The following is a 57,237-nucleotide window of genomic DNA, read 5'->3' as shown; positions in this document are numbered from 1 at the left end:
GCCGCGTGACGAGCAGATGATCGCTTTTGCCCGCGAAACCGGTGTCGATTTCATCGGGCTGAGTTTTGTCGAGTCGCCGGGTCATGTCGAAGCTTTTCGTAAGCTGATCGGCGGGTCGACACCACGCATCATCGCCAAGGTGGAGAACCAGGGCGGTATGAACAATGTCGATAGTATATCTGCTGTTGCCGATGGAATCATGATCGATCGGGGTGATTTGTCGGTCGAGACCAGCCTCCACGATGTGGCGATCCGCCAGAAAAGAGTAATTTCTGCCGCACGGCAGTATGGCAAACCGGTCATCGTGGCGACAGAAATGCTGCACACGATGATTGAGAATCCGTTTCCCACCAAGGCCGAAGTCAGTGACATCACCAATGCCGTCCTTGACGGATGCGCGGCGACCATGCTGTCGGGCGAAACGGCTGTCGGAGCGTTTCCGATCGAGACCGTAGCGCTGATGCGGCAGGTGACCGATGCGGCTGAGGACTTCGCTCAGGAGCAGATTGGAAAAGCCATTCTGCCGTTTAGCGAGACCGTTCCGCAGGCCATCGCTCAGGTTATCCCTGCGCTCAGTCGTTGCCTGCCAATCACTAAGATTGTTGCCATCACACGTTCGGGATTTGCTGCCCGCATGATCGCTGCCCAGCGACCGCAGCAGCCAATCTTGGCGGTCAGCGACGACGCCGCCGCTGCCCGTAGCTTCAACCTTATCCCCGGGACCACCGGTGTGTTCAGTGCCTCGCCATTTCCGAAAACCAGTATGGATCATATCGGCCAGGTTCTGCATATGCTGTGGCAGCGACAGTTTCTGGTGGGCGAGGATATGGTGATCGTCACCGGTGTGACCTATCCGCATACAGCCAGTCGTATGAATACGGTCCAGATTCACCGTGTTGCAGAATTACAGGCCCTGCTGGGTTGGCATCGGGAAAGCTGATTGGTCTCTATCGCTGGTTCTGCCATCGGGCAGATGCGCTAAAGCGGTATCCGAGACGCAACCATGCGGGTTTCGAACACCGCAACGGAACACCGCCCGACGAGGTTGGTGATTTTTCCCGTTATGTTCAATTGCCCGTAAGGCGGGCGGACATGCGGTCAGGCCGGCCTCAGCAGTAGCGCCTCATCGGCCGGGCGCTGCGATGCCACCGCCCATAAATCGCCAATAACGGTGCTTTGCGGGAATGCCGACCTGAACATCTCTTGCAGATCGCGCATCGCAATCGGTTTGCTTTGACCGCCGGCATTGACCTTGTGTCCTCCGGTCCGGCTGTGTAGTTGAACACCGCTTTTGGTCAGACGCATGATGTCGCGGGCATAGTTCTGGCAGGTCGCTTCTTCCATTTCCTGGAAAGAGAAGGCGTTGAAGGCATAGTCGATGCTGCCCTGTATCTTTGGCAGCGTCCACGCCGGAAGCGACCACAGCGTGGGTTTGTCGCCCAACGGTTCAATGACAATGGCCTCGCTGGTTCTGACGGCCGCATAATTGATCACGCGCAGGGATTGGCTGCTTTCCAGGAAGCGGCTGCTGACATAGGCCACCGGCACAATGTCGATATTTACGATGGCGCGCAGATGCGGATTCAGGGCGATATGGGCCAGGCTGGAAAGGCCAAGCCCGGGGCCGATTTCCAGTATTGACGTCACGCCCTCCGGTTTGACCTGGCTGTAAAAGTCGGCGGCTCTGGTCAGGTACATCACCCAATGGGCGGTTACCGTGCTGCCGTTCCAGTCGAAGGCGTCGTCGGCGTCACCGTTGGCAATCCCATCAGGAATGCGCATCGCGGGAAAACGCGCGGCAACGGCAGCCAGATGCTGGCGCGCCAATGCAATTTCGGCCTGACGCAACTGGGCCGCTGTCGCCCGCAGAAGTCTTTTGTATTCGGCGAGGATTGTTCTTACACCCGGCAGGCTTTCCAGACCGAGCCAGATCGCACGTTTCCAAGCGGCACGCGGTAAAGTAGGCCGTGGAACGCCGCCAACTCCAAAGCCCTTCAGGATTGTCTGGTTGCGTCGGAAACGGTCAAGACCGTTGCGCTGTAACTCAGTAGTGATACGTGCGGCATAAGGCTGCCAATAGGCCGTCGGCCGATACATCGGGGATGCCAGCGCTTCATCCTGTAGAAGCTGCGAGAGCAATGCGGGGTCGTCAGCGACTTGCATGAGAGTATTGCCTTTGTCTGCCGTATTGTGTCGTAGCATGCATCGGAGCGGTTATCTCGGAGATGGGAATCACAGCAGCGCCATGCCCGTTACTGTGCCCGACCATCATATCGGCGATGGTGGCGGGCAAGATAGTCCCTGCCACGGAAGGACAGCGCATGACGGAAGCCGTGGCGGTCGAGCAGCACATCCGCGTAGGGTACGGTTGCATAAGTGGCGAGGACGTCGATCCAGTAATAGAAGATTCGGCGATCAAGCTGCTGCCAGGCCGCTCGTCCAAAAGGCAGGCTTGCAAGCTTTAGGGCGTTGCGTAGCAGATTTGCCCAGACAGGCAGGTGCCAGCGCTGTGGCGGGTTCAGCGGAATGCTCGACCAGATCCCACCCCAGTTGTCTGCAAGTAATGTGCGGCGATACAGCACTTGGGCGCGTTTTTGATCTGGAGGCACCCTTTGCCAGAACGCCACGTAGTCTTTGTCCCATAAAGGCAAACGCCAGTTATGACCGAAGAATTCATATACTCGCTGCCCGTTAATCACAAAATTACTTTGACGGGCGTTATATTCGAGCGCTTCCCAGGCGGCATACATCAGTTCGGCTGGTAAATCTCGCGGTACGTGACGTGTCAGCCAGTCCGACAGAAGCTGTTTGATGGGCGCCTGTTTGTTTGACGTACGCAAATCCTGCCAGAGGCTGAAGTGCTTAATGATGAACTGTGCCGTTAAGTTGTCCCAGCGTTCATCAAGACTCTGTCCATTCATGTGATCATGGATAGATAGGGGCACATGGTTGCCGGAGACGAAGTCGCCCGTGTTGCCGTTGATGAAAATGGCATCATTCGGAACTAAACCTTGCTGTTTAAGGCTGTGGATTGCGGCAAAGTCTTGAAAAAATGGAATAGCTGCGCCGGTATCGGCACCGTCCATATATGCTTGGAAATCCGAGCTGCGCAGAGCCGCCTGGGTTGTGTTGTGGCCATAGGAAACATAGTGCCATGGATAGCCGAGTTTCTCGGCAACAGCGCATGCGGCGGTTGCTTCGGCGTTGCTGGGCCGGCCATATGAATAACAAATGACATTGCGATAGCCGGCATGATGCAAGCCGCTGGCCACGAGGCGGGAGTCGAATCCGCCGGATAATGGCAGCATCACCGGCCTCTGATCCAGCGACCGCACCAGCTTGGCGAACAGGGCCTCGTGGGCGGCCGTCAGGCGCTCGGGCCATTCATCCGGCCGGATATTCGCCTCGACTCGCCAGGGTTGGTATGCGTACCACAGGCTCCGTTGCGCTGACGCATCAGGCCGTGAAACCAAGGATTCGCCTGCGTTGAGGGCCCGTATATCCTGGTAAAGCGTGCGACCATCCAGCGTATAGCCGCTCATTGCCAGGGCGAGGCTGGCATCCGCGTCGGGTTTGTCCCCGGGGCGCAGCAGTGCAGTGATGTTGTCCGAGAGCTGCAGCAGTCGGTTGTCCGAATCGATACGAGCGATGATCGGTATGCTGCGGACCCGATCAACCACCGCCAGGGTGCCGGTTGCGGCAGTTACCACAAAAGCGAAATGTCCGTCGAGACTCAGCAGCAGTTTGTCGCGGCTGGCCCCGTTGTGCAGAAGCGGCGGCAGCAGGGCGCCAATGTGGTTTGCTGCGGCAATGCCCTCCAGTAATTCACCGTTCAGGAAGGCATGGCCGTTCCACCACACCGTGACGTCGCCGGAAGACCAGCATCGCCAGCCCCGCGTCTCGGTAAAACAAAGCTCAGCTGCGGGGGCGCCGGTCATCGACATAATGTGCAAACTGCCCAAGGGTACGCAGATGATCAGAGCTCAGCTCTTCATCTGGAATTTTAACGCCGGTCCGTTCTTCCAGCGCGAAAAGGAACCCGATGAGATCGACAGAATCGATGCCAATATCGGCGATTGCCGTGTCTGGTGTCAGATCGGCAGCAATACCATAATCGTCGCGTAGGATGGCGTAGATGACGCCGAGAGCATCCTGCATTATCTGTCCTCTTTTCGATCAGCCATACAGCACGGTGGTGGCCCATGATAGGCCGACGCCGAATCCGCAGGCTACGGATCGTTTGCCACGTAACGCAGACACGCCCCCCATGGACTCGATTAACAAGGGGATGGTGCTGGAAACCGTGTTCGCCGTTTCTGCCATCTTGATGGGGACTTTGTCGAGCGGTTGGCGCAGGCTGCGGGCCAGGCCCTGAAGCATGAACCTGTTGGCCTGATGCAGCAGAAAGTAATCGATATCATCCATCGTCAGGTCGTTTTTGGCCAGGCAGGCGGCAATATCGATAGGCACGCGCTTGAGGGCGAAATTATATACGGCACGCCCGTTCATATAGAGAGCATCCGTCCCGGTGCAGGCCGCTGCGGGATGGCGGCTGCCGCCGGCCCTTACGATCAGGTCGTCTTTGCCCGAGCCGTCGGAGCCGAAGGTGAAGGCGCCCATTTTGATTCCTTCGCCGCGCTGCAGCAGCGTGGCGGTAGCGCCGTCGCCAAACAGCGGCGCCGTGTCGCGATCGGCAGGATTCATGACCTTAGAATAGGCTTCGCTGGTGATGACCAGGGCGCTGTTCATACGGTGCATGGCCATCATCGCCTTGGCGATGCTGAGGGCGTATATATAGCCGGAGCAGCCCTGATTGATGTCAAAGGCTGCGGTGCTGACCGGAAGACCGAGGCGATCCTGCACGATATTGGCCGTCGTCGGCAGCTTGTAATCGGGATTCTGGGTGCACAGGACCAGAAGTTCGATGCCGGCGCGCTCAAACCCGGTCTGTGAGAACAGGCGTTCGGCCGCCTGGACCGCCATGTCGGATACAGCCTCATCGGCTGCGGCGCGGTGACGGCCAATGATTCCCACCTTGTCGCGCAGGAAGGCTTCGTCGAAGTCGTAATCCTGGACCAACCTGGCATTGTCGATGACAGCGCCAGGCAGATAGCCGGCGACAGCGGAAATGCCGATATCATGCAGTGCAGATGGGTTATCCGGAATCGACATGAATGGGCCTGTCAGAAAAGGTAGCAGAGTTTTATGGAGCCCGAGTAAGCCGGAGATGTCAGGGTGGACAGCGTGTAGCGCTTGTCATCAACGCTGCGTTCGCCCTGGCTGCGGATTGTCAGGTCGAGAGATGGCGTGTCGCCGGCGAGGCGGACGGGCAGGTCCTGGACGTAAACAAGCCGGATGCCGGCGGGGTCAATCGCGCGCTTTTGCAGGGTCTCGACATGCAGCCGCTTATTCGTCTCGATTATCCCATTCAGCAGGTCGGTAAAGCTTGATGGCCGTTTCAGCCTCGCCTCGCCGGAGAAGTTGTCGGTCAGCCGGCAGTCTTGCAGCAGCGATGGGATATCTGGTTCACGCCGGGTAATGACGGTCTCACCCTCGACGAAAGAAGCATGCCCGAACGAGCCGTCGGCGCGCAGGAAGTCAAGTTTTGCGATGGCATCGACCTGCCGATTCAGGCTCCACATTCCGTCGCAACGCACCTCGCGGGTGATGCGGAACTGTTTTATGCTGGCAATATCGAAGGCGGTTTCGGGGGTGGCCTTGCGCAGCCGCTCGAACCAGAACAGGAGATCGGCGCCCCGGATATAGGGGCGTGATCCGACATAAGACAGTTGTGTTTCGCCAAGCCGGCGCATGGGTTCTACTGGTCTTTACGGGGATGATACGGATTGAGCGGAAGCGAGTTTGATCTGCGGGAGACTGAACCCGGCGACGTTGCCGGGCTCAACGATCTTTACCATCGCATCGCTGGCATTCGGCGCAGTGAGGCGCAATGGCAGTGGGAATGGCGTGATGGTCCCTGGGGTGCCGCACCGAGCTGGGTCGTGGTTGAAACTGCGACGAACCGTGTGGTCGGCCATCATGGTGTCGTTCCGCAGCGGTTGCTGCTGCCTGATGGCCGTGTTGTCACAGCCTGCCGGACCGAGAACACCATGGTCGATCCGGATTTCCGCAAGCGCTTTCTGTATGTTGCCTACGAAGCCCGCCTGCTGCAAACCATCCTGCAGCGCTTCGATCTGGTGATGACGACGGCCGGGAAGGGCGCGCAGGCGGCATTGCGCAAACGGCTTGGCTATCGCGCTGTCGGCCGCTGGCGAACCGTGCCGCTGTACGGCCATCCGCTTTATCGCCTCGCCTCGCGTCTGCCGGGCGCAATCCTGGAGTGGCTGCCCGGGCAGGCTGGAGTTTCTGGCTGGGATATTGAAGGGTCCGGAGATCTTACGCGCATAGCGGCGCTGTGCGCGCGTGCTCCTGTGCAGGCCGTAACGGTAGAGCGCAGTGCAGCTTTTCTGCGCTGGCGCTTCGTGGATCACCCCTATCACCGTTATCAGCTGGCGATCCTCCGGGAGGAAGGCCGGGATGTCGGCTATATCGCCTGGAAGCGGCAGCGACGCGGTGCTGCTGCCGATCTTGTCATCGATGACATGGTGCTGCTGTCGGGTGAAGCAGATCACTATCGGCAGGCCCTCCGCACCTTCGTGGCGGCACAACGCGGTGCTGTGCGTCTGGTGCTGCGAAGCCTGGATACCGGTGGCCCGCTTAGCCAGGTGATGGCCCAGGCCGTTCCTGCGGTTTTCGCCGCTCCGGATGCTACCGAACTGCTGGTCCGCTGGCGCGACGATAGGCCGGCTATGGCATGGGATGTCACGCCGGCTGTTTCCCAAGGTATCTGAGCGCACCGGCATCGCGGTCAGGCAGCCTGCGTCAGCAGGGCTTCGTAGAAGTGGCGGACTGGCCCATCAGCCTGTCCGGTGTGATACAGAAGCACCAGCGTGCCTCCGTGACGCCGGCAGGTGTCGATGCTCGGCTGGCAGGCTGCGACAGCGGCTTCGGGGGACAGGTTGCGGTATTTGCCGCCCATCAGGCCGAATTCCATGATGGCTGTGCTGGCCTGACGAAGCTGCAACGTTTTCCGCTGCGACAGCGAATAGCTTGGGACCTCGCGACAGGTGCCATTCCTGAAACCTTCAGCCTCGGGATAGGCCAGCGTGTAGTCCCGGGCCATGCCTGCAGCATCCCAGATATCCGGGGTGGTTTCGGCTGCATAGCACAGCATGTGCTGCCGCCCTTCCGTCAGCGGCTGCCCCAGCACGTCTTCCAGTCCGGCGCGCTGGCGCTGCCAGAGTGCGGTATCGGTGGCAGTGCCATGTCCGGGATGAAACCCCAGGCGATGGCCACGGCTGGCGATTTCGCGGCCAATCCTGCGGAGCAGGGGGGGCATGGTGATCACATAGGGACTGTCAAAGGAATTCCGGCTGGGGCCCATGAAGTAGAAATGCGAGGTCGCACCGTGCCGCTCCGACAGTGTCAGAAGATCCTGCACCGAGCGCCACGGTTCGGCACTGCCGTAGGCAGCCAGGCGACGCCACGCCGCCATTGGCGCGCGGCGTTTCAGCAGATCGCCGGCCGCGTAACGCAGGGGTTCGAGCAGGTAGTGATAACTGCGCAGCCGGTCGACGTCGTGGGTGATCTTGACATTGTAGCGGGTAAGGCTGGCTGGTGCTGTCCGGCCGGTTACCAGCCGGGCGATCGCCGCGAGGGCCTCGTCCACCACGGCACGACCGTAGACGCCGTTGCGATAGCAGAAATCAGCCTCGATCGGAAAACGGCCGTAACGATCCTTACCGGTATGGTCGCGCTCCTCCAGGCGGCTGACCACCAGGAAGGCGAGACCGATCGCGTCGAACTGCCGGGCATCCCAGTCCTGTGCCGGTGCGGTCGGCAGAAGCTGGCGCGTCTGTTGCTCGAGCAGGGCATGGTTCAGATGCAAACCGTCCGATGCTGCGGTGGCCACTGTTCCGAACAGGCCGCCGGGTATCGTCAGGGCGCCCTCGGGCGCATTGGGACCATAATGCAGGCAGGTGGTCGCATCCGCGGCTTCCACGATGCCATGGGCTTCCGCCAGCAGGCCGCAGACATGCCTGATCTCTGGCAGGTAGGCCTCTAATTCAGAAGCGACCGACAGACGATAGGCCGCGATCGGGTGGATCGGGTTGCGGCCAGAGGCTGCCTGAGGCGGCGTATATCGGGTGGGCGTGCCGATGTTCATTGTGTGAACATAGCAGTGGTTTTTACGCCTGGGAAGTGGGGCGTCCGTCGCCCGGCAGGTCTGAAATCGGCGGCGCAGCAGTATAAAGCATTGTATTTACTACTTCTTCCACAGCCGCGGATCGGCAATGCCGGGGGGTAACTGGCGGGCTGCCTGCACAGCCCGCGCGATGATCGCCTCGGGTGGCAGACCGGTCTGGAAAATCCGCATGGCCTCCGTCACCTGGGCAGGCGTATCGCAGCCGATAATGAGGCCGTCGAGTTCGGGGATGCTGGCCGCAGTGCCGAGAGCCAGCGCCGCGAGACTGTAACCGCTTTCGGCAGAAATCCGGCGCAGGTCGCGCAGCACTGGTGCGGCGGCTGCTAGATGCGGCGGGAGCATTGCAGGATCGAGAAAAAGCAGACCCTGTGTGTATAGGCTGCGCGCATAGATACGAACGCCTTTGCGGTGGGCCCGGCGCAGAACGCCGCTCTCCGGAAAGCGTGTATCAAGAAGCCCGAAGGGGACCTGCAGCAGGCCAAGTCCGTCAACGGCAAGCAGGGCATCGGCATCGGCCGGATCGTAGACCGATCCTCCAAAGGCAAGAATCCATCCTTCGCTGACAAGGTTGCGAAGCGCCTCAGCGATTGCCGGGCGCAGGATATCCCGGCCGTTGTGAGCCAGCAGGCCGTCAATGCACGTCTTGTTCAGAAGTTGGCGGGATTCGGTGCAAGACGAGCGAATGGTGGCAACCGCAGCGGAATCGTCCATATCCGCCAGCTTCGGGAATTTAGAGACGACTTCGTAGTCGTCAGCGCGGCGCTTGCGCAGCCAGGCGCCCAGTCGCGTTTCGGCCAGACCGTAGGCTCGCGCCGTATCGAAACTTCGAATGCCGACGCTGGCGGCTGCATCGAAGAGAGCCGCCACCGCTGTCTCGTCAGGCAGGCCAGCGCCGGCAAGCCCGTAAGCCATGCCGGTCTGTACCGTGCCGAGGCAGAGAAAGGGGCGTTGCGGGGGGCGTGTCATTGCGGCGATGCCTGACACTATGTGGCGTATTCGGCGCTCTTGCGGACCTTGTTTGCCGAGAGTCTGGCACGCCAGTACGCGATGGTGCTGCTCAGGCCCTGTTCGAAGGATGTCGCCGGCGTCCAGCCCGTCAGGCGATGTAGTTTGCCGAAATCAGCCAGCAAAAGATGCACTTCGGATTTCTCCGGGCGTTTGCGCAGCGACTCTTGCTCGACTGGTTTTTTCGTTCCGGCAATACGCTGGATCAGGTCGATGGTATCGCCGATCGTATGGGTCTCGCCCGAACCGCAATTATAGGGGCTGCCGAATTCGATGTCGCTGGCCGCACCAACATGCAGGAAGGCGCTAACCGTATTATCGACAAAATTAAAGTCCCGTTTCGGCGTGATATCGCCGATCCGCACAGTCGTGCAGGCGGGGTCGAGGACCTGGCGGATCACAGTGGGAATAACCGCACGCTCGCTCTGCCTCGGCCCGAACGTATTGAACGGACGCAGTGTGGCAATCGGCAGGTCGAAGGACCGCGCAAACGCTTCTGCCATCATATCGGCTGCGATCTTGGATGCGGAATAAGGCGACTGACCCTGAAGCGGATGGCTTTCTGTCATTGGCGTCGTCAGCGCCGTGCCATAGGTTTCGCTGGTCGAGGTGTGGATAATACGGATCGGTTTGGTGACGCGCCCTGCTTCAAAGATGTTAACCGAGCCGGTGATGTTGGTGTCGATATAGGATTGCGGCGACTGATACGAGAATGGGATCGCGATCAACGCCGCAAGATGGAACACGTATTCCTGCCCGGCCATCAGGCGTTGCACGAAGCCGGGATCGCGGATGTCGCCACGGACAATTTGGACCTTGCCCTTCAATTCATCGGGCAGATCGTCGAGCCAGCCGCAACTGTCAAACGAGTTGTACTGGGCCAGGGCTGTGACCCGGGCGCCAAGGCGGGCCAGGGCCTCGGTCAGGTGCGATCCGATGAAGCCATCTCCGCCAGTCACGAGGACGGTTTTGCCAGCGTAGAACTGCTTGATTTCCATGTCTTCGGGCTCGGTTATTGCGGCGGGTGGAACTTGACAGGGCGTCATATTACTCAATATTGTTCACGACGTGAACGATCACTGTGAGGCGGTTTTTGCACCAGCCTTGCGGTAGCCGTGGCGGAACCGCCCAACCTTCACTCAACCGAAATAACCTTATGATATCGTTAAGTTCTCCAGCTCTCACGGCCCTGGAAGCGGATTCCCTGGTCCGCTGTGTCACCGATAACTGGATATCTTCCAGCGGTCCGCAGGTGACGGAGCTCGAAGCGCGCTTCGCCCGTCTGACCGGGCGCGCTGCTGCTGTTGCAGTCAGCAGCGGCACCACGGCCCTGCAGCTGGCTCTTCTTGCCCTCGGGGTGAAGCCCGGGGATACGGTCATTCTGCCGGATTTCACATTTGCAGCGACGGCAAACGCGACAATTCACACCGGCGCAGTGCCCTATTTTATCGATATCGACCCCACAAATCTTGCCATCGATCCCGAACGTTTGGACGCTGTGCTGACCCAGCAGGCCGGTCGGCGCAGGATTGCCGCAGTGATCGCCGTCGACGTACTGGGTGAAATTGCCGACTTGCCGAAACTGGAAGAAATTTGCCGGCGCCATGGCGTGAAACTGCTATCGGATGCGGCGGGTTCGATCGGTTCGACGCTGGCCGGCCGGCCGGCCGGCAGCTTCGGCGATGCCGCCACCTTCAGTCTGAACGGAAACAAGGTAATCACCGGCGGCGGCGGCGGTGTCGTGGTGATGGATGATCCGGCCGTTGCTGCGAGAATCCGGCAGTTGTCGACCCAGGCGCGCAGCGGGCGACGCTACCGTTACGAGGATGTCGGGTTCAATTACCGCCTCACCAATCTGAATGCGGCCGTAGCTGTGGCGCAGTTGCAGCGCCTGGATGAAATTCTTGCAGCGCGACGTGCCATCGCGGCTCGCTACGACGCGGCCCTGGCCCTGCGCGGTGACGATACGCTGCGTGCAACGCCGCGCCAGCAGGCCAACAGCAGCAATCACTGGCTGTACTCGGTTATCTGCAGGGATGCTGCGGCTGCAGACTCCCTGGTCGAGCATCTGCAGGCGAATGGCGCAGAGGCCCGTCATTTCTGGGAACAGCTGTCGCCCCAGCAGCCCTATGCCGGCTTTCCGGCTGAGCAGAATCCGGTTTCGGCTTCGTATTCGGGACGCATCGTATCGCTGCCGTCCAGCAGCAATCTCAGTGCCGCCGACCAGGATGTCGTTATCGCAGCGCTGTCGCGCTGGCACGGATAATCGCCGGTATGTCGGGTATTGTCCTTGTCGGAGCCGGCGGCCACGCAAAGGTCGTGCGTGACAGCATCCTGGCCCTCGATATGACAATTCTCGCTTATGTTGATGCCCGTGCGGCCGCGTGGTTGACGGCAGATCGCTTCGAGACCGAAGCGGCCTTGCATGACGCCATGCCGGGCTGCAGCGTGACGGTTGGTTTTGCCGGTATGGAGCCGGCGGCGCTCCGGCGGCGTCTGGATACACTCGATGGCTTGGTCCAAATGGGGCATGGCTCGCCTGCGCTGTGTCATCCGTCGGCCCAGATCAGCCCTGATGCAAGGATCGATGCAGGCGTTCAGGTCATGCCCGGCGCTGTGATCAATGCTTTTGCCACGCTTGGGCGTGGCGCCATTATCAACACCCGGGCGGTCGTAGAACATGATGCGGTCATCGGGTGCGGTGTCCATATCGCCCCTGGCGCCATTGTCCTCGGAGGCGCAAAAGTCGGCGACTGCAGCATGGTGGGTGCTGGCGCCGTCGTGCTGCCGGGTGTCGAGATTCCGGCGGGGACCATGGTTCCGTCAATGACTCGTGCAAAGTAGGGCAAGGGTATGACGGTCAGCGTCATTGCGGAGATTGGCGTCAATCACAATGGTGATCTTGCGTTGGCGCGGACCATGGTCCGGGCGGCAGCGGATTGTGGCGCCGATATTGTGAAATTTCAGGCCTTCACGGCCAGCAGTATTGCTTCTGCAGGCGCCGGTGCGGCGGCGTACCAGAAGCGCAATGCAAATACGGATACGCAGTTTGACCTGCTGCGCGGGCTTGAGCTGAGCCACGGGGATTTCGCTGAACTGGCAAAGGAATGCGCTTCATGCGGCGTGGAATTCCTTGCCACGCCGTTTGAAACGTCGTTGTTGCCGGGACTGATTGGGCTTGGCATGAAGCGCATCAAGGTGGCTTCGGGCGAGTTGACCAACGTCCCTGCTCTACGTGAATTTGCGGCCACCGGTTTGCCGATCATTCTTTCAACCGGAATGGCCACCCTGGATGAGGTTGGTGAGGCGGTCGCCGTGCTCCGGTCGGGTGGCGTCTCTGATCTGACCATACTGCACTGCACTTCGCAGTATCCTGCGCCGCCGGAGGCGATCAACCTCGCAGCCATGAATACCATGCGGACGAGGTTTGGCTGCCCGGTGGGCTATTCGGATCACAGTCTGGACGATCATATTTCGATCGCCGCAGTGGCCTTGGGCGCCACGGTGATTGAAAAACACTTCACGCTGGACCGGAACTTGCCCGGTCCCGATCACAAGGCCTCGCTCGAGCCGGCGGCATTCAAGGCCATGACCGCACGGATCAGGGAAACGGCCATCGCCATCGGCGATGGTGTGAAGCGGCCCCATGACAGCGAACTGGACACCAGACAATTGGTCCGGCGGAGCTGGCATGCCGCGCGTCCCATGCCGGCCGGCACGGTGCTGCAGTTGTCCGACATTGCGTTGAAGCGGCCGCTGGGCGGATTGTCGCCAAAGGCTGATCTTGTCGGGCGTCGGCTTGTGCGCGACATCGACGGCGACGTGCCGATTGTCGAGGCAGACCTGGCGTGACCCGGATTTTGAGCATCACGTCGGGGCGCGCCGATGTCGCCATACTGACCCCGGTTTGGCAGGCCCTGGCTGAGCGGCCCGGGATTGACCTTCACATCCTGGCGACGGGCATGCACATGATGCCGGGTGCGGAAGCGCCACCGATTCCGGCCGGCGCGGTGTTGCATCGGGCGGGTGCCGATCTGGGCGGCGGCGATGGCCTGATGGCTGCTGCGGGCATGGCCCGTTGCACCGAAGCCGCCGCAGCGGTTATTGCCGAGAATGCCATAGAGTGCCTGTTTCTGATCGGAGACAGGCTGGATATGCTGCCGGCAGCCTGCGCGTCGCTGTCGTTCAATCTGCCGGTGGCCCATCTGCATGGCGGCGAGCTTTCCTATGGTGCCGTCGATGACCGTGTTCGACATGCCATCAGCAAACTGGCGCATATCCATTTTACCAGTTCCGCCGATGCCGCAAGCCGGCTTGCGAACCTCGGAGAAGAGCCGTGGCGCATTCATGTCACGGGCGGCCCGGGCATCGATACCTTGCGCATGGCGCCTGCAGTCAGTCGTGTGGAATTTGCAAAAGCTTTGGATCTTCCTTTTTCCGGTGATTTTATTCTTGTGACGGTGCACCCGGAAACGAATAGCACCGATATGTCGGCCCCTATGCGAGCCGCGCTGGCGGCACTGGACAAGGCCGGTCGTCCGGCGCTTATCACCGCTCCGAATTCCGATCCACAAGGCCGGCATCTGCAGAAGATGATTGATGATTTTGTCCGTGATCGTCCCTGGGCTATCGCCAGATCGTCGCTTGGCGCACGTTATTACCCAAACGCTCTGCGGCATGCGGCCGCGATGCTTGGGAATTCCTCGTCGGGGCTGATTGAAGCCGGCTACTTCGGCCTGCCGGTCGTGAATGTCGGTTCGCGGCAGCAGGGCCGTCCTGCCGGAAAGAATGTGATATCGGTATCCAATGACCAGAATGACGTCTCTGCCGCCCTCGACAAAGCTTTGAGCATGCCGCGCATGGACGGCAGCAGCCTTTACGGCGACGGATATGCCGCGCCACGGATTGCCGAGATCCTTGCTGATCTGCCGGGCCCGGAGAAGCTTCTCGGTAAGCAGTTCTTCCATGGGGTTTCGCACTTTGTCGCGCCCTGGAAAAACTGATCGAATCAGCATGACGGACAACAGAATACCTGTCGCCATTGTCGGATTGGGGCGTGTTGCGTCACGGTTCGACGAAGAGCCGGGCCGGACAACGATCTGGACTCATGCTGGCGCCTATCTTGCGCGCCCCGACCAGTTCAAGATCGTCGGCGCCTGCGAACCGTTGGCAGAAAACGTCGCGGCGTTTCAGCAACGCTGCCCCGATGTGCCGGTCGCGGGCGACATTGATGCACTGTTTGATCTTTGCAAGCCGGCGCTGGTCAGCGTCTGTACACCCACGGATGGGCATTCTGCCGCGATACATCGTTCACTCGCCGAGCCATCCGTGCGGTTTATATGGTGTGAAAAGCCTCTGGCGGGGAATCTTGCCGAGGCGGAAGAAACGGTACAGCGCGCGGCGGAATGCAATGTCCGCATTCTGGTGTCGCATGCGCGGCGCTGGACCCCTTTGTGGAAAGCCGCGCGAGACCATATCCAGCAGGGAGATCTGGGCCAGATTCGGTGCATTCGCGTTGCGATGCCCAATCGCCTGCTCAGTATCGGTTCCCATGCAGTGGACCTTGCCATTATGCTTGGTGGCGACGTTTTGAGCGTCCACTCCATGGATATCCCGGGTCTTCACGAAGATGGCGAGCCGGCGGTGGCCGTCATGCTCGGATATCAGTCGGGCGCTTACGGCATAATCCAGGTGACTGGCCTGCGCGATGTCCTGATTGTCGAAGCCGAAGTTATCGGCGATAAGGCGCGGATGACGGTCCGTGAGGATCGCGGCGAGATCATTATTGAAAAGCTCACTCTGGATGAGCGTTATGCCGGCTATCGTCGCCTCGGAGGCGGGGAAGTCGAGCGGCACTCGACGCTGGGTGACATGTCGCCCTTCGTGGCAATTGCTGACGAGATTGCAGCTTTGTTTCCTGATGCGGTATTGCGGCCGACCTGCGATGCGGCAGCGGCGCTCGAAGTGCAGAAAGTGCTGCAGTCTATGGTGGCCAAAAGGATGATTGGCGATGGAAAATAGTGGGATTGATGAACTGGCCCTGTTCGGCGGCGAGCCGGTCCGCAAGGCAGCCTGGCTGGTCGAGCCAATGGTCGACCAGGATGAGGAAGATCTGGTCCTGGCCGCCGTTCGTGAAAAGAATTTCTCACGCTATATCGGCAGCACGGCGCCCGATATTGAAACGACCCTTCGGATGTCCAGCCGCCAGGCTGCGCAGGTTTCCGATTACTGGCATTTTCTCGGCGGCACAAATGTTCGCGCGTTTTCCGCGGAGTTCGCCGAGATGTTCGGGGTTGAATACGCCATCCCGGTGAATTCCGCCACGACGGGCATCAGTGTTGCTCTGGCTGCTGCGGGTGTTGGCCCCGGTGACGAAGTCATCGTCCCGGGCATGTCCTATACTGCAACGGCAAGCGCCGTTCTGCTATTCAACTCGATTCCGGTTTTTGTCGACGTCGATCCAATGACCTTCTGTATCGACCCGCAAGCCATCGAACGCGCCATCACGCCACGGACTCGGGCGATCCTGCCTGTGCATCTGACCGGCAATGTGGCCGATATGGGCGCCATTCTGGATATTGCCCGTCGTCACGGCCTCAAGGTGATCGAAGACGCCGCGCAGGCGATTGGTGCGACCTGGAACGGGCAGAAAGTCGGCGCGATTGGCGATGCCGGGATTTTCAGCTTCCAGCAGTCCAAGAATATCATGACCGGCGAAGGCGGCATGATCATCACTTCTGATCCTGAGATTGCGCGTCGCTGCCGCCTGATCATCAATCATGGCGAGGTGATTTTCGATGAGCGCCACACGGCCGAAGACGTCGCCAACATCATTGGCTGCAATTTCCGCATGCCGGAATTGTGTGCCGCTGTCGGCCGCGCCCAGCTGCGCAAGCTGGATCGCGTGAACGAGTGGCGCACCAGGAATGCCGATGTTCTATATTCTGAGCTGAAGGACCTGCCGGGCATCAAGGTTCCGTTGCCGCAGCGCTACGGCAACGGGCCGGCGCGCGATATTCCGCATCTTTTTGTCGCATTGTTCGATGCCGAGGAAATGGGGCTTTCGCGCGCGCAGTTCGTTGCGGCGCTGCGGGCGGAGGGTGTACCGGTGGGCACGGGCTATACCCGGCCGATGTACGCCAACCCGACCTTCCTGCTGAAGACCGCCTACGGCAATAACGGCTATCCTTGGACCGACTCAAGTGTCGAATACAGGATGGGTATGTGCCCGGTGGCCGAACGGCTGATGGATGAGCAGTTCCTGTGGTTCTATCACATCGCCCATGCCTCAACGGCGAGCGACATGCGGGATATCGGCGATGCCGTGCGCAAGATTATCCGGCATCGGGATCGTCTGGCTGAGACGGATCAGGCCCGTCTTGGTGAACTGGGGGCACGCGGACAGGGGCGTATCGGCACCGGGCCGGCGGTCCAGGCAAAGGCTGCGCGTTGATGAGATCGCTCGGCGTCATCTGTGCGCGTGGCTCTTCCAAACGGCTGCCGCGCAAGCATCTGCGTCCGCTGCTGGGGTTGCCGCTTGTCGCATGGATGTGCCGTGCGGCAGGGGCCAGCAGCCTGACCCGCGTGGTGATGACGACCGAGGATGCCGAAATCGCCGAGGTCGCCCGGACAAACGGCATTGACGTACCGTTCATTCGTGAAGCACATCTGGCGGAAGATTATGCCGCCGATTACGATATTCTCGTCGACGCACTGGATCGCTGCGAACGCGGGGGCGATCAGCCCTATGATGCTGTGGTCATGCTGCAACCGACCACACCGTTCACACTGCCGTCTGATATCGACGAATGCCTCTCCCGGCTGGTAGAGGATCCTGCCGTCGCTTGCTGTTTCTCCGCACGGCCGGTGACAGAACCGCCGGCCTGGATGTTCCGTCTGCGCGAAGACAACAGGGCTGTACGGTTTCTCGACGACACCCTCCCGGAATCTCACAAGCAGCTTCTGCCGAAGCTCTGGTTCCCCAGCGGTGCGGTTTATGCCGTGCGGGTCAGCGAATTCCGGCGTCAGCGTCAGGTTTACGCCGAGCCTCTGGCATTCAGCCCGATGGACAGCAGACGGGCGCTGGATATTGACGAAGAAACTGACCTGGTGGCCGCCGAGGCGATGGGGCGGCTGCAGAACTATTCTCCTGTTCCGATGAAGGAAGCCAGATGATGCATCATCAGCAGAACCAGCGCGGCGGCGCGCCGTTTCCGCATCTGCGATACTGCACGCGCTGCTGCATGCCGGAAACGAATGAAGGCATGGCCTTCGATGAGATGGGGATTTGCAAGGCCTGTCGGTCTTCGGAACAGAAGATGCGCATTGACTGGCATGCCCGCCAGGAGATGCTGCGCGGCATTCTGGACGAAGCCAAGAGCAAGGCGGGGGACAATTACGATTGCGTGGTGCCGATCTCGGGCGGCAAGGACTCGGCATTTCAGCTCTACCTGCTGGTGAAGGTCTTCGGGATGACGCCGCTGGCTGTGACCTTCAGCCACAACTGGTTCACGGAAACCGGCAAGCAGAACCTGGCAAATATCCTGGAGAAGCTGCAGGTCGATCACATGATGTATACGCCCAATCGCGGCTTGATTAACAAGCTGGCGCGGCGTTCGCTGCCTATGATCGGCGACTCATGCTGGCATTGCCATGCCGGCGTCTGGTCCTACCCGTTCCATGTGGCGACGAAATTCAAGATTCCGCTGATTATCTATGGAGAGTCGCCAGCAGAATTTTCCGGGCGCACCACGTATTGGGAGCAGGAAATCAAGGCCGACAAGGATTTCGTAAAGGTCGGCATGGCCAACTCGATCAAGGTGCCCGCCGACAAGATGGTGGGAGATGGAATCAGTCGCAAGGAGTTGAACCTGTTCTTCCCGCCGACTCCTGAGGAACTCGAGGCAGCCGGCATCTACGGTGTCTTCCTCGGTGATTTCGTTTTTTGGGACCATGAGCGCCAGACCGAATTTCTGGTCAAGGAATACGGCTGGAAAGAGGACAAGGTCGAAGGCTCGTACAAATGGTACAAGTCGGTCGAATGCAAGATGGCCGGCGTTCACGACTACTCCAAATACGTCAAGCGCGGCTTCGGGCGTGCCACCGACTTCGCCAGCCAGGATGTGCGTGCCGGGTTGCTGACCCGGGAAGAAGCCTTTGATATCGCCGCCGACGTGGATGCCAAGCGGCCGGAGACCCTCGATTATTACCTGAAGATCACCGGCTACAGCGAAGAAGAGTTCTACGAGATTCTAAAGTCGAAGCGTGAGGGTAAGGCGAAGTTTCTGCCATGAACAAGATAGAGCCCTCAGCCAATGTCGCGACTGTGTCGCCCATCCGCGCCAACAGTATTGCAGAACTGACGGCCAGTGAATTCCTGGCGGAACTGCGGAAAGGCAAGATTGCGGTTCAGGACTATGTCCAAGCCTGTCTTGACCGCATTGAGCAGCTTGAGCCGCAACTGAAAGCTTGGCATGTCTATGACCGTGCTGCCGCGTTAACGCGTGCGCGCCGGCTTGACGATAGCTTGCGTGGTAATCGCGAGATCGGCCGGATGACAGGTGTGCCACTGGCAGTGAAGGATATCTTTAATACCTATGATTTTCCAACTGGCATGGGTAGTGCGATCATCGATGGTTATACGCCGGGAAACGATGCGCGCGTAGTTAGCAACCTGCGCTTGGATGGGGGCATTGTTCTGGGCAAGACCGTTACCGCAGAGTTCGCGGTTCATGCTCCGGGTCCGACCCGCAATCCCTATGATCGGACCAGGACGCCCGGCACGTCTTCCAGTGGTTCCGCTGTCGCGGTAGCGACGCGCATGTGTCCTGCGGCGCTCGGCAGCCAGACTGCCGGTTCGATTATACGCCCGGCCAGTTACTGTGGCGTGATTGGCTACAAGCCTTCTTTCGGACTGATCCCGCGTACGGGCTCGTTGAAGACAACCGACACTCTAGACACTGTGGGATATCTGACCCGCTCTGTCGATGATGCCGAGTTGATGTTTGAATCGACCCGGATTAGTGGCCATAACTACCCCGTCACCGAAACCTCACTGCAGGCGCAACGGCGTGAGCCCCGGAATGGTCGCTGGCGTGTTGGTGTGGTTCGTGGCCCCAAGAGTCACTTTGAGGTACCGGCAGTACGACAAGCGATGCGTCAAGCGGCTGATCGCCTGGCCGCGGCCGGCTGCGATGTCTTCGATTTTGCCCTTCCGCCCGCCTTCGATGTGGTTCACGAACTGCATGAGACCATTTACCGACGTGCTCTTGCTTATTATTTCAAGAGCGAATGGCGGTCGCACGCTGATCTTTTCAGCCCTAGCATGAGGGAGATGATTGAGGGAGGACTCAGGCTGACACCGGAAGATTATCAAACCGCCATTGAGGAGCAGTCGGCCTTGCGCCAAGAGTTCGAGCATCAGCCAGATGACTTCGATGTGTTGATCCTGCCATCCACGGCGGATCAAGCGCCTCTCGGCCTTGAGGTGCCGGATCTGCCGGATCATTGCCTGATCTGGACATTCTTGGGCATGCCCGCATTGTCGCTGCCGGTGCTCAGCGGTTCCGACAATCTGCCGGTCGGCCTGCAGGTCGTGAGCCGCCGGTTTGCCGATTACAGACTGCTGGAATTTGCCCGCTTCGCCGAGCGTGTTCTTCCGGGCTTCCCCGCGTGAGCAAACATCCCGTCCTGATTGGGGCGCGCCTGCGCCTGGTCCGTTTCGGCGCCGGCGAAGTCTCGCCGCGATATCTCTCATGGCTGTCGGATCCGGTGGTCAATGAATGGTCGCGCCGTCGCGATATGCCGGCAGCCACGGCCGAAGAAGCGAAAGCCTATCTGTCTGGCTTGAAGGATGGAGAAGTGGTCCTGGGGCTGCATCATGCGGCCCATGGTCATATCGGCAATATCAAGTATGGGCCGGTGGATCAGGCAAACAGCCGCGCTGATATTTCGATCGTGATCGGCGAGCGCGCTGCCTGGAACCAAGGATTCGGCGGCGAGGCGATTTACCTGGTGTCGCGGTATCTGTTCGAGGAACTGGGGCTGAACCGTGTCGATGCCGGCAGTGCCAACCCCGCCTTCCTGCAGACCGTTGCCCGGTTGGGCTGGCTGGTGGAAGGCGCACAGAAGCAGCGGCTCAAGCTGGCTGGTCAATTTCACGACCTGACTCTGGTTGCGCAGTTGCGGACGGCATTTGTCCGTCGGCCGCAACTTGAAGCCGCGGATAGTGCCGGGTGGCTGGAATGATTTGCGTTTTCCTGAATAACAAGTTGATCAGTTGTGACAGCATTCTGCCTGTGGTGATGGAAGCCCATCGTCGCAGCGGGCAGTCGGCGCTATTCATCACTTTTGATTCATCCACCTATGCTGCGATCCGCCGGAATGTCGTGCTGTGGGATGCCATCCACAGCGTGGGGAGGTTGGTATTTTTGGGAGGCGGCAAGGGGGCGACGGTAAGGCGCCTATTCAACCGCCTGCGCGCGGTTTCGATGCTGGCCTGGATCGCCATGCTGGCACTCGTAGGACGGGCGCATTTCCTGCATTTCCGTGCCCTGAATGTGCCGCCGTTGTCTTGGCTGAGCCGGATCAACCCGAAGCGGACGTATTTCTGCGAAGGTGATTCTTATGGCGAAAATGAACTAATGCGCCGCATCATCGAGGTCGCCCATAAGCGGGGACGCAATCGGCAGCCGCCGCTGGCCGGGTCCTTGTTGGCATTCCAGGGTGAGTGGCCGTGGCTGCATCATCCGGAAGCGCTCGGGCTTCCGCGTTTCATTTTCGGCCCAACCCGGACCCGCAAGAGCTGGGTATCATATGTGCGCGGTGTAGCGCCGCGGTATCATGCCGAACTCTTCCGGGGATCGGATGTCGGCGAAGACGAAGGCACCATCGTCTTCATGCTGGGGTCGCTCGGTGCATTGGACTATATGCAAACCCCCGATGCCACGCGTCGGTTGTTCGTCGCCACACTGGCTGCGCTGGTGGATATCGCCGGCAACCGGCCAATCATTCTCAAGCCGCATGTCATCACCGACATGTCGATTGTCGAGGCTGAAGTCGCAAAAGGGCGTCAGCGCGGCGCACGGTTGTTCATCACGCATCTGCATCCGTCTGTTCTGGCGGTGCGGGCGCGGCTTTTCCTCGCGAACTACTACAGCACCACGCTCGCGGATGCATTCCATCTAAATGTGCCCACAGTAGAGTTCACTGCCTATTCCGAAAAGGCGCTGGAAGTCACCTCGGGAGGATCGATGCGTCCCGACTATGTGACGCATTTTATCAATGACGATGAGGCCGAATTCCGCCGGACAATAACCGCCCTGCTGGAACGGCCGAAGCAGCCGTTGCCCGACGGGATGGATGGCGATGCCAGCGGTATTCTGCAACGGCTGAGTGGTGTCGCGTTGCAGGAAGATTCGGCAGCGGAAGCGCGGCGACAGCATGCGGCCTCCAGTGCCACGGGGGCACGGCCGTGAGAGTTCTTGATCTGGATGGTGCAACCTGCGCCTCAACAGCCACGCTGCGCGAGGCCGTTGCTCGCATCAACACCTGCCCGCATCTGTTTCAGATTGTTGTTGATGAGGCTGGACACGTCTGCGGCGTGCTGACAGATGGCGATGTGCGCCGGGCACTGCTGCGCGATATCAGCCTGGACGCGCCGGTGACAGCCGCCATGAATGCGACGCCGAGGCTCGGCCGGTATGCCGATACCGAGGAAAACCTGCGCCAGATCGCTCGGCTGGAAGAGCGCACAGGATTCCTCCCTGTGGTCGACGATGCTGGCGTGCTGCGTCAGATTCTGCTGGCGGCACCTGGTGAGGCACAGATTACGACGGCACTGGTAATGGCGGGTGGCCGCGGCAGCCGTCTGGGTGAGCGGACGCGCGACACACCGAAGCCGCTACTGCCGATTGGTCAACGGCCGATCCTCGATCGCATCATGGAATCTCTGGAGAATGCCGGCATCAGTCGCATCCTCATATCGGTGCATTATCTGGCCGATCGGATCGAATCCTTCGTGGCGGCCCGGAATAACAGGGCCAAGGTTGATATTCTGCATGAAGAGGCGCCACTGGGAACGGCGGGTGCGCTGGCGTTGCTGCCGGGGGATGTCGGTGGCGACATCGTAGTTTTGAATGGCGATGTCGTGACACAGGTAGACTATCAGGCCTTTTTCGCTTTCCACAAGACGCATGGCCACGACGCAACTCTGGGTGTGGCGGTCCGGGATTTCGAAATTCCATTCGGCGTCATCCAGTATGATGAAGAGGGGCGCTTCCGGGGTATCAGTGAGAAACCCGTGGTGCGCCACTTTGTGAACAGCGGTATCTACCTTCTCGGTCCCCGTGTTTACCGCCTGCTGCCTCCAGGACAGAGTTGCGATATGCCCGATCTGCTGAACCAGGCGCATGGCCTAGGCATCCCTGTCGGCGTCTTCCCGGTGCATGAATACTGGCAGGATGTGGGGCGCCCGGCGGATCTTGAATCTGTGGACCGCCTGCTGAGCGAGGGCAGCAAGTGAAGCTTCTGCCATCCGACTCGGAGTTGACGCAGTGGCTGCAATCCTATCGTGCCGCCCAGAAATCCGGAGTGCTGGGCGCGAGGCGCGTGTTTGCTTCTGTGGCATTGACCGCTGCCAATGTGGTCAGTGAAGTCGCAGGGTTGGCTCTGATTTATCCGCTTCTCACCTATATGGAACGTCGCGGTGACCTTGCCGCGCTGGCTGCCGGTTCAAGATTCTGGCTCTATCTGATCGATGCCTTTTCGGTTGTTCATCTGTCGGTCAATTTCTTTACGCTCGCCGCCTGCGTCGTGGTGATGATTGTTCTCCGGCAAGTCTGTGCTGTGCTCAATATGAACCTCAGCAACCGGATCAGGGAAGAATTCACGGCTTCCCTGCGCAAGCGTCTCTTCACGTCTCTGATCGAGAGCCGGGCTACTTTCCTGAATAACTTGAGCAGCGGCGCTGTTACGGCCTGGTTCGGCCAAATGTCGCAGCAGGCTAGCATGGTGATCAACAACATGGTCACTGCGCTGACGCTCGGCACCGGGATGCTGATCTATCTTGCCGGTCTGATGTATGTTGCGCCGCTGATTACCTGCGCAATTCTGGCGATTGCCGGTGCTGGAATCTTTCTGTTCAATCGGACAATGCGCAAGGCGAAGTCGATCAGTCGGGATGTCGCCCGGGCCAATGAGTTGTTTTCTTCCAAGGCAACTGAGCGGCTACGATCCTGGCGCCTGATCAAGCTGGCGGGCAGTGACGGGCGTGAATCTGCCTATCTGTCTGAAGTCGCGAATGACATCCGCGATCTTAACATGCGTCATGTCAACCAAGTTGGGCGTCTGCAGCTGCTTGTGGTACCGTCGATTGTGACGTTACTGATGGTTGCAATTTATGTTGCGGACAGCGTTTTCCAGGTTTCTCTGGCTATCATTGTAATGTTCGCCGTTGCCGTCATTCGCCTAGCCCCGTTGGTCGATGGCAGTGTGCGCCTGCGACAGAATGCCTCTATCGCCAGCGCCAGTCTGGAGCGGTTGGATAAGGTTCTGGCCGATGCCAATGCTGCGCGGGAGCCGGCCGGTGGCAGCCGTGTATTTGCCGCGCCGCGCGATGCGATCACTTTCGAGAATGTCAGCTATAGTTATGATGGTAATGATGCGGCCGCGTTAAATGGTGTTAGCCTGCGGATTGAAGCAAATCGATTGACAGCAGTCATCGGCCGCTCGGGTGCCGGTAAATCCACTTTGATCGACATGCTGCCCCGGTTGATCATCCCCCAGCAAGGCATTATCCGGGTTGACGGGGTCGACCTTGCCGAATTCGACACATCATCGCTGCGGAAAGGCATTGCGTTCGTCAACCAGCATGCCTTGCTGTTTGACGATACGATGCGCAACAACCTGATCTATGCCAGTAAACAGACGGATGCTGCCCTCATTGAGAAGGCCTGCCGTCTGGCGCATGTGAGTGAATTCGTCGCAACATTGCCCGATGGTCTGGAGACCCGAGTTGGTGAGGGCGGGGCGCTGCTTTCCGGCGGCCAGCGCCAGCGTTTGATGCTGGCGCGGGCATTTCTGTCAGGCGCCGGTATCTTGATCATGGATGAACCAACCAGTGCGCTGGACTGGGAATCAGAAGCGATGATCCGTCAGGCCTTGCGCGACATCCGTGCAGAGGGGCAGACGACGATTATTGTGATCGCGCATCGCCCTTCCACCATTGCCGATGCAGATAGGGTTGTCGTCCTGCAGGGTGGTTGTGTCATTGAGGCGGGTTCGCCGGACGAATTGACTGCGCAAAACGGTTACTACAATCAGATGATCATGGCGGGCGGTGCGATTGCCGCCGTCGAGAATTGAGGAATTAGGAATGAGTAGCGATCTGTTTAATGAAAAATCCATACTGGTCACGGGCGGTACTGGGTCTTTCGGTCAGAAATTCGTCTCGACTGTTCTGCAGCGATACAAACCGCGCCGCCTGATTGTGTTCAGTCGCGATGAGCTCAAGCAGTACGAGATGGCGCAAAGCTTCTCCACTACCGATCACCCTAGCCTGCGCTATTTCATCGGCGATGTTCGAGATGCAGGGCGGCTTGAAATGGCCATGCGCGATGTGGATATCGTTGTCCACGCAGCGGCACTCAAGCATGTCACGGTCGCGGAGTATAATCCTTTCGAATGTATCCGTACAAATGTCATCGGTGCAGAAAACGTGGTCAATTCTGCGTTGAAGGCAGGAGTGCAGCGTGTCATTGCGCTCTCCACCGATAAAGCGGTCAACCCGGTCAACCTCTATGGTGCCAGCAAGCTGGCGTCGGACAAGATTTTTGTTGCCGCAAACAATCTGAGTGGGGGCACCGGCGCGCGTTTTTCTGTTGTACGTTATGGCAATGTGCTTGGTTCGCGCGGCAGCGTAGTACCCTTTTTCCGCAAGCTGATCGCGGAAGGCGCGACGTCCTTGCCGATCACTGATCCCAAGATGACGAGATTCTGGATCACTTTGGCTGCCGGTGTGGATTTCGTTCTTGCCCGCCTGGGCGATATGCAGGGTGGTGAGGTGTTCGTGCCGAAAGTGCTGAGCATGCGCATCACCGATTTGGCCGAAGCAATGGCGCCCGGCATGAAACAGCATGTTGTTGGCATCCGTCCGGGTGAGAAGCTGCACGAGATGCTGATTTCACGCGACGATGCTCGCATGAGTTGGGAGACGGACGACCGCTACCTCATTGAGCCGACGCTGAACCAGTTTACGCGCCGTGCCCTGGTGGGTGCCGAGTTCCACAAAGTGAAGTCGGATTTCGAATATGCCAGCGACAGTAACGAAGCATGGCTGAGCATTGATGAACTGCGCGCTCTTCTGAGCAGCATCTGATCTCCGATGCGCCTGCAGTCATGCCCCGCACTTCACACGAATCGCCTTCGACTGATCCCAGCCGGCAGCGACCACGTGTCGGAGCGCTATGCGGGTTGGCTAAACGACCCGGACGTGGTGCGTTACACGGAAGTTCGGCCGGGTGGACAGGACCTGGCCAGCGTAGGCAGATATGTGCAGGCTTGCCTGGATGATCCTTCAGCGGTGCTGTTCGCGATCGAATGCGATGGCTATGGCCATGTGGGTAATCTTCGTCTGGGCGGTATCAATCATCGGCACCTGCGGGCAACCGTGGCGCTGATCATTGGAGAAAAGACGGTCTGGGGTCGCGGTCTGGCCACAGATGCGATCGCTCTGGCGAGCGGGTTTGCATTTTCGGATCTTGGACTGATGAAGCTCAGTGCCGGGATTTACGCGACCAATCCGGCGAGCCGGAAGGCGTTCGAGAAGGCTGGATATATCTGCGAGGCGACTCTACAGAAGCATGCCTGGATCGATGGTGCCCCGGTCGATGTATGGGAAATGGCGAGATTCAAGAATGACTGATCGTGCCGCTGTGACGCCGGCCATGCTGCCTTACGGACGGCAGGATATCGATGAGGCCGATATTCAGGCGGTGGTTGCTGCGCTAAAGTCGGACTTTCTTACCACCGGCCCCACCATCCCGGCACTGGAAGCGGCCTTGTCCGCCCGGATGGATGGTGCCCATGTGGTTGTCTGCAGCAATGGTACCGCGGCGCTCCACATGATGAACTTGGCGCTGCCTTTGCAGCCGGGTGACGTCATGATCGTGCCGGCAGTCACTTTCCTGGCGACGGCCAATGCCGCGCGTTACGTGGAGGCCGAAGTCGAATTTGCCGATGTGGATCCCGCCACAGGGCTGATGACGGCGCAGACCATGGTGGATGCCGTGCATCGGGCCGAACGACGGTTCGGTAAGCGGCCCCGCGCGACAACCGTTGTGCATATGGGAGGGCAATGCGGGGACCTTCCTGGGCTGGCAGCCACAGCAGCAGCCGAGGGGCTGATCCTGATGGAAGATGCAGCCCATGCCGTCGGTACGCAGTATCGCGATGGCAATACCTGGCTGCCCGTCGGCGGCTGCCGCCACTCCCAGATGGCATCTTTTTCATTCCATCCCGTCAAGACAATGACGATGGGGGAAGGTGGCGCTGTTGCCACACGTGATCCGGCGCTGGCCAGGCGGCTCGCTGCAGCGCGCAATCACGGCATGTCCCGTGATCCGGCATACTGGGACCGGAGCAGCCCGGGGCTGACGACCGAAGGCGCCGCGCTGCCCTGGTATTACGAAATGCAGGAGCCGGGCTACAATTACCGCGCGACAGATCTGCAGGCTGCGCTCGGACTCAGCCAGCTGAAACGGCTGGACCAGTTTATCAGTCGTCGCAGCCATCTGGTGGCATTGTATCGCGAGGCTTTGGCGAACCTTGCTCCTGTCGTGCAGCCGGTTCATGCGCATGCGGATTGCCAGGCGGCATGGCATCTCTTCGTCGTGCGCATCGATTTCGCGGCACTAGGCATCAGCCGCGAGCAGGTTGTCCGGCAGTTGCAGGCGCGCGGTATTGGCACACAGGTCCACTATATCCCGCTTCATTGGCAGCCATATTACCGCAACAGGTATGGCGAGCTCAGCCTGCCGGGCGCGGAACGCCATTATGCTGAAGTTCTGTCGCTGCCGTTGTTCCCAGCCATGGCGGATGACGATGTCAAGCGGGTTATGACGGCCTTGCGTGAGATTATCGGTCGCGGATGATCGGGCACTGGGTTCTACGGGTCGCCTCCGACCCCCGCTGGGGGCGTGGGCATATGACGCGATGCCTTGTGTTGGCAGAGGCAATGCGGCTGGAGCAGCCCGGTGTCGATATTCGTTTCTATCTGGATGACAATACTCCTGAGGCTTGTGGGCAAGTGGAGGCTGCGGGCTTTCGCGTAGTCGATACTGGGCCTGGGCAGCTACGGTATGGGCTTATTTTCGATCATCCTGATGCCGGTGTTTCTGAGGCTCTTTTGCCCTCTGCAGGCGCCGTCGTGCGCATTGATGATGATCTTAGTGGATTTCCTGGCGCCGACTTGATCGTCCATCCGCATGCGGATACGGATCAGAAGGCGATTGGTGGCACCGAAGCGCTCTGCGGTGCAGACTATGCCCTTATCGATCGGATCTGGCGCGATGCTGCCGCAATGGATCAGGAACGGCCGGTAGAAGAAATCCTGATCGCGTTCGGTATGGTGGACAGCGTCAACGCCACCGGCGCCGTCCTTTCCACTATCCTGCGGGCTGCACCTGTGCCCTCCCGGATACATGTGGCGATGGGAAGTAGAGCGCCGCATCTGGCGGCGATCAAGGCTCAAGCGGTCAGGCATTCGGCTGTCAGTTTGCATGTGGAGGAGTTGGACCTGCGTGCGCTTGTGGCGAGAGCCAACATCCTGGTCGGCGCTGCCGGTGTAAGTCTGCTGGAACGATTGGCTGCCGGCACGGTGAACATGGTGGTCACCCAGAACCCGGTGCAGCTGCCATTGGCGCGTGCCCTTGCGGCTCGCGGAGCAGTTCTACTGGCGGGGGGTATGCCAGACTTTGATGCGGACGCCTTTATCACCGCCTTCGACGCACTCCGTGACCATGCTGGGCAGCGGAGGGCATTGGCAGCATCCGGGCGAAGCCTGATTGACGGCAAGGGTGCGGCGCGTGTAGCTGCCAGATTGCTGACCCTGACTGCACGTGAACCCGTATCGATGAAACGGAAACAGGCTTGATGAGTTTCTCTAAGTATAAAGTGGTATTTTGCGACAGCATTGAGGGCTTGCAGCAGGCTCGCGATCAGGGTTTACCACCAGATGCACTTATCCTGTCGTCATCACCCGCACTGCTGTCTGCTGAGCCAAAATCTGCCGATATTGAGGCGCGTATCCCTCGTGACAATGTAGACCGTTTCATCGCTGCGATTGGCGATATGACGGCAGTTCTGTTCCATGCCATGCGCGCGGAGCCAGCTTTAGCCGATGTGGCGATCGCCGGCGGTTATGCCGTCTTCATGGAACATATGGCGCTCCATAAGGCCTTGTTGTTGCAGAATGAAGATTTCAGTGAGCCGCGGCTGATCATCGTCCCCCGGACCGGGGATCCCAAGCTCGACCGCGTGCTTTTGCCGTTCTGGCCCGAATTCCTGGGCGCCGCCTCCAGCGCCACAGTATTTACGACGACGGTTGAACCGCCGTCATTCGGGACATCACAGGGCGGCAGCCCGCCCCCACTGGTATGGCGATTGCTGAACATGCGTCCAGATCGTCTTGCCTTCCATATTCTGGCAACGATCGGTCGCCGGTTGCCGCGCTTGGGCGCGAAGCCGGATGTTCTCGTGATGCGCGACAGCAACGAGTTGATCAAAGATACGGCGCTGGCCCTGGCATTGCGCGGCCACCGCCTGATTCGTATCGAAGCAAGCTCGATCCCTCTGGACAATTTGCCCGAATCATCGGCCGCCCGATTGCAGGACTTGCTGGAGCAGTCCTTCCGGCAGGCCTTCGGTGACCTGTTTTGTACAGCGGTCGAACCATTTCTACTCAAGCGCTTGAATGCAGCCGTGCAGAAGGAAGTCGCCGCGGCACGGGGGGCGTATCGGATCTGGAGTAATCGACTGTCCAATCATGCCCGGAAGAAGGACGGAAGATGTAGTGCCGTTCTTCTGCATGGGGCCCCCAAGGCGGGCGGTGCCGTAGGCCTGCATGCCGCATTACAAGAACTCGGCATTCCGATGTTCGGCTTCCAGCATGGCGTGCGACGCGAGATCGCGGATTGGCCTCTCGATGTCCGTGTGCTCAACGAGAATAACTACGCTGACATGCTGATGTGCTACAACAGCGCCGGCGCGCGCTATAGCACGGAAAGTCCGTTCGCAGTCGCTCCGGCCGAAGTGATCGGCATGCCGCTAGATTACAAGATCAGTAGCCGTAACTTTGTGAAACCGGCCCCGCAGCCACTGCTCTATGCTTCGACCCTGCTGTACCGAGGTGTACGGCAGATATCGAATACATCTATGACCGATTATCAGCGCGCGGAGCGCGAGAAGATCGTGATCCGTGACGTTTTCGGCAAGCTGCCGCACCGCCTGCGATACAAGCCCTATCCGTCATTCCGTTATGCGGATACAGACCCGCTCATCCAGGTTGCCGCCAACGCGCCGAACATAGATGTGTTTACGGCGGAAAAAGATATGCGCTACATAGTGCGAGAACATCGCGTTGCGATTACGACGGGGGCGACCAGCACGGTCGGCTGGTGTGCGCTGTCAGGTATTCCGCTGGTTTTCATCGATGATCCTGATGTGCAGCCCCTGAATGCGCGGGCACGGCGCTTGTTTTCCGATGCTTTCTTTCTGTTTAACGCGCGGGATGAGGACTTCCACACCGCGCTACGCGATTTTCTATCGCAGCCGATTGAGGCGATTGAGGCAGCTGCCCAGGAAAAATCTGCGGCACGCGAGCAGGTGACGCGGGAACTGTTTGGTTTGACTGATGGTCATCCTGGCGCTGCCGCGCGGAGTATCATTGAGCGATATCTGGGAGAGGCGCGTGGTCATTTGGTCGGCGCGGAAGGAAGTCTGAAATGAACAGCGGATTTGGTGAGACCATGCGGTCCGACATGCAGTTCGGCTCACGTCGCATCGGCATTGATCGGCCGACCCTGATCATCGCTGAAGTCGGGATCAATCATGAGGGTGATCGACAGGAATGCTTGCGTTTGATTGAAGCTGCAGCGCGCGCCGGTGCCGATGCCGTCAAACTGCAAACGGCCGATCCGGATGAAAATTACGTTCCTGGGACTCTGTCATATGACCTCTTCCGTTCGGCATTCCTGGGACCGGAGGGAACTGCCGAGGCCTTCGCATGCGCTCGCGCGCTTGGAGTTGAGGTATTTACCACGACCGGCATGTTCACGTTCGACTGGATCGAACGTCTCTCACCTGCCGGCTACAAAATATCGTCGTCGACGCTGGGGCATTTTCCGCTGATCCGCCGGGCTGCGCAGACAGGACGTCCGCTTATCATGTCAACTGGGATGGCTGAGCACGCCGATATTGCAGCGAGCGTGACCTGGGCCAGGCAGAATGGCGCTCGCGACCTCGCATTGTTGCAATGCACATCGCTTTACCCCTGTCCTCTGGAAAAGCTCGATCTTGGCGCGATACAGGATATAGCGACGCGCTACGAGTGTCTGGCTGGCTTTTCGGATCATTCCCTCGGCGACGGCGCGGCGTCTCTTGCCGTTGCGGCGGGAGCAAGAATCATAGAGAAGCATTTCAGCCTGGATCCAAGCAGGCCCTCATACGATCACGCCATATCGCTCGATCCGGACGGATTCCGCAGTATGGTGGATAAGGTGCGGGCGGCGGAATCTGCATTAGGTTCGCGGGTAAAGCGATTACTCCCTGACGCGGCGGTTGTCGCGAAAAATATGAAACGGTATCTTGTCGCCCGTCGCGAGCTGAAAGCCGGAGACGTGCTGCGGGAGGCGGATATTGGAGTGATGCGACTTGCGCCTGACGAGGTTGGCCTTCCTCCGGCACGATATGACACGCTTGTCGGCGCTCGACTGCGGAATGATGTTGCGCTGTGGAGTCCGCTGCGCGCCGAAGATATCCAAAATTAAGCGTTTGGAGGCACCGGATGAGCGGCGACCAAGTTCTGATTTTTGACACCACGCTGCGAGATGGCGAGCAATGCCCCGGTGCGTCTATGACGGTTCCGGAAAAGATCGCGATTGCCGGTGCCCTCGACACTCTTGGGGTCGACATTATTGAAGCCGGTTTTCCGGCTTCTTCCCGCGGCGACTTCGAAGCCGTTCAGATGATTGCCGCGGAAATCAAGAATTCCACGGTCTGCGCGCTGTCTCGTTCGCGCCTTGACGATATCGATGCCGCCGCATCGGCCCTCGGGCCGGCGAAACGGCGGCGTATTCATACTTTCATATCAACTAGTGCTCTTCACATGCAGTACAAACTGCAAATGAAGCCAGACGACGTGTTGTCGGCGATCAGCGCCTGTGTGGGCCACGCGCGTAATCTCTGTGATGATGTGGAGTGGTCCTGCGAGGATGGAACACGTAGCGATTTCGATTTTCTTTGTCGTTGCTTTGAGGCGGCAATAAAAGCCGGGGCTCGTACCGTGAATATTGCGGACACGGTCGGCTATATACTCCCGGAAGAGTTCTATGATCTTGTTTCCCGGCTGCGCGCGACCGTTCCGGGCATGGATAAAGTTACATTCTCGGTGCATTGCCACGACGATCTCGGCTTGGCGACATCCAATTCTCTCGCCGCGATACGCGCGGGCGCCCGGCAGGTCGAATGCACGGTCAATGGAATCGGTGAACGGGCAGGCAATGCTTCATTGGAAGAAATTGTCATGGCGATTTTCACGCGGCGTGACGAGTTGAAGGTTGTGACCGGCGTCCACACGGAAAATCTGACCAATACATCGCAGCTGGTTTCCAGTGTTACCGGATTTACCGTCCCGCCCAATAAAGCGATCGTCGGCAGTAACGCTTTTGCTCATGAATCCGGCATTCATCAGCATGGCGTCCTCATGAATCGTGGCACTTATGAGATTATCGAGCCGCGTAAAGTTGGGGCGAGCGGCAGTCTTCTGGTTATGGGCAAGCATTCCGGGCGGCATGCGCTTCGCGCCCGGCTCGAGGCATTGGGCGTAAGCATCAGCGAGAACCAGTTGCAGGATATTTTTATCCGCTTCAAGGACCTCGCGGATGAGCGGAAAGTGCTGGACGACGATGACATTCTTGCCTTGCTCGAAGATGACAAGGAACGGAAATCGCATCGGCCGGCGCTGAAGAACCTGTCTGTCCAGGTCGAGGCCGACGGCATGGCAAAAGCCCGTGTCGCCGTGGAGATCGATCATGTTGTTCGGGAAGCGGAAAATACCGGAACCGGCGCATTCGAGGCAATCGCCGCGGCCCTGCATGATGCCTTGCCGCACCCACAGACCCTTGCCAGCGTCGGCATGCAGGCCGTGGTCGGCACTGGGCTGCCCAGCGCCAAGGTAACTGTGCGTCTGGATGGTCCCGGCGGCAAGCACGCAATCGGCCAGGGTATATCGCCTGACCCCAACATGGCCTTTGCGCGCGGATATCTTATCGCCCTGGTGGTCGCCCTGGACGGTGCAACGGAAGCTGATTCTAAAATCCATGCGAAGGAAAGCGTGTAATGCAAAAGGCAGAAAAGAGAATTGAAACCACGGCTTCCGGCATTGATTACGATATTGCCAACTATCCGGATAACGGTTGTGCCGATCTCGGTGACATCCTCGATCCGAAAGCCTGCGCGGCTTTGCGCGCCTGGATCGATGCGCGCCGGCCTGTCAGCAAGGACATTTTTTATCCGTCGGAGGCCGAGTTCCGTGCGCAGGGACGGTGGCGCAACTACGCGCCGGGCCGGGATTCGCACAATCTTCTGCTTGATCCATCCCTTGACCTCTCTTTTATTGAAGCGAATCCGGGTTTTATTACGCTGATGCAGAGGCTGTGCGGCGAGGATTACGAAATATTTAAAAAATCCATCATTCGTTCGATGCCCGTCTGGGCGACTCCGGAATGGCTTCTGGATTATGTGATGGATGTTGGCCGTCCGAATATGAATCCCTTCGTTCGAGACGAGTATCAGGATGTGCAGTATTTCCTGAATACGGATTTCCACCAGGACAAAACCCGACCGGAGAGCGACTTTGTCACCGTCTATGTGTATCTGGATGATGTCGATCCAAGATATTCCGCTCTTAAAATCCTGACCGGCAGTCACAAGCTTGGCATGACGGTCTATCCGCATTCGGTGCGGCGGTCGATGCGGAATCCGGAGCAATGGTTCTATTCTGATGGTCTCGGCAATCATATGGAATGCGCCATGAAGACGGTCACCGGTGGCCCGGGTTCCATATCGATTTTCCATTGCATGACCCTGCATGGCACGGGCTTCAACGATAGCCCGAATCCCCGCATCTCTTTGCGCTATCTGGTTCGCAAGCGCGCCGGCAATACAGAGAGCAATCTGCACGACCAGGCCAACGCTAAGGTCATCGGCCCGATGCGACTGCTGCATACGCGCCTGGATGTCGGCATAGAAGGGGCGTTCCAGAGAATCGGTTCTTCCCTGTTGTCGTATGACGAGCGTTAAGGCCTGATTCGGCGATGACGAAACGCAGCGTTTCGGTCTGTGTCACCTGTGTCGGCGGGCGTCTGATCTATGACATCGTCCGTGGTCTGAGGGACGCGGACGATCTTGATGTCAGAATTATCGGCGTCGATGTCAATCCTGACGCACATGGACGGTTGCTCTGCGATGTATTCGCCACAGTGCCACGCGCCGAGGATTCGGATGCGGCGTATATTGATCGTATAGAAGCGCTTCATCGGCAGTATGGCATCGATGCGATCCTGCTGCTGTCTGAGGGCGAGGCGCGTGCTGCAGCGCTGCACAGGGATCGACTGATCGCCTGCGGCATTCGGCCATCGGTCAGCAGCTATGAAACGGTGGCCGGTCTGACCGACAAGCTTGCCCTGCTTCGCCACGCGGAATCGAAGGAGATTGATGTCGGCCCTTATGTCGGCGTTGAGTCCCGGGTGGAGGCTGAAGCCGCCATCAAAGCGCTCGGATACCCAGCGCGACGGGTTGTCCTCAAGCCCCGGCGCGGCGCCGGCTCGCGAGGCGTTGTCATTCTAGATGCAACGGAAGTTGCCTGGCGCGCCTTGTTGCCAAACCGCTTCTGCGGCACCGGCGATATGGACGCCGCATTCTCGGCCATGCAGCAAGAAGCCATGGATTTTAGCAACCTGATCGCCGTTCCACATGTTGATGGACCGGTGTATGACGTCGACTGCATTGCGGTGCAGGGCCAGCTTGTTGATGTGGCGACCCGCCTGCGACAGCTGCGCAATCCGTTATGGCCGACAAGCACGGGCCATAAGGTCGACATGCATCCCGCCGTCATCGAAATGGCACGGCAGCTCTGCGCCGCTTTCATGGTTGATGGGGCTGCTGATTTTGATATCGCGTTGGACCAGCAGGGCAAGGCCGTTCTCTTCGATGCGGCGGCGCGCTTCAGCGGTTCGGTCGGAGGGTCCCTGGCGGCTGGCGCAAACTTTCCAGGCCAGCTTCTACGGGTTCTGCTCGGTCTGCCGCATCGCCCGCTGCAAATTCGCAATGGAACCGTGCTGCGGCCATACACCACGATGGCTGAAATCCCAGCCAGCAACGAGCATGACTATCTTTGATGTCGCTGCGTAGCCGTATTCGGAACCGACTGGCCCCACATTCGCGTATTGCAATATGGGGTGCCGGCGGGCTGGGCCGTACGGCTATGCGGTATTGGTTGCCGGCCGAGAGGATTGTCCTGGCCGTCGATGGTAATTCGGCGACGACCGGACAGACTATCGGGTCCTGCCTCGTAGAGGATGCGAAACAGGCCGATCTCTCGACAATCGACGTGGTGGTGATCTGCACCAGCGCCCATATTGAAGTGGTGGACGAATTGCGGCATCGGGGATTTCAGGGCCGCACATTTTATATATACGAACTGTTCCTGCCGGAGGATGGCAGCCCGCTTGATGAACTGCAGGCGCTGAAGATAGATATTGCCGTATCCAAGAACGATATTTGGCCGCGTTTCCTGCTACTGAAACCGCAGATTCTGGTCAACATCACCTTCCGTATCGGCAACTGGAGCAGTCAGGGCGGCTGGCGCCTGCCGATCTACTGGCTGTTCTATCTGTTTCATCACCTGGCCTGTCTGGTGACATCGATCCAGTTGCCGCTGGGCACGCCGATCGGCCCGGGCCTGCTGTTTGCCCATTACGGAACGATTGTTTTCACGCGCCGCGCGCGCATCGGATCGTTCTTCACGATCTATCATGGCTGCACGATAGGAACGAACGACTCTGGCGAGGGGCCGCTGGTCGGAGATTATGTTTATCAGTATGCGGGCTCCCATGTTCTGGGACGCTGCCGCATCGGCGACCGCACGAGAATCGGAGCGAATGCGGTTGTTCTGGATATGGAGTGCCATTCGGCCTCCACCCTCGTCGGAATCCCGGCCCGTGTCGTGGGGCAGGCTCCGAGCAAGGAATAGACGGGTATGAAGATTACCTATTTCGCCAATGCCATGATCCTCCTTGAGGGCCGCGACAGTCGCGTGCTGTGCGATCCCTGGGTAACATTTGACCGGAAATCGACCAGCGGGCTCTACACGTTTCCGGAATTGCCGCTGACGCCGGAACAGGTGAAGGCGCTGACGCCGGATTTTATCTATATAAGCCATACGCACGAAGATCATTTTGATCCGATTACGTTGGCTTTGTTCCCGTCGGACACGCCGGTTCTGGTGGCGAATTACCTGCAGAACTTTACCGAGAAGAATGTCCGGGCACTTGGATTTACCGATGTGCGCGTGGTCGATGGCGTGAAGGGCGCAGCGTTGAACGGTGACGACTGGTGCTGGATTGAGCCAAATGGCGCATATCCGGAAGTCGATTCCTTGCTGGTCGCCCGCATTGACGGTGTGACGGTCGCCAATCTCAATGACAATCCCTTCGACCAGAAGCAGTGCGAGGATCTGGCAAAAAGATTCTCACCGATCGATCTGGCCTGTGTGCCCTTCAGTTTCCAGGGACCATATCCGGCCTTCTATGAAAACCTCGAAGAAGGCGAGCGGGCTGCAGAAGCGGAACGCAAGAAGTTGCGCAACTATGAGGTCATGACCCGATTTGCGGAAACTTTGAAGCCAAAGCAACTGTTCCCTTTTGCAGCCGGGGCGTTGTATGGCGGAGCGCGCGCCCGGCTTTTTCCTTATTTTGGTGTGGGCACCTGCGCGGACGCTGTTGCCTACGCAAAAAAGCGGGTCGACTTCGTTCCGCTTCTGTTGTCGCAGGGGTGCAGCTATGACTTCGATACTGGGCAGTATGGCGGTACTTACCAGGAGATGCTCTATGCCGATCATCTAGATTATATCGAGGATATCGCGACAAAGCCGAGCATGTTCGATGAAGGCGGGCGTTTCTGGATTGCCCCGAGCGAGCGCATCAACCTGGTCAGACTGCTCCAGCGAGCCAGGCAGCGCCAGAAGATGTATCAGGATCGCCGAAACTATGTTTCAGGCGGTGTATTCTATCTTGATGTCGGAGCCGACCAGTTGTACCGCTTTCCGCTGTCTAACGAGACAGTAACCATGATGCGGGAAGTGGATATCGTCGACGAGGTCTACGAGATATTCCGTATCCCCTACAGCCTTCTGATCGGTGTCCTGACCGGGCATTACAACTGGTCGAACGTTAAGACGCAGTATGTAAGCTTTTATCGCAAGCCCAATATATTCAATCCCGACCTGCACATTCTGATGTCGTATCTGCAGGTATGATGCCGATGAGAGCTGTTGCCATCATCCAGGCGCGAATGACGTCGACCCGGCTGCCCGGCAAGGTGCTGGCTGATATTGGCGGCAGGCCCAGCCTGCAGGTCATGATCGAACGCATCCGGCCGACACAGGGTCTGACCGAGATTGCTGTTGCGGCAACCGTGTTGCCGCCGGACGATGCCATCGAAAGCCTGTGCCGCGATATGGGAATCCGGTGCTTCCGCGGCGATGAGCAGGATGTGCTGGGCCGCTATGTTGCCGCGGCGGCGGCTTTCTCCGCCGATATCGTGGTGCGGCTGACGGCTGATTGTCCCATGCATGATCCCGCCGTGATCGAACAGGCGCTACAGCTTTTTGCCAAAGGTGGCTACGATCACGTCTCCAATGCAGTGCAGCGGACCTATCCAGATGGCCTCGATGTGGAAGTGATGAGTCGGGCCGCACTGGAGCGGGCCGGTCGCGAAGCCAGTCATCCCTTCCTGCGCGAGCATGTGACTACGTATATCCGCTGCAGCAAGCCGGAACTGGGTTGTGGCCAGTTCTCGCTCGGTCATATCCTGAACGACAGCGACCAGTCGGCCATGCGCTGGACGGTCGATCGCCAGGAAGACCTGGATCGCGTGCGCCGTTTTTTCGCCGGCCTGCCGCAAGGATTTTCCTGGCGCGAGGCGGCCAGACGCAATGATGAATTCTCCTGAGGCACCGAGGTAATCATGCCCCGTAATTACGAAAAGTCGCTGGCGTTATACGAACGCGCGACCCGCACCATTCCGATGGGCACACAGACTCTCTCGAAAGCCTCGATCTCGCTGGTGAAAGGCGCGGGCCCGTTGTTCCTGCAGTCGGGCAAGGGCGCCCATGTCACTGATGTGGATGGCAATGTTTTCGTCGACTACATTCTCGGTCTGCTGCCGGTCGTCATTGGCTATGCGGATGAAACGGTCAATCAGGCCGTGATCGGGCAGGTGGAGCGCGGGGCATCCTTCTCGCTGGCCACGCCGCTGGAAGCCGAGCTGTCGGAACGGCTGGTCCGGCTGATTCCGGGCGCCGATATGGTGCGTTTCGGCAAGAACGGTTCCGATGTCACCACGGCGGCGATCCGGCTGGCCCGCGCTCATACCGGCCGCGAGGAAGTTGCCATGATGGGCTATCATGGCTGGCATGACTGGTATATCGGCACCACAGCGCGCGATGCCGGCGTGCCGGCCGCCATCAAGGCGCTCTCGCATGCACTGCCGTTCAACGATGCGGATGCTCTGGAAGACCTGCTGCGCAAGCGCGGCGACAGGATTGCCGCGCTTATCCTGGAGCCTTCGAGCAAGACGCCGCCGCTGCCCGGTTTCCTGCAGAAGGTCCGGGCCTTGACCGAACAGTATGGCGTGATCTTGGTCTTCGATGAGATCATCACCGGCTTCCGGATCGCCATGGGCGGCGCCCAGGCCTATTACGGCGTCACGCCGGACCTGTCATGTTTCGGCAAGGCGATGGCAAACGGACTGCCGCTGTCGGCGCTGGTCGGCCGGGCCGATATCATGCGGGGCCTGGACCGGATTTTCTTCTCCACGACATTCGGCGGCGAGGCGTTGTCGCTGGCGGCGGCCATTGCCACGATCGACAAGCTGGAAGCCACCGATGGACCGACGCGGCTTTGGCGCCTGGGTGAGCGGTTGATCACTGGTGTCAACGCGCTGATGGACCGCTATGGCCTGGGCAACCAGATCCGGTTCGAAGGCGAAGGCTGGTGGCCGCGACTGGCGCTGCATCCGGAAGGCGCGGTCGATGCCGGCCTGCTCGGCGGCTTACTACGTCAGGAACTCGCCGAGCGCGGCATATTGCTGGCGTCGAGTTTCAATCTCTGCCTGGCCCAGGATACGCCGGCGGTGGAAGCCGAAACGATGACGGCCTTTGCTGCTGCGGGCGAGACGCTGCGCGCGGCCCTGGCCAGCAGCGACCCGCGGCAGTTCCTGCGCGGCGAACTGGTCGCCCCCGGCTTCTCGGTGCGATGACAATTCGGCTCCGGCCTGCCGGCAGTGCCGATGCCGCGCAGCTGTTCGACTGGGTCAACAGGCCCGACTCGCTGGCCGGCAAGCGGCATACGACGGCCGCCATTCCGTGGGACATCCATGTTGCTTGGCTGACGCGCCAGCTTCAGGATCCGGCTTCCGGACTGTGGATCGTCGAACAGGATGGCGTGGCCGTGGGCCAGGTGCGCCTGGGCAATACGCCCAGCGGTCGACGATTGGTTGATATCTATGTCGTGGCGGCGGCCCGTCGCAACGGTCTGGCCTCGGCCGCGCTTCGGCTGGCCCTGCAACAGGCTGCAGCCCGCTGGCCGGGGCAACCGGTCCATGCCGAGGTGATGGCGGATAACCAGCCGTCCCACCGTCTGTTCCGGCATCTGAGTTTCGCGCCGGCTGGTGGCGACGATACATACATGCTTTACGAATTCACACCGCAAGGCGGAGACAGACCATGACCCAGGGCAGGCCCCGCCGCGTAGCGGTGATCGCGGCGCATCCGGATGACGAAGTGTTGGGCTTTGGCGGCGCCATTGCGCGGCATGCCGATGAAGGAGCCGAGGTGCGGATTCTGATCCTCGCCACCGGCCTGGCATCGCGCGGCCCTGCTGCGGCCGATGCGCTGGCCGCGCTGCAGGATCACGGGCATCGGGCCGCCGCTATCCTGGGCGCCGGCATCGAGTTTGCCGACTTCCCCGACAACCGCATGGATTCCGTGCCGCTGCTGGATGTGGCGCAGCGTGTGGAAGCCTTCCTTGCCGGCTTTGCGGCCGAGCAGATCTATACACACCATGCCGGCGATCTCAATGTCGATCATCGCATCACCCAGGCCGCCGTACTGACAGCCTGCCGGCCGTTGCCCGGTGCCGTCACGCGGACTCTGCTGGCCGGGGAGGTGAACTCGGCGACCGACTGGGCTGGCCCCAACGCCGCCCCCTTCATGCCGACCGAGTATCTCGATATCGGTGCGACACTAGACCGCAAGCTGGCCGCCATGGGCTGCTATGCGGGCGAGTTGCGCGACTGGCCGCATGCCCGTTCGCTGGATGCCATCCGCGCCCAGGCCCGTTTCCGCGGTGCCCAGGCTGGCCTGCCGGCCGCCGAGGCCTTTATCACCCTGCGTCGTCTGGCCTGATTCTGTGGCGGGAGCAATGACACATATCGTTACCGTGGTCGGCGCGCGGCCGCAATTCGTCAAGGCCGCAACCCTCTCGCGCCGCCTGCGTGCTGCTGATATGGGGGGATTGCGGGAAACCATCATCCATACCGGCCAGCATTACGACGATGCGATGTCCGGCAGTTTTTTCCGCGATCTGGGCATTCCGGCACCGGCTTTGAATCTGGATGTCGGCAGCGGCTCTCATGGCGCGCAGACCGGTGCTATCATGGCCAGCCTGGAGGCGGCTCTGCCCGATCTGGCGCCGGACCTGATTCTGGTTTATGGCGACACCAACTCCACCCTGGCGGCGGCACTGGTTGCCGCCAAGGCCGGTATTGCGCTGGCCCATGTCGAGGCGGGTCTGCGCAGCTTCCGCCGGGCCATGCCGGAAGAGATCAATCGCGTCGTGACCGATCGCCTGTCCGATCTGCTGTTCTGCCCGTCGCAGGGTGCGGCAGACCAGCTGCGGCGCGAAGGCCGCGATCAGGGCGTGCATGTCTGCGGCGATGTCATGTATGACAGCTTCCTCTACTATCGCGACCACGCGGATGCGCAGGCGGCAACGGCAAAGCACGGTTTGTCCGGGCGACCTTTCATTCTGGTCACGCTGCACCGCGCCGAGAATACCGACGATCCGGCGCGGCTGGCCTTCCTGTTCGCGGCATTGAGCCGTGTTGCTCAAACCATGCCGGTGCTGCTGCCGCTCCATCCGCGCACACGCCAGGCCATTGCCCGTCTCGATATCCGCCCCGGTCCGGGTATCCGGATCACCGACCCGCTGCCCTATGCCGAAACCATCGGCCTGGTCAGTGCCGCTGCGGCGGTGGCGACGGATAGCGGCGGCTTGCAGAAAGAAGCCTTCTTCGGTGCAACGCCCTGCATCACGCTGCGCGATGAAACCGAATGGGTCGAAACCGTCGCGGCAGGCTGGAATCGCCTGATGCCCAAGGGTGACGAGGCTCTGGTGGCAGACAGCATCCTGCAGGCGGCGGCCGAGCGGCCTGCGGCGTCCCCGCCGCCGCTATTCGGTCGCGGCGATGCTGCCGGCGAAATTCTGGCCGTGCTGAAACAAGCCCGATGAAAGTGCTCTATGTCGCCCGGCTGTTCAGCGGCCTGGAGACCAGCCTCAGTCGCGGGGTCTGGGCGCCATCCGGCGTTCCCACCATTTTCAAGATCATCGAGGAACTGGCGCGGACGGCAAAGCCGCTGCGCCTGATCCTTGCCCGCAAGCCCGGGCATGGCAGCTGGCAGCGCCGGGACGATACCGATCTGGCCTGTGCCGGCCTGCCGGCCGAAGGCCGGGTGCTGGCCGGCGCGGAACGTTATCCGGCCTGGCTCGGTCGCCTGGGACGCATCCTGACCGAGGTGCGCCAGGCCTGGCTGATTCTGCGTGAAGTGCGTCAGTTCCGGCCCGACCTGATCTATATCGACCACGGCAATGCCTGGATTGCCGGTGTGCTGGCGCGCTGGGCGACGGCACCGGTTGTGTTCCGCGTCATGGGCGTCTATCCGGCCATGCGCGAAGCCCTGGTGGCACGGCGGCCGGCTGCCGTGCTGTTGCGCTGGTGCTATCGCGCGCCCTATGCCGCCGTGATCTGCACACAGGATTCCAGCGGCATCGAAACCTGGCTCGAAACGGCGTTGCATCCGGCGGTGCCGCGCCATGCGCTGGTCAATGGCGTCGATCTGCCGCCAGCCGACACGGGCAGTTCGGATCTGCCGTTCCGCAAGCCGGATGGGGCAACCACCGTAGGGTTTCTTGGCAAGCTCGAATGGAGCAAGGGCTGCGATGAGTTTCTCGCCGGCTTTCTTGATGCCTGGAAAAAAGCGCCGGGCCTGCACGCGGTTTTTATCGGCGCCGGCAGCCGTGAAGCCGATCTTCGCGCCGTTGCGCAGGCGGCCGGCGCAGCCGACTGCGTGACCTTTGTTTCCCGCGTTCCACATCCTGTGGTGCTGAAACTGCTGCGCGAGATCGACATCTATGTGTCGATGAATCGCTTCGGCAATCTCAGTGTCGCCAATCTGGAAGCCATGCGGCTGGGTCTGTGCATGGTGTTTCCGGCCGCCCAGCCGGAAACCGGCGTGGATGTCCTGACCGAACTTTACATGCCGGACAATACGGCCCTGCGCATTGCATCGGCAGCCGACAGCGCCGGCCTGAGTGCCGCGATCACCCGGTTGCATGCCAATCCGGACGAGCGTCGTCAGCGCGCAGCAGCGACGGCCAATGCGGCTGCCGCATTCATTCCCGGCTGGCGTCAGCGGATCGATGCCGAAATGGATATCATTCGCGGCGTTGCCGCCGGTCGTCAGTCCTGATCCGTCAGGCCGCGAGGCGGACAGCCGCGATGATCCGGTCTGCCACGGCATCCGGCATGAATGGGTGGAAGGGCAGGCTGAGAATGTCGCGGCTCAGCTGCTCACTGACCGGCAGCGACCCGGCACCGGCGCCAAAGGTCTCATAGGCAGGCTGCAGATGCATCGGGCGGGGATAATAGACCGCGGTCGGAATGCCGGCTGCCTTCAGCTTCGTAGCCAGCGCGTCGCGCTCGGGTGTCAGGATCGAATACTGCGCCCAGGCGCTGCGATGCCCGTCCAGGCGCCGGGGCGTCGTCACCACGCTGGCAAGACCCGCATCGTATCGCGTGGCCAGCGCCTCGCGCGCCACCAGTTCATCGGCAAAACTCGGCAGCTTGGCCAGCAGGATGGCGGCCTGCAGGGTATCCAGGCGGCCATTCACGCCAACCCGCACGATATCGTATTTGTCATCGCCTTTCCCATGTGCGCGGATCGAGCGCAGGATATGGGCCAGGCTGTCATCGTCGGTCATGATGGCGCCGCCATCGCCGTAGCAGCCCAGCGGCTTGGCCGGAAAGAAGCTGGTCGTGGTCACTGGCGCCAGGGTGCCGACATGACGGTTGTTCTGCATCGCGCCAAAGCTCTGTGCCGCATCGGACAGCACAAACATGCCTTCGCGTTCGGCGAGCGCATTGAGCGCGGGATAATTGGCCGGTAGGCCGAACAGGTCGACGGCGATGATCGCACGCGGGCGCAGGTTGCCGGCCTGTCGGACAGTTTTCAGCGCGGCTTCCACCGAGTCTGTATCGATATTGAAGTGGCGCGGGTCGACATCGACGAAAACCGGCGTGGCGCCCAGCAGCAGCACGACTTCGGCGGTCGCGGTAAACGTGAAGGCTGGCATGAAGACCGCATCGCCCGGACCGACGCCCTTGGCCATAAGCACCATCTGCAGGGCATCGGTGCCGTTGGCGACGCCGATGACATGACGAGCGCCGCAAAAGGCCGCCAGGGCCTGCTCCAGCTCCGCAACTTCCGGACCCAGAATGTAGTTGCCATGAGCCAGGACCTGCGCCACACGGGCATCGACCAGCGGCTTCAGTTTTTCGTATTGCGCTTTCAGGTCGACGAAGGGAATGGCTTCAGGGGACGACATGGCTCACTCGTTGCGAAGCAGGGTCTTGAAAGCGCCGCGGAAGGCAGGAAATACGCTGTCAATCAGAACTGCCGGATCAAAAGGTCAGCCATTATCGATGATGCGCAGAGAGCGTCAATAGCAAGCGCAGCAGCTATGAGCCGTGGTGTGTTTGGTGGAAGTTTGCGAGACTGCCGGCTGCATGGCTGAGCAAAGTTGCCGTCGATGATGAGGGTCGTTGCAGTTCTGCCCAGCCTTGCGGGCGGCGGTGCCGAGCGCGTCACCATCACGCTGTTGCGGAGTCTCGATCTCTCCCGTTATCGGCCGCAGCTGGTTCTGCTGCATGGCGCCGGCCCGCTGGCGGCCCTGCTGCCGGCTGACCTGCCGGTGCTGGATTTGCAGCGCCCGCGTCTGCGGCAGGCCATGCCGGCCTTGCTCGCGGCCCTGCGGCGGCTGCAACCGGATGTGACCTTCTCCAGCCTTGGCTACGTCAACCTGGCGCTGGCGGCGACCCGGTCGCTCTGGCCCGGCCGTCTGGTGCTGCGCGAAGCCAATCTGCCCAGCCTGGCCCTGCCGCAGGCGCCATCGCCGTGGATGACCAGGCAGGCCTACCGGTGGCTCTATCCACGCGCTGATCGCGTTCTGGCAACGTCCCGGCGCATGGCCGGTGAGCTGGCGGCCCTTGGCACACCGGAAGCGCGCCTCGAGATTCTGCCCAATCCTGTCGATGTCGCCGGTCTGCGGCAGCTCGCCGCGACGCCGCAACGCCGTTCCGGCCCGGGACAGTGCTTCGTTGCGGCCGGCCGGCTGGTGGTGCAGAAAGGCTTCGATCGCCTCATCCCGCTGCTGGGCGACCTGCCCGATGCCCATCTCACCATTCTTGGCGACGGACCGCAGCGCGCCGCGCTTCAGGCGCTGGCGCAGCAGCATGGTGTCGCGCTCGACCTGCCCGGGTTTGTGACCGACAGTCCGGCCTGGTTTGCCGGTGCCGATGCCGTATTGCTGCCGTCCCGCTGGGAAGGCATGCCGAATGTGGCGCTGGAGGCTCTGGCCTGCGGCACGCCGGTGATCGCAACGCCGGAGTCCGGCGGCATTGCCGAGATTGCCGCAGTTGCACCGGCGGGTGCAGTGACGGTCGCGGGCTTCGACGCCGCCTTCGCAGCGGCAATGGCGGGCGCAGCGGCGCGCACCGCAATCGGCCTGAGAGACAGTCTGCTGCCGCCGGCCTATGGCTCCGACGCCGTCGCCGTGCAGTTTGCCACGCTTCTCGATCGGGTCATGCAGGGAGATTGATGACGGATGTGCGGCATTGCCGGCCTTGTTGATCTGAATGGCGTTGGTGCAAATGCGCGCGAGCGCCTGGCGCCGGCTTTGCAGCGCATGCGCTTCCGTGGCCCCGATGGTGCTGAAACCTGGGCCGATGCGCGCTGCGCCTTCGGTCATCGCCGTCTTGCGATCATCGACCTGTCGCCGGGTGGCGTGCAGCCGATGGCGCGGCATGACCGCGTCATCACCTTCAATGGCGAAATCTACAATCACGAAGCCTTGCGTCATGAGCTTGAACGGCTCGGCCATATCTTCCAGTCGCGGTCGGATACCGAGGTGTTGCTGGCAGGCTGGAAACAGTGGGGCCGCGACCTGCTGCCGCGGCTCTCTGGCATGTTTGCCTTCGCACTCTGGGATGCGGCAAAAGGCGAGCTGGTGCTGGCGCGTGACCGCTTCGGCAAGAAACCGTTGGTCTATGCCCAGACTGGCGGTCGGATCGGCTTTGCCTCCGACCTGACCGCGCTGCGCGGCATCATGGATGTTGCCGGCGATATCGATCCGCAGGCGCTGAAGCTGTATTTCGCCCTGCGCTACATTCCCGAACCCTGGACGATCCTGAAGGCCGCCCGCAAGCTGCCCATGGGTTCGCTGGCGCGCTTCAGTGCCGCCGGTCTGGTGATCGAGCGCTGGGATACCGGGGCCAGAGCCACGCGGCCGGTCTTCACAGATCGGCAGGACGCCATCGCCGCACTCCGGACGCGTTTCGATGCGGCCGTGGCCGAACGCCTGGTCTCGGATGTGCCGGTCGGCGCTTTCCTCTCTGGCGGCATCGACTCCGCCATCGTCTGCGCATCCCTGGCCAGCCAGGGCCGCAAAGTGCGCAGCTTCACCGTCGGTTTTCCCGGCGCGGCTGAGTATTACGAGGAGCGTCCGGCGGCACGCCGCGTGGCGCAGCATCTGGGCCTCGACCATACCGAAGTCGAAATCGGCAGCGAAGATGCACGTGCTGCTGTCGAGGATGTTTTCGCCGCCTGCGACGAGCCCTTTGCCGACAGCTCGGCCCTGCCGGTCTATCTGCTGTCGCGGGAAACCCGCCGTCATGTGACCGTGGCGCTCTCGGGCGATGGCGCCGACGAGGTGTTTGCCGGCTATCGCAAGTATCAGGGTGAATTATGGGCCGGACGCTGGCAGGCGGTTCCGGCGCCGCTGCGCGGCATGGCCAGGGCGACGCTGGCTGCGCTGCCCGAGGGCAAAGGCCATCCGCTGCTTGAGCGTCTGCGGCAGGCCCGCCGGTTCATGGCCCATGCCGACAAGGCCGCCGTGGCACGGCAGGCCGGCTGGGCCGAGATGCTGGATGAACCCGCATTATCCGGGCTGCTGATCGATGCCCCGGCGCAGCCCAGTGTCGAAAGCCTCTTCGCAGCGCTGCACGGCGCTGCTGATGGCGACGACATCAATCGCATGCTCTATGCCGAGCAGGGACTGGTGCTGAATGCCGACATGCTGCGCAAGGTCGACCTGATGAGTATGGCCAATTCGCTGGAGGTGCGCTGCCCCTTCCTCGATCGCGAGCTGACGGATATCGCGGCCGCCATACCGGGGGCCTGGAAACTGGAACCCGGCCGCGGCAAGGCCATCCTGCGCGATGCCTTCGCCGACCGGCTGCCGGCAGACGTCTTCCAGCTGCCCAAAAAGGGGTTCGAGATGCCGATTGCCGACTGGCTGAAAACCAGCCTGCGCGATCGCCTGCGCGCGGCCAGCGATCCGCAGCGCCTGAAGCGCCAGGGCCTGTTCCATGCAGCACCGGTGCAGCAATGGGTTGCCGATCTGGACAGCGGCTATCGTGATACCAGCTGGCAGCTCTGGGCCCTGATGGGCTTCCAGGCCTGGGCCGAGCGCGAGGGAATTGGTCTTTAGGAGATGGCGCTGCCGCTCAGATCGTAAGGCCCGGCCTTCTCGATCTTCACCTTGATCATGTCGCCGACCTTCGCATCGGCGGCATTTTTTATTTTCACGATGCCGTCGATCTCCGGCGCATCGGCAAAGCTGCGCCCAGTGGCGGTGGTGCGCTTGGTTTCGTCGACCAGCACATCGAGGGTGCGGCCAACCAGGCGCTTGAGACGGCGCGCGCTGATTTTCTGCTGGGTCGCCATGAAGCGCTCCCAGCGCTGCTGCTTCACGTCATCGTCCACATGATCGGGCAGGTCGTTGGCACGCGCGCCTTCGACATTCTCGTATTTGAAGCAGCCGACGCGGTCCAGCTCGGCTTCTTCCAGCCATTGCAGCAGGAATTCGAAATCGGCCTCGGTCTCGCCGGGGAAGCCGACGATGAAGGTCGAGCGGATCGACAGGTCCGGGCAGATTTCGCGCCAGCTCTTGATCCGCTGCAGCACCTTTTCCTGATTGCCCGGCCGGCGCATGCTTTTCAGCACGCGCGGCTCGGCATGCTGGAAGGGAATGTCCAGATAGGGAAGGATCTTGCCGTCCGCCATCAGCGGAATGATCTCGTCCACATGCGGATAGGGATAGACGTAGTGCAGCCGCACCCAGGCGCCCAGGCTGCCCATGGCATCGGCCAGTTCGGTCAGCCGCGCTTTCACCTTGCGGTCGCGCCACTGGCTTTCGGCATGCTTGATGTCGACGCCATAGGCCGAGGTGTCCTGCGAGATCACTAGCAGTTCTTTCACGCCGGCCTTGACCAGACGCTCGGCTTCGTAAAGCACGTCGTTCGACTGCCGGCTCGCCAGCTTGCCGCGCATGGACGGGATGATGCAGAAACTGCAACTATGATTGCAGCCTTCGGAAATCTTCAGGTAGGCATAATGCCGCGGCGTCAGCTTGATGCCCTGCGGCGGTACCAGGTCGATGAAGGGATCGTGCATCGGCGGTGCGGCGTCATGCACGGCATTGACCACGGCCTCGTATTGCTGCGGACCGGTGACGGCCAGCACATCGGGGAAGATGCCGCGGATCTTGTCGGCCTCGGCGCCCATGCAGCCGGTGACGATGACGCGGCCATTCTCGCGCATGGCTTCACCGATGGCTTCCAGCGATTCCTGCTTGGCGCTGTCGAGGAAACCGCAGGTATTCACCAGCACCACATCGGCGGCATCGTAGGAGCCGGAGATGGCATAGCCTTCCGACCGCAGCTTGGTGATGATGCGTTCGGAATCCACCAGGGCCTTGGGGCAGCCAAGACTGACGATACCGACCTTGGGGGCGGCGACGGGGGCGGAAGCTGGTTTACTCATGGCGGCGGCTTATAAGCCCGAATCGGGCGGCTGACCAGCCTGTCCGGCGGCGGATCAGGCGGCTTCGATCTGGCGGAGCGGCATTTTGGTCCGAACCATCCGCCCCATGAGGGATATCAACAGGATAGCCCGGTTGCCGTCGACGGTTTCCTCGAACAGGGCCTGGGTGTCAGCCATCGGCCCCTCGGTGATGCGCAGGGCCTGTCCGCGCTGGAAGACCGGGCCGTTCAGGCGGATGAAGCCCTTTTCGTCCTCGCGCGACTTGATTTCGGCCATCACGGGATCGGGCACCGGCAGGGGGCGGTCGCCGCTCATCACCAGGCCAATGACGCCGACCGTGCCGTTGACCGAGCGCCAGCGCTGCTGCTGCATATCGATGCCGGCAAACAGGTAGCGCGGGAACAGCGCCGTGGCCACGATCTCGGTGCGGCCGGCATGACGCCGCAGTTTCTGGTATTGCGGCAGATAGACCTCGAAGCCTTGATTGCGCAGATGCTGCGCCGCCAGGGCTTCCTTGCTGGACTGGGTATAGACCGCGTACCAGGCCATCATGCCGCGCGCTCCTCATCGGCCGCTTCGACCGGCTTGGTCGTCGTCACATGCAGCAATCGTGGCACCACCAGAAGATCGGTAGCCAGCCGCGGCTGCATCTGGTCATACAGCGCCTGCGGTTTCGCGGAATCGGCGATCACCACGGCTTCCGCGCCCTGGGCCAGGGCGGCATCAAGATCGCGCAGCGCGGGGCGGCCATGGAAGTCGGCGTTACGGCCGGGCGCGATGACGGCGATCACGCTCAGCCCGGCGGCCGAGGCCGACAGCAGGGCGATCTCCGCCAGTTCGCCGCTGCCGGCAATGGCGATGCGCTTCACGCCCTTGGCCGCCAGGGCAACAAAGGCTTCTTCATACTGGGTGCGCGCGCGCCGGAAAAAGGTCAGCGAGGATTCGAGATACTCGGCTACCAGGCGGCCTTTTTCGGCAAAACCCTTCGGAGTCAGGTAATAGGCATAGCGGCGCGCCGGGGCATTATGGATTTTGATCAGACCCTTGGAGACGCAGCGGCGCAGCAGGGCATTGGCTAGGCCGAGCGCGACATCCAGGCGGACGGCGAGGCTGCGCTGGGTATGCTGCTCCGAGCTGCCCACGGCAGCCAGCAGCGCCACCATGGTGGCGGCGTCCTGTCCGCTATCCTCGGATTTGTCCGGCTTGTCGTTCATGGCGTGAACGATAGCCGGATGCCGGGAGCGGGTCAAACAGAATATAATGTTGATTTATCAGGATGAATCAGCCGGCCATGGCTGTTTCCACCGCTGCCGCCATGCGCAGCAGCCGGCGGTCATGGCCATTCCGGGTCACCAGCATCAGACCCACAGGCAGGCCATCGGCCCGCAGCCGCGCCGGCACCGGCAGGGAAATGGCACAGAGATCGAAGAAATTGGCCATGCTGGGGTTGCGCAGCAGCAGCAGGTTGGTCGCCGTAAAGGCGGCCTCGTCCTGGGCCAGATCGGCGATCCGGGGGGCGGTGATGGCGGTGGTCGGCAGCACCAGGGCGTCGAGATCCGCCAGCCGGGCATCCATGGCCCGGATCAGGGCGACGCGGCGGCGCTGGGCGAAGACATAGTCCATCGCCGGGATGCTGCGCCCCCGTTCGATGCGGCCGCGCACCAGCGGATCGAAATCGGCGGCGCGGCTCTCGAACCAGTCGCGATGGATATGAGCCGCCTCGATAGCGGCGAAAGGCCCCTTGGCCGTTGCCTCCAGCATCGGCGCCAGCAACGCCAGCGGCTGGTCGCTCAAGGCAACGCCGGCCTTGCCGAGCAGGCCGAGCGCGGCCTCGAAGGCGTGGGTCACCTGGCGATCCAGATTCTCCAGCAGCAGGCCGCGCGGAATGCCCAGGCGCAGGCCGGCCAGTGGCGCGGCGTCCAGGGCCGCCGGCATTTCGCCGGCCATCACCGCATCGGCCGCGGCGCAATCGGCAACGCTGCTGCCCATCGGGCCGATGCTGTCGAGCGAGAAGGAGAGCGGGAAGGCGCCCTCTGTGGGCACGCGATACTGGCTGGGCTTGAGGCCGACGATGCCGCACAGCGCCGCCGGGATGCGGGTCGAGCCACCGGTATCCGAGCCGATGGTGATCTCGGCCATGCCGTCCGCCACCGAAACCGCGCCGCCCGAGCTGGAGCCGCCGGGGATGCGGGCGCGGTCGGCCGGATTGCCTGGCGTGCCGTAATGCGGATTGATGCCCACGCCGGAGAAGGCGAATTCGGTCATGTTGGTCTTGCCGATGATGACGGCGCCGGCACCGCGCAGGCGGGCGATGGCCGGCGCTTCCGCAGTGGCGGGGCTGGCATCGCGCAGCAGCTTCGAGCCCGCCGTGGTCGGCTCGCCCGGCACGTCGAACAGGTCCTTGATCGAAACGATGCGGCCGTCCAGCGGACCCAGGCTCTGGCCCAGTTTTGCCCGGGCATCCGAGGCGGCAGCCGCCGCGCGGGCCGGTTCGGCATAGGTTTTGGTAAAGACGCGGCTGCCTTCCCCGGCCGGGTCTGCGATGCGGGCGAGACAGGCTTCGAGGCGGGCGGACGCAGAGGCGGTCATCGTCGATTCTCCAGGAGATGCCCGGGCACTATCGCGGATTTGATCCGTTGGGCAAGACCTAGCGATCTTGTTCCGGCCGGCGCATATTTACCCCCATGAGCTTTGTCCATATCTATGCCCGCGTGCTCGGGCTGCTGAAGCCGGAGCGCAAGCTGGCCGTGATGCTGGCGCTCGCCAATATCGGCCTGGCCGGCGTCGGCTTCATCGAACCGCTGCTGTTCGGCCGAATCATCGACGTGATGTCGAATACGGCGAGCCTGACGCCGGACGAGAGCTGGGCCCGGACCATCGAGCTGCTGCTGCTCTGGTGTGCGGCCGGCCTGGGCGGCATTTTCGCCGGCATCCTGGTGGCGCTGCATGCCGACCGTCTGGCGCATCGCCGGCGGCTCGCGACCATGGCATTGTATTTCGAGCATGTGCTCAGCCTGCCGGTCGCGTTCCACAGCGCCACCCATTCCGGCACGCTGCTCAAGATCATGCTCAACGGCGCCGACAACCTGTTCGGCCTGTGGCTCGCCTTCTTCCGCGAGCATCTTTCCACTTTCGTTGCCGTGCTGGCCCTGCTGCCGCTGTCGCTGTACCTGAACTGGCGGCTTGGCCTGCTGCTGATCGGCCTGATCGTGATCTTTGCCCTGGTCAGCGCCATCGTGGTGGCCAAAACCGAGAAGGCCCAGGGGAAGGTCGAGGCCTATCATTCCGAGCTGGCGGCGCGTGCCGGCGACGCGCTCGGCAATGTGGTACTGGTACAGAGCTTCGTGCGCCTGGCACTGGAGGGGCGCGAGCTGGCCAATGTGATGGAACGCCTGCTCAAGGCGCAGTTCCCGGTGCTCAACCTCTGGGCGCTGATGACGGTGCTGAGCCGCATGGCGGCCACCATCACCATCATCTCGATCTTCGTGCTGGGCAGCTGGCTGCATCTGCACGGCAAGACCAGCGTGGGCGAGATCGTCACCTTCATGGGCTTTGCCACCATGCTGATCGGCCGCCTGGAAGCCGCCATGGGCTTTGTCAGTCGCATGTTCTTCCAGATGCATTCGCTGGGCGAGTTCTTCCAGGTGCTGGATACCGCGTCCGCCGTGCATGACGCCCCCGATGCACGCGATGTCGGCAGCCTGAAGGGCGCCGTGGCCTTCGAGCATGTGACGCTGTCCTATGACGACAAGCGCCCGGCCGTGGTGGATGTCAGCTTCGAGATCGAGGCTGGCAAGACCGTAGCGCTGGTTGGCCCGACGGGATCGGGCAAGACCTCGACCATGGCGCTGCTCAGCCGCCTGTGGGATCCGCAGTCCGGCCGCATCACCATCGACGGTATCGATATCCGCAACATGACGCTGGAAAGCCTGCGCCGCAATATCGGCGTGGTGTTCCAGGATTCAGCGGTCTTCCATCGCTCGATTGCCGACAATATCCGGGTCGGGCGGCCGGAAGCGAGCGATGCCGAGGTCGAGCAGGCGGCGAAGCTGGCCGAAGCCCATGACTTCATCATGCGGCAGTCGCATGATTACGCCACCATGGTGGGCGAGCGTGGCGTGAACCTGAGCGGTGGCGAACGCCAGCGCCTGTCGATTGCGCGTGCGCTGCTGAAGAATCCGCCGGTGCTGATCCTGGACGAAGCGACTTCAGCGCTGGATGCAGCGACCGAGGCGCGTATTCAGAAGGCGCTGGATGCCCTGATGCAGGGCCGTACCACCTTCATCATCGCCCATCGGCTGGCCACGGTGCGACAGGCCGATCTGATCCTGGTGCTGAAGGACGGTCATGTGGTCGAACGTGGCAGTTTCAACGAGCTGGCGGCCCAGGGCGGCCTGTTCGCCGATCTGGTGCGCACCCAATTTGCCGGCGCGCATTAGCGCCACCGGAGAGAAGATGGAATACCGGCTATTGCGCCGCGCTCTTCTGGCGATCCTGTTGGCTGGTCTGTTTGCAGGGCCGGCGATCGCGCAGGATTTGTCCGGCAGTTGGTATGGCGAGCGCAAGACCCGTGACGGCCTGTTCGTGCAGTGGCTGTCCGACCGCCGGACGGACGGCTATTTCGCCATCGAGTTCCGGTATTTCAAGGACTGCAAGCTGGAGCATACCGAGCACCAGGTTGGCCGCTGGTCATTCGCAGGCAATATCCTGGCCACCCATGTACATATGCTCGATGGCGCGCGCAGGGATATCCGCCATCGCTATATTGTCGACCGCCTGGAAGGCGACCAGATGCAATATCGCCATGTGGAAACCGGCACGCCGTTCCGGGCTGCCCGGGTGCCGGCTGGTTCCGACTGGCCGGATTGCGAAAGCGCCGAGCTGACGTCCTGACGCGTCAGCGCCAGACGCGGCGCACGCGGTCGGCATCGGCCGGGGCGGTCGGTTCGGCTGCTGCGGGTTTGGGGGCGGCATCGCGAACGGCCTGGCGCTGTTCCCAGGCTTTGCGCAGGGTTTCGTGGCCTTCGATGCTCTGCACCGTCAGTTCGCACTCGGCCGCAATGCTCTGCAGCACCATCTTGTCCAGCTTGGCGTAGTTCTTCATTTTCGCCATCACGCAGTCTTCGCGCTTGGGCGTTACGCCGGGCGTGTAATAGGTGGTATCGGTGCTGCTGCTGCCGGGCCGCAGCGCATAGCCGACATAGCCCAGCACAAGCAGGATCAGAACGACGCCACCGCCGGTGGTGAGGACGCGACGGTTGGACGGATGCAGGATCGCAAGCGGATTAATGGTGAGGCCCTCAACGTTTCGTGCAGCATAGCGCAGAACCGGAGGGCCCCGACAGGTTAAGAATTGCGAACCTTGGGATGATCGCCCTGCTGCCGTTTAATCGGGCAGGAAGGGCAGGTTAAGGCCTTGTTCACGGGCACATTTCACCGCGATGTCATAGCCGGCATCGGCATGGCGCATCACCCCGGTGGCCGGATCGTTCCACAGCACCCGTTCCAGCCGGCGTGCCGCGGCCTCGGTGCCATCGGCGACGATGACCACGCCGGCATGCTGGGAAAAGCCCATGCCGACACCGCCGCCATGATGCAGCGAGACCCAGGTGGCGCCCGACGCCGTATTCAGCAGGGCGTTCAGCAGGGGCCAGTCGGAGACCGCATCCGAACCATCCTTCATCGCTTCGGTCTCGCGATTGGGACTGGCGACCGAGCCTGAATCCAGGTGATCGCGGCCGATCACGACAGGGCCTTTCAGCTCGCCGTTTTTCACCATCTCGTTGAAGGCGAGGCCGAGGCGGTGGCGTTGCCCCAGGCCGACCCAGCAGATGCGTGCCGGCAGGCCCTGGAAGTGAATGCGCTCGCGCGCCATGTCGAGCCAGGTATGCAGATGGGCATCGTCGGGGATCAGTTCCTTCACCTTGGCATCGGTCTTGTAGATGTCTTCCGGATCGCCCGACAGCGCCACCCAGCGGAACGGCCCGACGCCGCGGCAGAATAGCGGCCGGATATAGGCCGGCACGAAGCCGGGGAAATCGAAGGCTTCCGCCACGCCGGTTTCCTTGGCCATCTGGCGGATGTTGTTGCCGTAGTCGAAGGTGGGGATGCCCAGCTTCTGGAAATCCAGCATGGCGCGCACATGGGCGGCCATCGAGGCTTTCGCCGCCTTGACCACGCCCTGCGGATCGGTGGCCTTGGCCTTTTCCCACCGCTCCAGCGTCCAGCCCGCCGGCAGATACCCGTTCAGCGGATCATGGGCGCTGGTCTGGTCGGTGACGGCATCGGGGCGGATGCCGCGCTTCACCATCTCGGGCAGCAATTCGGCGGCATTGCCCAGCAGGCCGATGGAGACCGCCTTGCCGGCTTTCCGGGCGTCTTCCAGCATGACCAGCGCCTGGTCCAGCGTGTCGGCGCGGGCATCGACATAGCCGGTGCGCAGTCGCATCTCGATGCGCGAGGGCTGGCATTCGATGGCGATCATCGACGCCCCGGCCATGGTGGCGGCCAGTGCCTGGGCGCCGCCCATGCCGCCCAGGCCGGCGGTGAGAATCCAGCGGCCCTTCAGGTTGCCGCCATAATGCTGGCGGCCCATCTCGACGAAGGTTTCATAGGTGCCCTGCACGATGCCCTGGCTGCCGATATAGATCCACGAGCCGGCCGTCATCTGGCCGTACATCATCAAACCCTTGCGGTCGAGTTCGTGGAAATGCTCCCAGGTGGCCCATTCCGGCACCAGGTTGGAATTAGCCAGCAGCACGCGCGGCGCGTCTTCATGGGTACGGAACACGCCGACCGGCTTGCCCGACTGGATCAGCAGGGTTTCATCGGGCTTCAGCGTGGTCAGCGCTTTCTGGATCTGGTCGAAGGCCTGCCAGTTGCGGGCGGCGCGGCCGATGCCGCCATAGACCACCAGTTCTTCCGGCTTCTCGGCCACATCGGGATCGAGGTTGTTGCGCAGCATGCGATAGGCCGCCTCGATCTGCCAGTTGCTGGTGTGCAGATCGCTGCCATGGGGGCTGCGGATGACGCGGGTGTTGTCGCGGCGATTATCGGACATGCAAAGCCTCGTTACAGATGGGTGCGCTTCGACGTGCCGTCGGCGCGATAGGAAAAGCGGGTGGCAAAGCGATGGGCATGGCCCGGGTAATACAGCGTCGCCGCCGACACGATCTGCGCGCCGGACCAGGTGCGGCGGCGCAGGCGCAGGCAGGGTTCGGCGGCCACCATTTTCAGCAGCTTGCGGATGCGGGCATCGGGCATCGCGGCTTCAACGATATGCTCCACTTCCGTGGCGGGCGCCGCCTGCATCAGGAATTCGTTCGGCGTCAGCGCGGTGAAATCGGCGGCCAGGTAGCCCGGTGCCGTGGCCGGATTGACGAAACGGTCCTCCACCTGCAGCGGCACGCCATCGGCCATGTGAACCAGCACGGAATGATAGACGGGGACGCCCGGGCTGAGCCCCAGGTCACGCGCTGCTTCGGCAAGGGCTTTTTCGCTTTTCAGCAGCTCGACACGGGCAGTGTGGCGCTGGCCGCGTTCGGCGATTTCCTCGGCGATGTTGCGCAGTTCGACCAGGTTGAAGATCGGGCGCTTTTCGGCAACGAAGGTTCCGGTGCCCTGCACCCGCACCAGCAGGCCTTCATGGGTCAGCTCGCGCAGCGCCCGGTTGACGGTCATGCGGCTGACCTTCAACTGCTTGACCAGTGCGCTTTCCGACGGCACCTGGTCGCCCGCGCGCCAGTCGCCCGCTTCCAGATGGCGGACGATGAATTCCTTGACCCGGCGATAGCGTGGCGTCGGGCCGTTATGCGTTGCTGCTGAACCTGCCCCGGGCATCCGGTTTTCCCCGCCTAGCCATGGCTGCGGCGGAGTATAGGTTCAATTGTATATACAAGTCCAGTCGGGTCGTGTCCGCCGGCCGGTTCAGGGCTGCGGCCAAGTTCAAGGTTGGGGCCAGGGCCGCAGCGCCGGCCGCATCTGCTCGTAGATATGGGCCATGCGCAGCACGCCGGCATCGTCGAAGCGGCGGCCGACGATCTGCAGGCCGATGGGCAGGCCGTCGGCATCGTAGCCGGCGCAGATCGAGGCGGCCGGCTGTTCCGACATGTTGAAGGGCGCGGTGAAGCGGATGTGTTCCGACTTGTATTGCGGGTCGTTGCCGGGCGCGGCTTCCTCGGCATCATAGGCCGTGATCGGCGAGGTCGGCGACAGCACGTAGTCGAAGGGCAGGGTGGCCGCCACGGTGGCCTCGCGGAGGGCAAAGACCTGGCCCAGGCCGCGCATGGCATCCACCGCCGTATAGTCGGCCGCCATGCCGCACCATTTGGCGATATAGGGCAGCACCTTGGCCTGGCGTTCCGGCGACATGGCCGAAAAATCCGTATAGGCGCGCGACTGGAAGAAGGTGTTGAGCCCGTTGGCCATGTCCTGGGTCATGAAGGGTTTCACCGGCTCGACAATGGCGCCGGCGGCTTCGAACAGCTTGGCCGCCCGCAGCACGGCATCCTTCACTGCTGGCTGCACCGGTGTGCCGAGGCCGGCATCCAGCAGCAGGCCGATCTTCAGGCCCTTGGTCTCGCCATCCAGCAGCTTGGGGTAATCCAGTTCCTGATAGGGCAGCGCCATGTAATCGCGGCCATCGGGGAGGGTCAGCACATTCATCAGCATGGCACTGTCCATTACCGTGCGCGTCATCGGTCCGGTGACGCGGCCGAGCGCGGGCGGATTGATCGGGATACGGCCCAGGCTGGGCTTGAGCGCAAAGATGCCGTTATAGGCGGCTGGCAGACGCACCGAACCGCCAATATCGGTGCCGAGCGCCAGCGGGCCATAGCCGGCGGCAATGGCCGCGCCGGCACCGGAGGAGGAACCGGCGGTGTTGCGCTTCAGGTTCCACGGATTGCGCGAGGTGCCGTGCAGGCTGGAGACGCCCGATGCCAGCATGCCGAAATCGGGCATGGTGGTTTTGCCCAGGATGACGCAGCCGGCTTCCTTCACGCGGGCGGCGGGCGGTGCATCCACCGGGCTG

At 61.3% G+C, this 57,237-nt stretch carries 53 protein-coding genes (2 of these 53 cut by a window edge); 36 read left to right on the top strand and 17 right to left on the bottom strand.

All coding sequences use genetic code 11. The features are described from left to right. Positions 1-940: the 3' portion of a pyruvate kinase gene (pyk, locus tag AC1ROT_RS07135; protein ID WP_492998028.1), read on the top strand. Its footprint begins 491 nt before the window's first position; 940 of the gene's 1,431 nt are visible here — the last part of the coding sequence; its start codon lies beyond the left edge, outside the window; the stop codon is at positions 938-940. Positions 941-1,098: 158 nt separating this feature from the next. Here pyk and AC1ROT_RS07130 read toward each other — a convergent pair whose 3' ends face one another. The 5 genes from AC1ROT_RS07130 to AC1ROT_RS07110 form a co-directional block, all read right to left on the bottom strand. Then, positions 1,099-2,163, bottom strand: coding sequence for a putative sugar O-methyltransferase (locus AC1ROT_RS07130; RefSeq protein WP_492998026.1), 1,065 nt, complete (start codon positions 2,161-2,163; stop codon positions 1,099-1,101). An 89-nt stretch (positions 2,164-2,252) separates the two neighbouring features. Further along, positions 2,253-3,944, bottom strand: coding sequence for an asparagine synthase-related protein (locus tag AC1ROT_RS07125; RefSeq protein ID WP_492998024.1), 1,692 nt, complete (start codon positions 3,942-3,944; stop codon positions 2,253-2,255). Further along, the gene (locus AC1ROT_RS07120; RefSeq protein WP_492969352.1) at positions 3,916-4,158 is read right to left on the bottom strand and encodes an acyl carrier protein; all 243 of its coding nucleotides are present in this window, start codon (positions 4,156-4,158) and stop codon (positions 3,916-3,918) included. Before AC1ROT_RS07120 ends, AC1ROT_RS07125 begins: the two co-directional genes overlap by 29 nt. An 18-nt stretch (positions 4,159-4,176) precedes the next feature. Beyond that, positions 4,177-5,172: a ketoacyl-ACP synthase III gene (locus AC1ROT_RS07115; RefSeq protein WP_492998022.1), complete on the bottom strand. Its 996-nt coding sequence runs from the start codon at positions 5,170-5,172 to the stop codon at positions 4,177-4,179. Between the two features lie 11 nt (positions 5,173-5,183). Next, positions 5,184-5,813, bottom strand: a complete 630-nt coding sequence (locus tag AC1ROT_RS07110) for a hypothetical protein (protein ID WP_492998020.1) — start codon at positions 5,811-5,813, stop codon at positions 5,184-5,186. 33 nt (positions 5,814-5,846) lie between these two features. Here AC1ROT_RS07110 and AC1ROT_RS07105 point away from each other — a divergent pair, with 33 nt between their 5' ends. Beyond that, on the top strand, positions 5,847-6,851 hold the full coding sequence (locus AC1ROT_RS07105) for a hypothetical protein (protein ID WP_492998018.1): 1,005 nt from the start codon (positions 5,847-5,849) through the stop codon (positions 6,849-6,851). Between the two features lie 17 nt (positions 6,852-6,868). On the opposite strand, the gene AC1ROT_RS07100 is transcribed toward AC1ROT_RS07105, so the two are convergent. The 3 genes from AC1ROT_RS07100 to AC1ROT_RS07090 all read right to left on the bottom strand — a co-directional run bounded on the left by AC1ROT_RS07100 (position 6,869) and on the right by AC1ROT_RS07090 (position 10,269). Then, a complete protein-coding gene (locus tag AC1ROT_RS07100) occupies positions 6,869-8,227 on the bottom strand; it encodes a DUF7033 domain-containing protein (RefSeq protein WP_492998016.1) in 1,359 nt (452 codons plus the stop codon). Between the two features lie 99 nt (positions 8,228-8,326). Beyond that, the gene (locus AC1ROT_RS07095; protein WP_493001133.1) at positions 8,327-9,232 is read right to left on the bottom strand and encodes an aldo/keto reductase; all 906 of its coding nucleotides are present in this window, start codon (positions 9,230-9,232) and stop codon (positions 8,327-8,329) included. Between the two features lie 17 nt (positions 9,233-9,249). Beyond that, positions 9,250-10,269, bottom strand: a complete 1,020-nt coding sequence (locus AC1ROT_RS07090) for an SDR family NAD(P)-dependent oxidoreductase (protein ID WP_492998014.1) — start codon at positions 10,267-10,269, stop codon at positions 9,250-9,252. A 95-nt stretch (positions 10,270-10,364) separates the two neighbouring features. Between AC1ROT_RS07090 and AC1ROT_RS07085 the strand changes: the two genes are divergently transcribed. From AC1ROT_RS07085 to AC1ROT_RS06940, 30 genes are all read left to right on the top strand, one after another. Further along, entirely contained in the window at positions 10,365-11,537 is a 1,173-nt protein-coding gene (locus AC1ROT_RS07085) for a DegT/DnrJ/EryC1/StrS family aminotransferase (RefSeq protein ID WP_492998013.1), read from the top strand. 8 nt (positions 11,538-11,545) lie between these two features. Then, positions 11,546-12,115: an acetyltransferase gene (locus tag AC1ROT_RS07080; RefSeq protein WP_492998012.1), complete on the top strand. Its 570-nt coding sequence runs from the start codon at positions 11,546-11,548 to the stop codon at positions 12,113-12,115. A 9-nt stretch (positions 12,116-12,124) separates the two neighbouring features. Further along, a complete protein-coding gene (gene neuB / locus AC1ROT_RS07075; RefSeq protein ID WP_492998010.1) occupies positions 12,125-13,123 on the top strand; it encodes an N-acetylneuraminate synthase in 999 nt (332 codons plus the stop codon). Then, positions 13,120-14,274, top strand: coding sequence for a UDP-N-acetylglucosamine 2-epimerase (gene neuC, locus AC1ROT_RS07070; protein WP_492998008.1), 1,155 nt, complete (start codon positions 13,120-13,122; stop codon positions 14,272-14,274). The genes neuB and neuC overlap by 4 nt, the downstream gene beginning before the upstream one ends. Further along, complete coding sequence (locus AC1ROT_RS07065; protein ID WP_492998007.1) at positions 14,237-15,292, top strand: Gfo/Idh/MocA family protein; 1,056 nt, start codon at positions 14,237-14,239, stop codon at positions 15,290-15,292. Before neuC ends, AC1ROT_RS07065 begins: the two co-directional genes overlap by 38 nt. Further along, on the top strand, positions 15,282-16,724 hold the full coding sequence (locus tag AC1ROT_RS07060; RefSeq protein ID WP_492998006.1) for a DegT/DnrJ/EryC1/StrS family aminotransferase: 1,443 nt from the start codon (positions 15,282-15,284) through the stop codon (positions 16,722-16,724). Before AC1ROT_RS07065 ends, AC1ROT_RS07060 begins: the two co-directional genes overlap by 11 nt. After that, positions 16,724-17,446, top strand: coding sequence for an acylneuraminate cytidylyltransferase family protein (locus AC1ROT_RS07055; RefSeq protein ID WP_492998004.1), 723 nt, complete (start codon positions 16,724-16,726; stop codon positions 17,444-17,446). The genes AC1ROT_RS07060 and AC1ROT_RS07055 overlap by 1 nt, the downstream gene beginning before the upstream one ends. After that, positions 17,443-18,564 (top strand): N-acetyl sugar amidotransferase, encoded by a 1,122-nt coding sequence (locus AC1ROT_RS07050; RefSeq protein ID WP_492998003.1) that lies wholly within the window; start codon positions 17,443-17,445, stop codon positions 18,562-18,564. The genes AC1ROT_RS07055 and AC1ROT_RS07050 overlap by 4 nt, the downstream gene beginning before the upstream one ends. Next, a complete protein-coding gene (locus AC1ROT_RS07045) occupies positions 18,561-19,946 on the top strand; it encodes an amidase (RefSeq protein ID WP_492998001.1) in 1,386 nt (461 codons plus the stop codon). The genes AC1ROT_RS07050 and AC1ROT_RS07045 overlap by 4 nt, the downstream gene beginning before the upstream one ends. After that, positions 19,943-20,518 (top strand): GNAT family N-acetyltransferase, encoded by a 576-nt coding sequence (locus AC1ROT_RS07040; protein ID WP_492997999.1) that lies wholly within the window; start codon positions 19,943-19,945, stop codon positions 20,516-20,518. The genes AC1ROT_RS07045 and AC1ROT_RS07040 overlap by 4 nt, the downstream gene beginning before the upstream one ends. Beyond that, complete coding sequence (locus AC1ROT_RS07035; RefSeq protein ID WP_492997997.1) at positions 20,515-21,747, top strand: hypothetical protein; 1,233 nt, start codon at positions 20,515-20,517, stop codon at positions 21,745-21,747. Before AC1ROT_RS07040 ends, AC1ROT_RS07035 begins: the two co-directional genes overlap by 4 nt. Then, on the top strand, positions 21,744-22,793 hold the full coding sequence (locus AC1ROT_RS07030) for a sugar phosphate nucleotidyltransferase (RefSeq protein ID WP_492997995.1): 1,050 nt from the start codon (positions 21,744-21,746) through the stop codon (positions 22,791-22,793). Before AC1ROT_RS07035 ends, AC1ROT_RS07030 begins: the two co-directional genes overlap by 4 nt. Further along, positions 22,790-24,634 (top strand): ABC transporter ATP-binding protein, encoded by a 1,845-nt coding sequence (locus AC1ROT_RS07025; protein WP_492997994.1) that lies wholly within the window; start codon positions 22,790-22,792, stop codon positions 24,632-24,634. The genes AC1ROT_RS07030 and AC1ROT_RS07025 overlap by 4 nt, the downstream gene beginning before the upstream one ends. A gap of 10 nt (positions 24,635-24,644) precedes the next feature. Continuing rightward, entirely contained in the window at positions 24,645-25,646 is a 1,002-nt protein-coding gene (gene pseB / locus AC1ROT_RS07020; protein ID WP_492997993.1) for a UDP-N-acetylglucosamine 4,6-dehydratase (inverting), read from the top strand. Positions 25,647-25,652: 6 nt separating this feature from the next. Next, entirely contained in the window at positions 25,653-26,192 is a 540-nt protein-coding gene (locus AC1ROT_RS07015) for a GNAT family N-acetyltransferase (protein WP_492997991.1), read from the top strand. Further along, positions 26,185-27,420 (top strand): UDP-4-amino-4,6-dideoxy-N-acetyl-beta-L-altrosamine transaminase, encoded by a 1,236-nt coding sequence (gene pseC, locus AC1ROT_RS07010; protein ID WP_492997990.1) that lies wholly within the window; start codon positions 26,185-26,187, stop codon positions 27,418-27,420. Before AC1ROT_RS07015 ends, pseC begins: the two co-directional genes overlap by 8 nt. A gap of 83 nt (positions 27,421-27,503) precedes the next feature. Then, the gene (locus tag AC1ROT_RS07005; protein WP_492997988.1) at positions 27,504-28,421 is read left to right on the top strand and encodes a hypothetical protein; all 918 of its coding nucleotides are present in this window, start codon (positions 27,504-27,506) and stop codon (positions 28,419-28,421) included. Further along, positions 28,421-30,274 carry a hypothetical protein gene (locus AC1ROT_RS07000; RefSeq protein ID WP_492997986.1) on the top strand — a complete coding sequence of 618 codons (1,854 nt, stop codon included), beginning with the start codon at positions 28,421-28,423 and terminating at the stop codon, positions 30,272-30,274. The genes AC1ROT_RS07005 and AC1ROT_RS07000 overlap by 1 nt, the downstream gene beginning before the upstream one ends. Continuing rightward, entirely contained in the window at positions 30,271-31,314 is a 1,044-nt protein-coding gene (locus AC1ROT_RS06995; RefSeq protein WP_492997985.1) for an N-acetylneuraminate synthase family protein, read from the top strand. The genes AC1ROT_RS07000 and AC1ROT_RS06995 overlap by 4 nt, the downstream gene beginning before the upstream one ends. Positions 31,315-31,331: 17 nt before the next feature. Beyond that, positions 31,332-32,885 (top strand): 2-isopropylmalate synthase, encoded by a 1,554-nt coding sequence (locus AC1ROT_RS06990; protein ID WP_492997983.1) that lies wholly within the window; start codon positions 31,332-31,334, stop codon positions 32,883-32,885. Beyond that, a complete protein-coding gene (locus AC1ROT_RS06985; protein WP_492997982.1) occupies positions 32,885-33,847 on the top strand; it encodes a phytanoyl-CoA dioxygenase family protein in 963 nt (320 codons plus the stop codon). Before AC1ROT_RS06990 ends, AC1ROT_RS06985 begins: the two co-directional genes overlap by 1 nt. Positions 33,848-33,861: 14 nt before the next feature. Then, a complete protein-coding gene (locus AC1ROT_RS06980; RefSeq protein ID WP_492997980.1) occupies positions 33,862-34,944 on the top strand; it encodes an ATP-grasp domain-containing protein in 1,083 nt (360 codons plus the stop codon). Further along, a complete protein-coding gene (locus tag AC1ROT_RS06975) occupies positions 34,944-35,798 on the top strand; it encodes a hypothetical protein (protein ID WP_492997979.1) in 855 nt (284 codons plus the stop codon). Before AC1ROT_RS06980 ends, AC1ROT_RS06975 begins: the two co-directional genes overlap by 1 nt. 6 nt (positions 35,799-35,804) lie before the next feature. Continuing rightward, the gene (locus AC1ROT_RS06970; RefSeq protein ID WP_492997978.1) at positions 35,805-37,082 is read left to right on the top strand and encodes an MBL fold metallo-hydrolase; all 1,278 of its coding nucleotides are present in this window, start codon (positions 35,805-35,807) and stop codon (positions 37,080-37,082) included. Between the two features lie 5 nt (positions 37,083-37,087). Continuing rightward, the gene (locus AC1ROT_RS06965; protein WP_492997977.1) at positions 37,088-37,777 is read left to right on the top strand and encodes a cytidylyltransferase domain-containing protein; all 690 of its coding nucleotides are present in this window, start codon (positions 37,088-37,090) and stop codon (positions 37,775-37,777) included. Between the two features lie 15 nt (positions 37,778-37,792). Next, positions 37,793-39,085: an aminotransferase class III-fold pyridoxal phosphate-dependent enzyme gene (locus AC1ROT_RS06960; RefSeq protein WP_492997975.1), complete on the top strand. Its 1,293-nt coding sequence runs from the start codon at positions 37,793-37,795 to the stop codon at positions 39,083-39,085. After that, entirely contained in the window at positions 39,082-39,555 is a 474-nt protein-coding gene (locus tag AC1ROT_RS06955) for a GNAT family N-acetyltransferase (protein ID WP_492997974.1), read from the top strand. Before AC1ROT_RS06960 ends, AC1ROT_RS06955 begins: the two co-directional genes overlap by 4 nt. Further along, a complete protein-coding gene (locus AC1ROT_RS06950) occupies positions 39,552-40,232 on the top strand; it encodes a PIG-L deacetylase family protein (RefSeq protein ID WP_492997972.1) in 681 nt (226 codons plus the stop codon). The genes AC1ROT_RS06955 and AC1ROT_RS06950 overlap by 4 nt, the downstream gene beginning before the upstream one ends. Positions 40,233-40,248: 16 nt before the next feature. Next, positions 40,249-41,337 (top strand): non-hydrolyzing UDP-N-acetylglucosamine 2-epimerase, encoded by a 1,089-nt coding sequence (wecB, locus tag AC1ROT_RS06945; protein WP_492969389.1) that lies wholly within the window; start codon positions 40,249-40,251, stop codon positions 41,335-41,337. Continuing rightward, entirely contained in the window at positions 41,334-42,575 is a 1,242-nt protein-coding gene (locus AC1ROT_RS06940; RefSeq protein WP_492969390.1) for a glycosyltransferase, read from the top strand. The genes wecB and AC1ROT_RS06940 overlap by 4 nt, the downstream gene beginning before the upstream one ends. 4 nt (positions 42,576-42,579) lie before the next feature. Here the strand turns inward: AC1ROT_RS06940 and AC1ROT_RS06935 are convergent, their stop codons facing one another. Further along, a complete protein-coding gene (locus tag AC1ROT_RS06935; protein ID WP_492969391.1) occupies positions 42,580-43,710 on the bottom strand; it encodes a DegT/DnrJ/EryC1/StrS family aminotransferase in 1,131 nt (376 codons plus the stop codon). Positions 43,711-43,914: 204 nt separating this feature from the next. Between AC1ROT_RS06935 and AC1ROT_RS06930 the strand changes: the two genes are divergently transcribed. Together AC1ROT_RS06930 and asnB are read left to right on the top strand one after the other, a co-directional pair. Next, a complete protein-coding gene (locus AC1ROT_RS06930) occupies positions 43,915-44,982 on the top strand; it encodes a glycosyltransferase (protein ID WP_492997970.1) in 1,068 nt (355 codons plus the stop codon). A 6-nt stretch (positions 44,983-44,988) separates the two neighbouring features. Continuing rightward, positions 44,989-46,872, top strand: coding sequence for an asparagine synthase (glutamine-hydrolyzing) (asnB, locus tag AC1ROT_RS06925; RefSeq protein WP_492997969.1), 1,884 nt, complete (start codon positions 44,989-44,991; stop codon positions 46,870-46,872). On the opposite strand, the gene rimO is transcribed toward asnB, so the two are convergent. The 4 genes from rimO to AC1ROT_RS06905 form a co-directional block, all read right to left on the bottom strand. Continuing rightward, a complete protein-coding gene (gene rimO / locus AC1ROT_RS06920) occupies positions 46,869-48,206 on the bottom strand; it encodes a 30S ribosomal protein S12 methylthiotransferase RimO (protein ID WP_492997967.1) in 1,338 nt (445 codons plus the stop codon). The genes asnB and rimO overlap by 4 nt on opposite strands. A gap of 54 nt (positions 48,207-48,260) precedes the next feature. Then, positions 48,261-48,758: a transcription termination/antitermination protein NusG gene (gene nusG / locus AC1ROT_RS06915; RefSeq protein WP_492997966.1), complete on the bottom strand. Its 498-nt coding sequence runs from the start codon at positions 48,756-48,758 to the stop codon at positions 48,261-48,263. After that, complete coding sequence (locus AC1ROT_RS06910; RefSeq protein WP_492997965.1) at positions 48,755-49,420, bottom strand: hypothetical protein; 666 nt, start codon at positions 49,418-49,420, stop codon at positions 48,755-48,757. The genes nusG and AC1ROT_RS06910 overlap by 4 nt, the downstream gene beginning before the upstream one ends. 67 nt (positions 49,421-49,487) lie before the next feature. Beyond that, the gene (locus AC1ROT_RS06905; RefSeq protein WP_492997964.1) at positions 49,488-50,795 is read right to left on the bottom strand and encodes an amidase; all 1,308 of its coding nucleotides are present in this window, start codon (positions 50,793-50,795) and stop codon (positions 49,488-49,490) included. A 95-nt stretch (positions 50,796-50,890) separates the two neighbouring features. Here AC1ROT_RS06905 and AC1ROT_RS06900 point away from each other — a divergent pair, with 95 nt between their 5' ends. Then, the gene (locus AC1ROT_RS06900) at positions 50,891-52,645 is read left to right on the top strand and encodes a glucan ABC transporter ATP-binding protein/ permease (RefSeq protein WP_492997962.1); all 1,755 of its coding nucleotides are present in this window, start codon (positions 50,891-50,893) and stop codon (positions 52,643-52,645) included. Between the two features lie 16 nt (positions 52,646-52,661). Further along, entirely contained in the window at positions 52,662-53,099 is a 438-nt protein-coding gene (locus AC1ROT_RS06895; RefSeq protein ID WP_492969399.1) for a hypothetical protein, read from the top strand. A 4-nt stretch (positions 53,100-53,103) separates the two neighbouring features. Here AC1ROT_RS06895 and AC1ROT_RS06890 read toward each other — a convergent pair whose 3' ends face one another. The 4 genes from AC1ROT_RS06890 to AC1ROT_RS06875 form a co-directional block, all read right to left on the bottom strand. Then, a complete protein-coding gene (locus AC1ROT_RS06890; RefSeq protein ID WP_492997961.1) occupies positions 53,104-53,418 on the bottom strand; it encodes a hypothetical protein in 315 nt (104 codons plus the stop codon). Between the two features lie 174 nt (positions 53,419-53,592). Then, positions 53,593-55,266: a urocanate hydratase gene (hutU, locus tag AC1ROT_RS06885; protein WP_492997958.1), complete on the bottom strand. Its 1,674-nt coding sequence runs from the start codon at positions 55,264-55,266 to the stop codon at positions 53,593-53,595. 11 nt (positions 55,267-55,277) lie between these two features. Further along, the gene (gene hutC / locus AC1ROT_RS06880; protein WP_492997956.1) at positions 55,278-56,045 is read right to left on the bottom strand and encodes a histidine utilization transcriptional repressor HutC; all 768 of its coding nucleotides are present in this window, start codon (positions 56,043-56,045) and stop codon (positions 55,278-55,280) included. A 105-nt stretch (positions 56,046-56,150) separates the two neighbouring features. Continuing rightward, positions 56,151-57,237 carry the 3' portion of an amidase gene (locus AC1ROT_RS06875; protein WP_492997955.1) on the bottom strand. 302 nt of this gene lie beyond the right edge of the window, so 1,087 of the gene's 1,389 nt are visible here — the last part of the coding sequence; its start codon lies off the right edge, out of view; it ends in the stop codon at positions 56,151-56,153.

The organism is Ferrovibrio sp. GW821-FHT12E11 (genome assembly GCF_058806975.1).
The sequence above is the reverse complement of the archived record's forward strand: the minus strand, read 5'-3'. Positions and strand labels throughout refer to the sequence as shown.

Excerpts from the sequence above, each read along its gene's own strand:
- AC1ROT_RS07130 (WP_492998026.1), bottom strand. The coding sequence starts at position 2,163 with ATGCAAGTCGCTGACGACCCCGCATTGCTCTCGCAGCTTCTACAGGAT.
- AC1ROT_RS07125 (WP_492998024.1), bottom strand. The coding sequence starts at position 3,944 with ATGTCGATGACCGGCGCCCCCGCAGCTGAGCTTTGTTTTACCGAGACG.
- AC1ROT_RS07120 (WP_492969352.1), bottom strand. The coding sequence starts at position 4,158 with ATGCAGGATGCTCTCGGCGTCATCTACGCCATCCTACGCGACGATTAT.
- AC1ROT_RS07115 (WP_492998022.1), bottom strand. The coding sequence starts at position 5,172 with ATGTCGATTCCGGATAACCCATCTGCACTGCATGATATCGGCATTTCC.
- AC1ROT_RS07110 (WP_492998020.1), bottom strand. The coding sequence starts at position 5,813 with ATGCGCCGGCTTGGCGAAACACAACTGTCTTATGTCGGATCACGCCCC.
- AC1ROT_RS07100 (WP_492998016.1), bottom strand. The coding sequence starts at position 8,227 with ATGAACATCGGCACGCCCACCCGATATACGCCGCCTCAGGCAGCCTCT.
- AC1ROT_RS07095 (WP_493001133.1), bottom strand. The coding sequence starts at position 9,232 with ATGACACGCCCCCCGCAACGCCCCTTTCTCTGCCTCGGCACGGTACAG.
- AC1ROT_RS07090 (WP_492998014.1), bottom strand. The coding sequence starts at position 10,269 with ATGGAAATCAAGCAGTTCTACGCTGGCAAAACCGTCCTCGTGACTGGC.
- AC1ROT_RS07080 (WP_492998012.1), top strand. The coding sequence starts at position 11,546 with ATGTCGGGTATTGTCCTTGTCGGAGCCGGCGGCCACGCAAAGGTCGTG.
- neuB (WP_492998010.1), top strand. The coding sequence starts at position 12,125 with ATGACGGTCAGCGTCATTGCGGAGATTGGCGTCAATCACAATGGTGAT.
- AC1ROT_RS07065 (WP_492998007.1), top strand. The coding sequence starts at position 14,237 with ATGGGGTTTCGCACTTTGTCGCGCCCTGGAAAAACTGATCGAATCAGC.
- AC1ROT_RS07060 (WP_492998006.1), top strand. The coding sequence starts at position 15,282 with ATGGAAAATAGTGGGATTGATGAACTGGCCCTGTTCGGCGGCGAGCCG.
- AC1ROT_RS07055 (WP_492998004.1), top strand. The coding sequence starts at position 16,724 with ATGAGATCGCTCGGCGTCATCTGTGCGCGTGGCTCTTCCAAACGGCTG.
- AC1ROT_RS07050 (WP_492998003.1), top strand. The coding sequence starts at position 17,443 with ATGATGCATCATCAGCAGAACCAGCGCGGCGGCGCGCCGTTTCCGCAT.
- AC1ROT_RS07045 (WP_492998001.1), top strand. The coding sequence starts at position 18,561 with ATGAACAAGATAGAGCCCTCAGCCAATGTCGCGACTGTGTCGCCCATC.
- AC1ROT_RS07035 (WP_492997997.1), top strand. The coding sequence starts at position 20,515 with ATGATTTGCGTTTTCCTGAATAACAAGTTGATCAGTTGTGACAGCATT.
- pseB (WP_492997993.1), top strand. The coding sequence starts at position 24,645 with ATGAGTAGCGATCTGTTTAATGAAAAATCCATACTGGTCACGGGCGGT.
- AC1ROT_RS07015 (WP_492997991.1), top strand. The coding sequence starts at position 25,653 with ATGCGCCTGCAGTCATGCCCCGCACTTCACACGAATCGCCTTCGACTG.
- pseC (WP_492997990.1), top strand. The coding sequence starts at position 26,185 with ATGACTGATCGTGCCGCTGTGACGCCGGCCATGCTGCCTTACGGACGG.
- AC1ROT_RS07005 (WP_492997988.1), top strand. The coding sequence starts at position 27,504 with ATGCGGCTGGAGCAGCCCGGTGTCGATATTCGTTTCTATCTGGATGAC.
- AC1ROT_RS07000 (WP_492997986.1), top strand. The coding sequence starts at position 28,421 with ATGAGTTTCTCTAAGTATAAAGTGGTATTTTGCGACAGCATTGAGGGC.
- AC1ROT_RS06995 (WP_492997985.1), top strand. The coding sequence starts at position 30,271 with ATGAACAGCGGATTTGGTGAGACCATGCGGTCCGACATGCAGTTCGGC.
- AC1ROT_RS06990 (WP_492997983.1), top strand. The coding sequence starts at position 31,332 with ATGAGCGGCGACCAAGTTCTGATTTTTGACACCACGCTGCGAGATGGC.
- AC1ROT_RS06985 (WP_492997982.1), top strand. The coding sequence starts at position 32,885 with ATGCAAAAGGCAGAAAAGAGAATTGAAACCACGGCTTCCGGCATTGAT.
- AC1ROT_RS06980 (WP_492997980.1), top strand. The coding sequence starts at position 33,862 with ATGACGAAACGCAGCGTTTCGGTCTGTGTCACCTGTGTCGGCGGGCGT.
- AC1ROT_RS06975 (WP_492997979.1), top strand. The coding sequence starts at position 34,944 with ATGTCGCTGCGTAGCCGTATTCGGAACCGACTGGCCCCACATTCGCGT.
- AC1ROT_RS06970 (WP_492997978.1), top strand. The coding sequence starts at position 35,805 with ATGAAGATTACCTATTTCGCCAATGCCATGATCCTCCTTGAGGGCCGC.
- AC1ROT_RS06965 (WP_492997977.1), top strand. The coding sequence starts at position 37,088 with ATGAGAGCTGTTGCCATCATCCAGGCGCGAATGACGTCGACCCGGCTG.
- AC1ROT_RS06960 (WP_492997975.1), top strand. The coding sequence starts at position 37,793 with ATGCCCCGTAATTACGAAAAGTCGCTGGCGTTATACGAACGCGCGACC.
- AC1ROT_RS06955 (WP_492997974.1), top strand. The coding sequence starts at position 39,082 with ATGACAATTCGGCTCCGGCCTGCCGGCAGTGCCGATGCCGCGCAGCTG.
- AC1ROT_RS06950 (WP_492997972.1), top strand. The coding sequence starts at position 39,552 with ATGACCCAGGGCAGGCCCCGCCGCGTAGCGGTGATCGCGGCGCATCCG.
- wecB (WP_492969389.1), top strand. The coding sequence starts at position 40,249 with ATGACACATATCGTTACCGTGGTCGGCGCGCGGCCGCAATTCGTCAAG.
- AC1ROT_RS06940 (WP_492969390.1), top strand. The coding sequence starts at position 41,334 with ATGAAAGTGCTCTATGTCGCCCGGCTGTTCAGCGGCCTGGAGACCAGC.
- AC1ROT_RS06935 (WP_492969391.1), bottom strand. The coding sequence starts at position 43,710 with ATGTCGTCCCCTGAAGCCATTCCCTTCGTCGACCTGAAAGCGCAATAC.
- AC1ROT_RS06930 (WP_492997970.1), top strand. The coding sequence starts at position 43,915 with ATGATGAGGGTCGTTGCAGTTCTGCCCAGCCTTGCGGGCGGCGGTGCC.
- asnB (WP_492997969.1), top strand. The coding sequence starts at position 44,989 with ATGTGCGGCATTGCCGGCCTTGTTGATCTGAATGGCGTTGGTGCAAAT.
- rimO (WP_492997967.1), bottom strand. The coding sequence starts at position 48,206 with ATGAGTAAACCAGCTTCCGCCCCCGTCGCCGCCCCCAAGGTCGGTATC.
- nusG (WP_492997966.1), bottom strand. The coding sequence starts at position 48,758 with ATGATGGCCTGGTACGCGGTCTATACCCAGTCCAGCAAGGAAGCCCTG.
- AC1ROT_RS06910 (WP_492997965.1), bottom strand. The coding sequence starts at position 49,420 with ATGAACGACAAGCCGGACAAATCCGAGGATAGCGGACAGGACGCCGCC.
- AC1ROT_RS06905 (WP_492997964.1), bottom strand. The coding sequence starts at position 50,795 with ATGACCGCCTCTGCGTCCGCCCGCCTCGAAGCCTGTCTCGCCCGCATC.
- AC1ROT_RS06900 (WP_492997962.1), top strand. The coding sequence starts at position 50,891 with ATGAGCTTTGTCCATATCTATGCCCGCGTGCTCGGGCTGCTGAAGCCG.
- AC1ROT_RS06895 (WP_492969399.1), top strand. The coding sequence starts at position 52,662 with ATGGAATACCGGCTATTGCGCCGCGCTCTTCTGGCGATCCTGTTGGCT.
- hutU (WP_492997958.1), bottom strand. The coding sequence starts at position 55,266 with ATGTCCGATAATCGCCGCGACAACACCCGCGTCATCCGCAGCCCCCAT.
- hutC (WP_492997956.1), bottom strand. The coding sequence starts at position 56,045 with ATGCCCGGGGCAGGTTCAGCAGCAACGCATAACGGCCCGACGCCACGC.